The 55,050-nt window shown below is 63.6% G+C and carries 55 protein-coding genes (1 of these 55 cut by a window edge); 27 read left to right on the forward strand and 28 right to left on the reverse strand.

The features are described from left to right. On the reverse strand, positions 1-43 hold the 5' end (the start) of the coding sequence (locus ACZXDY_RS15115) for a F0F1 ATP synthase subunit delta (protein ID WP_028166250.1). It extends 518 nt beyond the left edge of the window; only the first 43 of its 561 coding nucleotides appear in the window; the start codon lies at positions 41-43; its stop codon lies off the left edge, out of view. Positions 44-661: 618 nt separating this feature from the next. Between ACZXDY_RS15115 and ACZXDY_RS15120 the strand changes: the two genes are divergently transcribed. Beyond that, positions 662-1,162, forward strand: a complete 501-nt coding sequence (locus ACZXDY_RS15120) for a septal ring lytic transglycosylase RlpA family protein (protein WP_028166249.1) — start codon at positions 662-664, stop codon at positions 1,160-1,162. Positions 1,163-1,408: 246 nt separating this feature from the next. Here ACZXDY_RS15120 and ACZXDY_RS15125 read toward each other — a convergent pair whose 3' ends face one another. Then, entirely contained in the window at positions 1,409-3,616 is a 2,208-nt protein-coding gene (locus tag ACZXDY_RS15125) for a primosomal protein N' (RefSeq protein ID WP_464346031.1), read from the reverse strand. Between the two features lie 156 nt (positions 3,617-3,772). On the opposite strand from ACZXDY_RS15125, the gene ACZXDY_RS15130 reads away from it, so the two are divergent. Next, the gene (locus ACZXDY_RS15130) at positions 3,773-4,744 is read left to right on the forward strand and encodes a tyrosine recombinase XerC (RefSeq protein ID WP_464346032.1); all 972 of its coding nucleotides are present in this window, start codon (positions 3,773-3,775) and stop codon (positions 4,742-4,744) included. A gap of 8 nt (positions 4,745-4,752) precedes the next feature. Here the strand turns inward: ACZXDY_RS15130 and ACZXDY_RS15135 are convergent, their stop codons facing one another. Continuing rightward, positions 4,753-5,325, reverse strand: a complete 573-nt coding sequence (locus ACZXDY_RS15135; protein ID WP_464346033.1) for a hypothetical protein — start codon at positions 5,323-5,325, stop codon at positions 4,753-4,755. A 118-nt stretch (positions 5,326-5,443) separates the two neighbouring features. On the opposite strand from ACZXDY_RS15135, the gene ACZXDY_RS15140 reads away from it, so the two are divergent. After that, the gene (locus ACZXDY_RS15140) at positions 5,444-6,034 is read left to right on the forward strand and encodes a DUF4337 domain-containing protein (protein WP_456645269.1); all 591 of its coding nucleotides are present in this window, start codon (positions 5,444-5,446) and stop codon (positions 6,032-6,034) included. Between the two features lie 182 nt (positions 6,035-6,216). Here the strand turns inward: ACZXDY_RS15140 and ACZXDY_RS15145 are convergent, their stop codons facing one another. From ACZXDY_RS15145 to ACZXDY_RS15200, 12 genes are all read right to left on the reverse strand, one after another. Then, positions 6,217-6,747 (reverse strand): hypothetical protein, encoded by a 531-nt coding sequence (locus ACZXDY_RS15145; RefSeq protein ID WP_464346034.1) that lies wholly within the window; start codon positions 6,745-6,747, stop codon positions 6,217-6,219. A 74-nt stretch (positions 6,748-6,821) separates the two neighbouring features. Further along, complete coding sequence (gene lpdA, locus ACZXDY_RS15150) at positions 6,822-8,222, reverse strand: dihydrolipoyl dehydrogenase (protein ID WP_028166244.1); 1,401 nt, start codon at positions 8,220-8,222, stop codon at positions 6,822-6,824. Between the two features lie 35 nt (positions 8,223-8,257). Next, a complete protein-coding gene (locus ACZXDY_RS15155; protein WP_464346035.1) occupies positions 8,258-9,004 on the reverse strand; it encodes an SDR family oxidoreductase in 747 nt (248 codons plus the stop codon). Positions 9,005-9,075: 71 nt separating this feature from the next. Then, complete coding sequence (odhB, locus tag ACZXDY_RS15160) at positions 9,076-10,335, reverse strand: 2-oxoglutarate dehydrogenase complex dihydrolipoyllysine-residue succinyltransferase (RefSeq protein ID WP_464346036.1); 1,260 nt, start codon at positions 10,333-10,335, stop codon at positions 9,076-9,078. Positions 10,336-10,490: 155 nt separating this feature from the next. Then, positions 10,491-13,448: a 2-oxoglutarate dehydrogenase E1 component gene (locus tag ACZXDY_RS15165; protein WP_464346037.1), complete on the reverse strand. Its 2,958-nt coding sequence runs from the start codon at positions 13,446-13,448 to the stop codon at positions 10,491-10,493. 136 nt (positions 13,449-13,584) lie between these two features. Continuing rightward, positions 13,585-14,469: a succinate--CoA ligase subunit alpha gene (gene sucD, locus ACZXDY_RS15170; RefSeq protein WP_464346038.1), complete on the reverse strand. Its 885-nt coding sequence runs from the start codon at positions 14,467-14,469 to the stop codon at positions 13,585-13,587. Between the two features lie 60 nt (positions 14,470-14,529). Beyond that, on the reverse strand, positions 14,530-15,009 hold the full coding sequence (locus tag ACZXDY_RS15175) for a DUF1579 family protein (protein ID WP_130228374.1): 480 nt from the start codon (positions 15,007-15,009) through the stop codon (positions 14,530-14,532). 2 nt (positions 15,010-15,011) lie between these two features. Then, the gene (gene sucC, locus ACZXDY_RS15180; protein WP_464346039.1) at positions 15,012-16,208 is read right to left on the reverse strand and encodes an ADP-forming succinate--CoA ligase subunit beta; all 1,197 of its coding nucleotides are present in this window, start codon (positions 16,206-16,208) and stop codon (positions 15,012-15,014) included. A 129-nt stretch (positions 16,209-16,337) separates the two neighbouring features. Further along, complete coding sequence (gene mdh / locus ACZXDY_RS15185; protein WP_028166237.1) at positions 16,338-17,306, reverse strand: malate dehydrogenase; 969 nt, start codon at positions 17,304-17,306, stop codon at positions 16,338-16,340. A 249-nt stretch (positions 17,307-17,555) separates the two neighbouring features. After that, positions 17,556-18,743, reverse strand: coding sequence for a cell division protein ZapE (zapE, locus tag ACZXDY_RS15190; RefSeq protein WP_464346040.1), 1,188 nt, complete (start codon positions 18,741-18,743; stop codon positions 17,556-17,558). A gap of 136 nt (positions 18,744-18,879) precedes the next feature. Continuing rightward, positions 18,880-19,416, reverse strand: a complete 537-nt coding sequence (gene thpR / locus ACZXDY_RS15195; protein WP_028166235.1) for an RNA 2',3'-cyclic phosphodiesterase — start codon at positions 19,414-19,416, stop codon at positions 18,880-18,882. 174 nt (positions 19,417-19,590) lie between these two features. Next, on the reverse strand, positions 19,591-20,238 hold the full coding sequence (locus tag ACZXDY_RS15200; protein ID WP_464346058.1) for an arylesterase: 648 nt from the start codon (positions 20,236-20,238) through the stop codon (positions 19,591-19,593). A 55-nt stretch (positions 20,239-20,293) separates the two neighbouring features. Here ACZXDY_RS15200 and ACZXDY_RS15205 point away from each other — a divergent pair, with 55 nt between their 5' ends. From ACZXDY_RS15205 to ACZXDY_RS15220, 4 genes are all read left to right on the forward strand, one after another. Beyond that, positions 20,294-21,013, forward strand: coding sequence for an ABC transporter ATP-binding protein (locus tag ACZXDY_RS15205; RefSeq protein ID WP_464346041.1), 720 nt, complete (start codon positions 20,294-20,296; stop codon positions 21,011-21,013). After that, positions 21,010-23,580, forward strand: a complete 2,571-nt coding sequence (locus tag ACZXDY_RS15210) for an ABC transporter permease (protein ID WP_464346042.1) — start codon at positions 21,010-21,012, stop codon at positions 23,578-23,580. Before ACZXDY_RS15205 ends, ACZXDY_RS15210 begins: the two co-directional genes overlap by 4 nt. Positions 23,581-23,818: 238 nt before the next feature. Continuing rightward, a complete protein-coding gene (locus tag ACZXDY_RS15215) occupies positions 23,819-24,610 on the forward strand; it encodes a Bax inhibitor-1/YccA family protein (RefSeq protein ID WP_028166231.1) in 792 nt (263 codons plus the stop codon). A gap of 194 nt (positions 24,611-24,804) precedes the next feature. Continuing rightward, positions 24,805-25,350 (forward strand): N-acetyltransferase family protein, encoded by a 546-nt coding sequence (locus ACZXDY_RS15220; RefSeq protein ID WP_464346043.1) that lies wholly within the window; start codon positions 24,805-24,807, stop codon positions 25,348-25,350. 121 nt (positions 25,351-25,471) lie between these two features. On the opposite strand, the gene ACZXDY_RS15225 is transcribed toward ACZXDY_RS15220, so the two are convergent. The 3 genes from ACZXDY_RS15225 to acnA all read right to left on the reverse strand — a co-directional run bounded on the left by ACZXDY_RS15225 (position 25,472) and on the right by acnA (position 29,927). Next, a complete protein-coding gene (locus tag ACZXDY_RS15225; RefSeq protein ID WP_028166229.1) occupies positions 25,472-25,843 on the reverse strand; it encodes a DUF2794 domain-containing protein in 372 nt (123 codons plus the stop codon). Positions 25,844-26,287: 444 nt separating this feature from the next. Continuing rightward, positions 26,288-27,046: a DUF1223 domain-containing protein gene (locus ACZXDY_RS15230; protein WP_464346044.1), complete on the reverse strand. Its 759-nt coding sequence runs from the start codon at positions 27,044-27,046 to the stop codon at positions 26,288-26,290. Positions 27,047-27,206: 160 nt separating this feature from the next. After that, positions 27,207-29,927 (reverse strand): aconitate hydratase AcnA, encoded by a 2,721-nt coding sequence (gene acnA / locus ACZXDY_RS15235; RefSeq protein WP_464346045.1) that lies wholly within the window; start codon positions 29,925-29,927, stop codon positions 27,207-27,209. Between the two features lie 312 nt (positions 29,928-30,239). Here acnA and ccmA point away from each other — a divergent pair, with 312 nt between their 5' ends. The 5 genes from ccmA (at position 30,240) to ACZXDY_RS15260 (ending at position 33,128) form a co-directional block, all read left to right on the forward strand. Further along, the gene (gene ccmA, locus ACZXDY_RS15240) at positions 30,240-30,842 is read left to right on the forward strand and encodes a heme ABC exporter ATP-binding protein CcmA (RefSeq protein WP_028166226.1); all 603 of its coding nucleotides are present in this window, start codon (positions 30,240-30,242) and stop codon (positions 30,840-30,842) included. Beyond that, on the forward strand, positions 30,839-31,507 hold the full coding sequence (ccmB, locus tag ACZXDY_RS15245; protein WP_028166225.1) for a heme exporter protein CcmB: 669 nt from the start codon (positions 30,839-30,841) through the stop codon (positions 31,505-31,507). The genes ccmA and ccmB overlap by 4 nt, the downstream gene beginning before the upstream one ends. A 72-nt stretch (positions 31,508-31,579) precedes the next feature. Further along, complete coding sequence (locus tag ACZXDY_RS15250) at positions 31,580-32,311, forward strand: heme ABC transporter permease (protein WP_130228363.1); 732 nt, start codon at positions 31,580-31,582, stop codon at positions 32,309-32,311. Then, complete coding sequence (gene ccmD, locus ACZXDY_RS15255) at positions 32,311-32,490, forward strand: heme exporter protein CcmD (protein WP_409334867.1); 180 nt, start codon at positions 32,311-32,313, stop codon at positions 32,488-32,490. The genes ACZXDY_RS15250 and ccmD overlap by 1 nt, the downstream gene beginning before the upstream one ends. Positions 32,491-32,534: 44 nt before the next feature. Beyond that, positions 32,535-33,128: a DsbE family thiol:disulfide interchange protein gene (locus ACZXDY_RS15260; RefSeq protein ID WP_464346046.1), complete on the forward strand. Its 594-nt coding sequence runs from the start codon at positions 32,535-32,537 to the stop codon at positions 33,126-33,128. Between the two features lie 158 nt (positions 33,129-33,286). Here ACZXDY_RS15260 and ACZXDY_RS15265 read toward each other — a convergent pair whose 3' ends face one another. Beyond that, positions 33,287-33,889, reverse strand: a complete 603-nt coding sequence (locus ACZXDY_RS15265) for a septation protein A (RefSeq protein ID WP_028166221.1) — start codon at positions 33,887-33,889, stop codon at positions 33,287-33,289. Then, positions 33,889-34,827, reverse strand: coding sequence for a signal recognition particle-docking protein FtsY (gene ftsY / locus ACZXDY_RS15270; protein WP_464346047.1), 939 nt, complete (start codon positions 34,825-34,827; stop codon positions 33,889-33,891). Before ftsY ends, ACZXDY_RS15265 begins: the two co-directional genes overlap by 1 nt. A 48-nt stretch (positions 34,828-34,875) precedes the next feature. Between ftsY and ACZXDY_RS15275 the strand changes: the two genes are divergently transcribed. Then, a complete protein-coding gene (locus ACZXDY_RS15275) occupies positions 34,876-35,577 on the forward strand; it encodes an RluA family pseudouridine synthase (RefSeq protein WP_464346048.1) in 702 nt (233 codons plus the stop codon). A 138-nt stretch (positions 35,578-35,715) separates the two neighbouring features. On the opposite strand, the gene mtaB is transcribed toward ACZXDY_RS15275, so the two are convergent. Both mtaB and dapF read right to left on the reverse strand, forming a co-directional pair. Continuing rightward, a complete protein-coding gene (mtaB, locus tag ACZXDY_RS15280; protein WP_464346049.1) occupies positions 35,716-37,026 on the reverse strand; it encodes a tRNA (N(6)-L-threonylcarbamoyladenosine(37)-C(2))-methylthiotransferase MtaB in 1,311 nt (436 codons plus the stop codon). A gap of 1 nt (position 37,027) precedes the next feature. Then, positions 37,028-37,906: a diaminopimelate epimerase gene (gene dapF / locus ACZXDY_RS15285; RefSeq protein ID WP_028166218.1), complete on the reverse strand. Its 879-nt coding sequence runs from the start codon at positions 37,904-37,906 to the stop codon at positions 37,028-37,030. A gap of 304 nt (positions 37,907-38,210) precedes the next feature. Between dapF and ACZXDY_RS15290 the strand changes: the two genes are divergently transcribed. Continuing rightward, complete coding sequence (locus ACZXDY_RS15290) at positions 38,211-38,924, forward strand: GyrI-like domain-containing protein (RefSeq protein WP_464346050.1); 714 nt, start codon at positions 38,211-38,213, stop codon at positions 38,922-38,924. A 20-nt stretch (positions 38,925-38,944) separates the two neighbouring features. Next, the gene (locus ACZXDY_RS15295; RefSeq protein WP_028166216.1) at positions 38,945-39,640 is read left to right on the forward strand and encodes an SIMPL domain-containing protein; all 696 of its coding nucleotides are present in this window, start codon (positions 38,945-38,947) and stop codon (positions 39,638-39,640) included. 48 nt (positions 39,641-39,688) lie between these two features. On the opposite strand, the gene ACZXDY_RS15300 is transcribed toward ACZXDY_RS15295, so the two are convergent. Then, positions 39,689-40,753, reverse strand: a complete 1,065-nt coding sequence (locus tag ACZXDY_RS15300) for an MBL fold metallo-hydrolase (RefSeq protein WP_028166215.1) — start codon at positions 40,751-40,753, stop codon at positions 39,689-39,691. 467 nt (positions 40,754-41,220) lie between these two features. On the opposite strand from ACZXDY_RS15300, the gene ffh reads away from it, so the two are divergent. The 7 genes from ffh to ACZXDY_RS15335 all read left to right on the forward strand — a co-directional run bounded on the left by ffh (position 41,221) and on the right by ACZXDY_RS15335 (position 47,314). Then, positions 41,221-42,768, forward strand: a complete 1,548-nt coding sequence (gene ffh, locus ACZXDY_RS15305; RefSeq protein WP_464346051.1) for a signal recognition particle protein — start codon at positions 41,221-41,223, stop codon at positions 42,766-42,768. A gap of 108 nt (positions 42,769-42,876) precedes the next feature. Continuing rightward, a complete protein-coding gene (gene rpsP / locus ACZXDY_RS15310) occupies positions 42,877-43,209 on the forward strand; it encodes a 30S ribosomal protein S16 (RefSeq protein WP_130229090.1) in 333 nt (110 codons plus the stop codon). Between the two features lie 18 nt (positions 43,210-43,227). Continuing rightward, complete coding sequence (gene rimM / locus ACZXDY_RS15315; protein WP_464346052.1) at positions 43,228-43,773, forward strand: ribosome maturation factor RimM; 546 nt, start codon at positions 43,228-43,230, stop codon at positions 43,771-43,773. A gap of 151 nt (positions 43,774-43,924) precedes the next feature. Then, complete coding sequence (trmD, locus tag ACZXDY_RS15320; RefSeq protein WP_464346053.1) at positions 43,925-44,647, forward strand: tRNA (guanosine(37)-N1)-methyltransferase TrmD; 723 nt, start codon at positions 43,925-43,927, stop codon at positions 44,645-44,647. 107 nt (positions 44,648-44,754) lie between these two features. Beyond that, the gene (gene rplS / locus ACZXDY_RS15325; RefSeq protein ID WP_028166210.1) at positions 44,755-45,144 is read left to right on the forward strand and encodes a 50S ribosomal protein L19; all 390 of its coding nucleotides are present in this window, start codon (positions 44,755-44,757) and stop codon (positions 45,142-45,144) included. A 455-nt stretch (positions 45,145-45,599) separates the two neighbouring features. Further along, complete coding sequence (leuC, locus tag ACZXDY_RS15330; protein WP_464346054.1) at positions 45,600-47,006, forward strand: 3-isopropylmalate dehydratase large subunit; 1,407 nt, start codon at positions 45,600-45,602, stop codon at positions 47,004-47,006. Between the two features lie 98 nt (positions 47,007-47,104). Next, the gene (locus ACZXDY_RS15335) at positions 47,105-47,314 is read left to right on the forward strand and encodes a hypothetical protein (protein WP_028166208.1); all 210 of its coding nucleotides are present in this window, start codon (positions 47,105-47,107) and stop codon (positions 47,312-47,314) included. A gap of 239 nt (positions 47,315-47,553) precedes the next feature. On the opposite strand, the gene ACZXDY_RS15340 is transcribed toward ACZXDY_RS15335, so the two are convergent. Together ACZXDY_RS15340 and ACZXDY_RS15345 are read right to left on the reverse strand one after the other, a co-directional pair. Further along, positions 47,554-47,868: a hypothetical protein gene (locus tag ACZXDY_RS15340; RefSeq protein WP_130229086.1), complete on the reverse strand. Its 315-nt coding sequence runs from the start codon at positions 47,866-47,868 to the stop codon at positions 47,554-47,556. 672 nt (positions 47,869-48,540) lie between these two features. Next, positions 48,541-48,867: a hypothetical protein gene (locus tag ACZXDY_RS15345; RefSeq protein WP_028165132.1), complete on the reverse strand. Its 327-nt coding sequence runs from the start codon at positions 48,865-48,867 to the stop codon at positions 48,541-48,543. A gap of 103 nt (positions 48,868-48,970) precedes the next feature. Between ACZXDY_RS15345 and ACZXDY_RS15350 the strand changes: the two genes are divergently transcribed. From ACZXDY_RS15350 to ACZXDY_RS15360, 3 genes are all read left to right on the forward strand, one after another. Beyond that, the gene (locus ACZXDY_RS15350) at positions 48,971-49,369 is read left to right on the forward strand and encodes a metallopeptidase family protein (protein ID WP_028165133.1); all 399 of its coding nucleotides are present in this window, start codon (positions 48,971-48,973) and stop codon (positions 49,367-49,369) included. A gap of 81 nt (positions 49,370-49,450) precedes the next feature. Further along, complete coding sequence (gene leuD / locus ACZXDY_RS15355; RefSeq protein WP_208829809.1) at positions 49,451-50,056, forward strand: 3-isopropylmalate dehydratase small subunit; 606 nt, start codon at positions 49,451-49,453, stop codon at positions 50,054-50,056. Between the two features lie 37 nt (positions 50,057-50,093). Further along, a complete protein-coding gene (locus ACZXDY_RS15360) occupies positions 50,094-50,879 on the forward strand; it encodes a glycosyltransferase family 32 protein (protein WP_464346055.1) in 786 nt (261 codons plus the stop codon). 9 nt (positions 50,880-50,888) lie between these two features. Here the strand turns inward: ACZXDY_RS15360 and ACZXDY_RS15365 are convergent, their stop codons facing one another. Next, the gene (locus ACZXDY_RS15365; RefSeq protein WP_456645296.1) at positions 50,889-51,767 is read right to left on the reverse strand and encodes an HpcH/HpaI aldolase/citrate lyase family protein; all 879 of its coding nucleotides are present in this window, start codon (positions 51,765-51,767) and stop codon (positions 50,889-50,891) included. A 95-nt stretch (positions 51,768-51,862) separates the two neighbouring features. Here ACZXDY_RS15365 and ACZXDY_RS15370 point away from each other — a divergent pair, with 95 nt between their 5' ends. Next, positions 51,863-52,513 carry a carbonic anhydrase gene (locus ACZXDY_RS15370; RefSeq protein WP_028165137.1) on the forward strand — a complete coding sequence of 217 codons (651 nt, stop codon included), beginning with the start codon at positions 51,863-51,865 and terminating at the stop codon, positions 52,511-52,513. Positions 52,514-52,557: 44 nt separating this feature from the next. Here ACZXDY_RS15370 and ACZXDY_RS15375 read toward each other — a convergent pair whose 3' ends face one another. Together ACZXDY_RS15375 and ACZXDY_RS15380 are read right to left on the reverse strand one after the other, a co-directional pair. After that, entirely contained in the window at positions 52,558-53,109 is a 552-nt protein-coding gene (locus tag ACZXDY_RS15375) for a TIGR00645 family protein (protein WP_028165138.1), read from the reverse strand. A gap of 40 nt (positions 53,110-53,149) precedes the next feature. Continuing rightward, positions 53,150-54,184: an aspartate-semialdehyde dehydrogenase gene (locus tag ACZXDY_RS15380; protein ID WP_028165139.1), complete on the reverse strand. Its 1,035-nt coding sequence runs from the start codon at positions 54,182-54,184 to the stop codon at positions 53,150-53,152. A 363-nt stretch (positions 54,185-54,547) separates the two neighbouring features. On the opposite strand from ACZXDY_RS15380, the gene ACZXDY_RS15385 reads away from it, so the two are divergent. Continuing rightward, positions 54,548-54,943 carry a hypothetical protein gene (locus ACZXDY_RS15385; RefSeq protein WP_208829815.1) on the forward strand — a complete coding sequence of 132 codons (396 nt, stop codon included), beginning with the start codon at positions 54,548-54,550 and terminating at the stop codon, positions 54,941-54,943. Positions 54,944-55,050 lie beyond the last annotated feature (107 nt).

Below are 55,050 nucleotides of genomic sequence, written 5' to 3' on the forward strand. Positions count from 1 at the left end.
AACGACCGGCAACTCCCGAAACGGACGGATCTTCAGCAGCCACAGACGCGCTCTTTTTTGCTGTCAAATTCGCAAGGGAAAAACCGTCGCCGCTGCAGCGGCGCCTAGCGATCCAAGCCCTTGGAATTCAAGCGGGACTTCGATTTTCGACCGACACGCGGAGTGCCGGGATCGTTAAAATCGCGGCTTTGCTAGCATGGCAGGCGCGCAGGTGCAACACGACGTCACATCTAGGTGATGCCTTGTCGCACGGCCGCAACGAAGCGCCGCGAGGACCCTGCCGGCGAAATTCTGCGTGCAGGAATTTCGATCGAGAGACAGGGAGGCGACCCATCGTTCCATCGGCAATCGCATGCCTGCCCGGAGCGCGGGCGCGGGAACAAAATGGCCAGCCGCTCTCTATTCCGTGATTACTTGCGGAAATGTTTCCTAAACGTAAATCAACAGTAATCGTAAGTATTCACTGGGTTAAAAATTAGTTAAAGCGAAAGATTAGTGAAAGCTGTCGAGCGGGTACCGGCAGTAACAAGATATTTCAGCCTGATACATTCCGAATTTACTGCCCAATTCATGCCTCATTGCGAAATCACACGGCCTTGGTCGACGAAGGGACGGGGGTTCCATTTGCCACGTATGTGGCAATACTGCTTGAGGGTCTTGAATGTTGAAATACAAGAAGCCGGCTCGGGGCAACGCAACCCGGCCGTCGCGCGCGGCGCTGGCTGTCGTCGCCGCAACTTTCCTGGTTGGTGGAAGCATCACCGAAGCGTCGGCTAAATCCCGGCACCACCATCATCGCCATCACCATCACCAGGCCCGTGCCGCAACCGACGCGGCGTCGCGCGATGCCAATGCGGCGTTTGCGCCCAGCACCGGCGGCCGCAGTTTCTCGGGCGTGGCGTCCTTCTACGGCAACGAATCGGGCAGCCGCACCGCCTCCGGTCAGCGCTTCAACCAGAACGCCATGACCGCGGCCCATCGCAGCCTGCCGTTCGGCACCAAGCTGCGCGTGACCCATGGTGGCCGCAGCGTGATCGTCACCATCAATGATCGTGGCCCGTTTATCCGCGGCCGTGTGCTTGATCTCTCCACGGGCGCCGCCCGTGCCATCGGCCTGACTGGTGCCGGCGTCGGCCGTGTCACCGCCGAGGTCGTCTCCTAAAGGCGCCCCTTCAGGCGCCGTTTCCGGCCAGCTTCGGTAAGCGTTGCGTAGAGTACGGCCGCGGAACTTTCCGCGTGCCGATGAGAGCCTGCCGTCAGAAATGACGGCAGGCTTTTTCATGAGTTCGCCGCCGTCATTCCAGGGCACGCGTAGCGTGAGCCCGGAATCCATCGCGCCACCTGCGCGCGCGGTCCGATGGATTCCGGGCTCGCGACTTCGTCGCGCCCCGGAATGACGGCGAGAGGGCTACAAAAAGCTCTGCGGATCGACGTCGACCTCGAGCTTGAGGTTGCCCGTGGTCTTCGGCCCGGCCGCCAGCCATTCGCGCAAGTACTGCGACAGATCGACCGAACGCAGCGACTTCACCAGCAGGCGGAAGCGGTAGCGGCCCTTGATGACCGCAAGCGGCGCCTCCGCCGGGCCGAGCACCTGGATGCGCTCGTCGAGCGGCGCGACCGAGGCCAGCTTGCGCCCAAAGCCCTCCGCCGTGGGCCGGTCCCCCGCCGAGATGATCAGGCTCGCCAATCGCCCGAACGGCGGATAGCCGGTGCGCTCGCGCGATTCGATCTCGCTGGCGTAGAACGCCTCGCGGTCGTTGGCGACCAGCGCCTTCATCACGGGATGCTCGGGCTGATGGGTCTGCAGATACCCGACGCCGCGGCCCTGCTCGCGGCCGGCGCGCCCGATCACCTGGTTGAGGAGCTGGAACGTGCGCTCGGCCGCACGCGGATCGCCATTGCCGAGGCCGAGATCGGCATCGACCACGCCGACCAGATTGAGGCGCGGGAAGTTGTGGCCTTTCGCCACAAGCTGCGTGCCGATGATGATGTCGACCCGGCCTTCGGCGATCTCATTCAGCTCGCTGCGCATGGTCTCGATCGAGGTGATGAGGTCGCTGGAGAGCACCATGGTGCGCGCGCCGGGAAACAGCGCCGCAGCCTCTTCCTGCAGCCGCTCCACGCCCGGGCCGACCGCCACCAGCGATTCCTCCGCCGCGCAATGCGGGCAGATGTTCGGGCGCGGCATCGAGAAACCGCAATGGTGGCAGACCAGGCGCTGGCGGAAGCGATGATCGACCAGCCAGGCATCGCAGATGGTGCAGGCAAAGCGGTGTCCGCAGGCGCGGCACAGCGTCAGCGGCGCATAGCCGCGGCGATTGAGGAATAAAAGCGCCTGCTCGCGCCGTTCCACCGCGTAGCGGATCTGCTCGGCGAGCCGCGGCGAGATGAAGCGGCCACGCAGGGGCGGCTCGCGCCGCAAATCGATGGCCTCGATCTGCGGCATGTGCTGGCCGCCGAAGCGCGAAGGCAGCGCGATGCGCTGATAACGCCCCTTGCGCGCATTGACCTCGCTCTCGATCGATGGCGTGGCGGAGGCGAGCACGATCGGGATCTTGGCGATATGCGCGCGCACCACGGCCATGTCGCGGGCATGGTAATGCGCGCCATCATCCTGCTTATAGGCCTGGTCGTGCTCTTCATCGACGATGATGAACCCGAGATCGGCATAGGGCAGGAACAGCGCCGAGCGCGCGCCGACCACCACCGGCGCCTCACCGCCCGAGATCGCCGCCCAATTGCGGGCGCGGGTGCGCGGCGAGAGCTCGGAATGCCATTCCAGCGGACGCACGCCAAAGCGCTGCGCGAAGCGATCGAGGAACTGGCCAGTCAGCGCAATCTCCGGCATCAGGATCAACGACTGCCTGTTACGGCGGATATTTTCGGCGATCGCCTCGAAATAGACCTCGGTCTTGCCCGATCCTGTGACGCCATCGAGCAGGGCCACATGAAAACTGCCGCTCGCCGCCAGCGTCCGCATCGCATCGGCGGCGGCGCGTTGCTGGCCCGAGAAGTCCGGCTGCGCGTAATCCGGATCGGGCATGGGCGGCGCTGGTGGCGGCGGCATCGGCTCGACCGTCAGCGTGCCCTCATCGACGAGGCCGTCGATCACGCCGCTGCTCACGCCGGCTTCCCTCGCCGCTTCCGACTTGCCGTGCAAGAGGCGGTCGGAGAGCAATTCGATCACCCGATGCCGCGCCGGCGTCATTCGTCGCGGCGGCTCGCCAACCAGCCGTACGCCCAGACGCATTCGCTCGGGGCCGAGATTTTCGCCCATCCGCAGCGTCATCCGCAGCACCATGCCGCGGGCGGACAGCGTGTAATTGGCCACCCAATCGACGAGCGCGCGCAGCTCCGGTTTCAGCGGCGGCACGTCGAGCTTCTCGCTGACATCCTTCAGCCGGTTGTGCAGCCGCGGATCGGGCTTGGCGTTTTCCGCCCAGACCACCGCCATCACCTCGCGCGCACCGAGCGGTACCGCGACGACATCGCCGGCCTTCAGATCCATGCCGCGCGGCACGCGATAGGAATAGGTCTGGTCGAGCGCGACCGGGACCAGTACATCGACCATGGAGGTCGGCGTGAGCGAGGAAGCGTGGCTGCGCGCGGTGTCCATTCAGGAGATCGTAAGTTCCGATTGCAGGTGAGGTTAGAGCCGCTGGCGCAAGTTAGCGAACGGTAAACGAAAGCGATGCGATATAATGGCTTAAACCATTGCCTCCAAGATCGCCTCCAAGACAGGTCCGTCAAGACAGGTCCATAAGACAGGTCCATGGCCAAAGCGCTTCCCGCCGTTCCCGTGATCGAACTCGACTGCGCCGACGAAACCGTCACGCAGGAGATGGCGCACTGGCTATCGCATCTGCGTGCCGAACGGCGATTGTCGCCGAAAACGCTGGAGGCCTATGCCCGCGACGTCCGCCAATGCCTCGCCTTTCTTGCCCAGCACTGGGGCACGCGGGTAACGCTGCAAGGTTTTGCGGCCCTCGAGGCCACCGATATCAGGGCGTTCATGGCGATGCGCCGCGCCGACGATGTCGCCGGACGCTCGCTGATGCGGGCCCTGGCTGGCCTGCGCTCGTTCGGCCGATTCCTCGAGCGCGAAGGCAAGGGCAAGGTCGGCGCCCTCTCCGCGATCCGCGCGCCCAAGGTTGCAAAGAGCCTGCCGAAGCCGATCCACGTGGCGGCGGCAAAACGCTTCGCCGATGCCGACGAGCGCGCCGGCGAGGAACGCGAGACCTGGATCCTGGTACGTGATGCGGCGGTGATGGCACTGCTCTATGGCTCGGGCCTGCGCATCTCCGAGGCGCTTGGCTTGAAACGTCGCGACGTGCCGAAACCCGGCGAAGGCGACGTACTGGTCGTGACCGGCAAAGGCAACAAGACCCGCATGGTGCCGGTGCTGCAAAACGTGTTGCAGCTCATTGCCGACTACGCGGCGACCTGCCCGCATCCGCTGCCGCCCACCGGCCCGATGTTCGTCGGCGCCCGCGGCGGCCCGTTGAGCCCGCGCATCATCCAGCTCGCCATGGAGCGGCTGCGCGGCGCGCTCGGCCTGCCCGACAGCGCCACCCCGCACGCGCTGCGGCATTCGTTCGCGACCCACCTGCTCAGCCGCGGCGGCGATTTGCGCGCGATCCAGGAATTGCTCGGCCACGCTTCGCTCTCGACCACGCAAATCTATACCGGCATCGATACGGAACGACTGCTCGAGGTCTATCGCTCCGCGCATCCGCGGGGCTGAACCGCATTTCAATCGGACAAATACTCGATCTGGAAAATGTAGTTGGAGCCCCTGCCGACCTCGACACGAACATACGGCTTGAACTTCAGGCGTTCATAGACGGGCGTCGTAGCCTTCACTGTCCGGCCCGCGATATCCGCAAGACCAGGCCGGGGCAGTCTTCCCTCGGTTCGCAATTTTGTAACCCGCCCTTCCAGCACCATGCGCGGCTGGAAGAAATCTGCAAACAGGGTTGTGGCTGATATCCAGACCATGGCCAAACCAACGAGGAAAAGACCGACCCAGGAAAGTTTCTCCTTGAAGTCCGCCGCCTGCACCGTCCGCCGGTCGTATCTCCATCTGCTGTACGCACACCCTACGGCTGCAATTCCAAGGACCGCCCCGAGCACGTACACATCGACGATGGCGATGATCGAGCTCTTGCCGTAGAAAAAATATGCGCCAAGATAAAAGACGCTAAGTCCGCCTGCCCACGCCAGCAGATAGCGAAACAGCGCAGGGTTTTTGACGATCGCCAGCAACAGCCCAAACAGGACAACGAGCGGCCAGAAGCAGGCAGCAATGAAGTCTACGAATGTCATACTGAAAACTAGAAACGACTGATAAAGGATTCCCTTAAGCAACGTTTCAGAATGCCTTAAGTCTTGCGTCGAACGTCACATTCGGTCAATCGTGGCGAGTCTTGCGGAGAAGAGAAGCATGAGCGCACATGAGAGTATGGAGCATGCGGAGCACGCCGAGCATGCATCCGGCGAGAACAAGAAGATCGCGCTGTTGATTGCCGTGATCGCGCTGTTCCTGGCGCTCTCGGAGACGCTGGGCAAGGGGGCGCAGACCGAATCGATCAGCAAGAACGTCGAGGCGTCGAACCTGTGGGCGTTTTTCCAGGCCAAGAGCATCCGGCGCACCGCGGTGCAGACGGCCGCCGAGCAGGGCAAGCTGACCCTTGCCACCACCACAGACGATGCCATCAGGGCGACGATTCAAAAGCAGCTCGATGACTGGCAGAAAACGGCGGCGCGCTATCGCTCCGAACCCGAGACCGGCGAAGGCACCGAGCAGCTCGCCGAACGTGCCAAACATGCCGAGCACCAGCGCGACGAGGCGACGGCAAAATACCACCACTTCGAGATCGCCTCCGCCGCCTTCCAGATCGCGATCGTGCTGGCATCGGCGACCATCATCACCGGCATCATCGCGCTGGCCTGGATTTCAGGCCTGCTGACGCTCGCCGGCATCGTCATCACCGCGCTGGGCCTGTACTCGCCGCATTTGCTGCATTTGCATTAGCAAAATGCGCGGCGAGCCCTCTTTACCTCTCCCATAGGGAGAGGTCGCGCCGAAGGCGCGGGTGAGGGGTTACAGTCCCACGATAAAGCGAACCCCCTCACCCGAATTGCTGCGCAATTCGACCTCTCCCTGTGGGAGAGGTGAACCGAGCCCGCGGTTAGACGGTTTGGCGCGATGAGCAATCACCGCGCTTGCTGCACGCTCCTGCGGAAGCGGGCGATCAGCCGGATCGTTCGCGCCGACCAGCCGTTGCCGCTGCCGCGCAGTATCTCGAGGATGCGCAGCTTGATCGGATCGATCAGCGCGACGGCTTTCGCGCGCATCCTCAGCACGAAATCATAGAGCGCCTCGAACCAGCGCATCTCCAGAAGCTTCGGGCGGGTCACGTCGAAGATGAAAGCGGTGACGCCGACGCCGAGAAACTTCGCGAACAGGAGGGTGCCGATCGCGCTCAGCCAATGTTCGTGGGCGAGCAGCCAAAGGCCCACCAGCTTGAGCGGAAACAACGGGATCACCGGCACGATGAACACGATCAGCGTCATTGCCGGCGACAACGAATCGACCCGATCGGCAAGCCACTGCTTGAACGCGCGCAGCGGGATCAGCGCCACCACGCGCGCCACGATCGGCTCGAGGTGATCCCAAAGCCACGCCTCGATCAGGAAGATGATCGCGAGCAGGACCCAGAAAGGCTGAAGCAGGCGGCGCAGCATCTGTTGTCTCGACCCCGGCCAGATTTTACCTTCGAGCATAATCCTTTACGGACCCTGCTCAGGCCGGGCGTCGATCACATATGGATGGCCCGCTTGCCGACCGCAAGCGCAGCTTCCTTGATCGCCTCGGAGCGGGTCGGATGGGCGTGGCAGGTGCGCGCCAGATCCTCGGCGGAGCCGCCGAATTCCATGAGAACCGCGGCTTCATGGATCATTTCGCCGGCTTCGCGGCCGATGATGTGCACGCCAAGCACCCGATCGGTCTTCGCATCTGCGAGAATCTTGACGAATCCTTCCGTGGTCTGGTTGACCTTGGAGCGTCCGTTGGCGGTGAACGGAAATTTCCCGACGGTATAGGCAATGCCGGCCTGCTTGAGCTCTTCCTCGGTCTTGCCGACGGAAGAAACTTCCGGCGTGGTATACACGACTCCTGGGATAACATCGTAGTTCACATGGCCGGCCTGGCCTGCGATGATCTCGGCAACCGCCACGCCTTCATCTTCGGCCTTGTGCGCCAGCATCGGCCCGGCAACGACGTCCCCGATCGCATAGATGCCTTTCACGGTGGTCGCGAAATGCGGGTCGATCTGCACCCGGCCGCGATTATCGAGCGCGACGCCGGCTTCCTTCAGGCCGAGGCCATCGGTAAAGGGCACGCGGCCGATCGCAACCAGCACCACGTCGGCTTCGATCGTTTCCGAAGCCCCGCCCGCGGCGGGCTCGACCTTGGCCAATAGAGTCTTGCCCGAGGTATCCACGGCGGTCACCTTGGTGCCGAGCTTGAATGCAAAGCCCTGCTTTTCAAGGATGCGCTGAAACTGCTTGGCGATCTCGCCATCCATGCCGGGCAGGATGCGGTCGAGGAATTCGACCACCATGACCTCCGCGCCGAGGCGCTTCCACACCGAGCCGAGTTCGAGTCCGATCACGCCCGCACCGATGATCAAGAGCCTTTCCGGCACCTTCTCCAGCGACAGCGCGCCGGTTGACGACACGATGCGCTTCTCGTCGATCTCGATACCCTTCAGCCGCGCAATATCGGAGCCTGTGGCAATGACGATGTTCTTGGTCTCGACCGTCTGCGTGCTGCCATTGGCGGAGACCTCGACCTTGCCCGCGCCAAGAATCTTGCCAGCGCCCTTCAGCACGTCGATCTTGTTCTTCTTCATCAGGAAGTCGACGCCCTTGACGTTACCGTCAATGCCCTGCTGCTTGAAGTTCATCATCGAGGGCAGATCGAGTTTCGGCGCCGATACGCTGACGCCCATCTTGGCGAAGGAATGCGCGGCTTCCTCGAACATCTCGGAGGCGTGCAACAGTGCCTTGGACGGCATGCAGCCAACGTTGAGACAGGTGCCGCCAAGCGTCGGGTTCTTCTCGACCACCGCGACCTTCATGCCAAGTTGCGCCGCGCGCACCGCGCAGACATATCCACCGGGCCCGGTGCCGATGACGACGAGATCATAAGAAGCCATTTCGAAGATCCTGCTGCTGAAGTCCGTGACAGGTATTAGCGGCCGCCTGAGACATCAAGGATGGCGCTTGTCACATATGAGGCCTCGTCCGACATCAGCCAGACGATGGCGTTGGCGATTTCCTCCGCGGTGCCGACGCGCTTCATCGGCACCGCGTGAGCGAGGCGATGGGCACGATCGGCCTCACCGCCGGAGGCGTGGATTTCGGTATCGATCAGGCCGGGGCGGATCCCGGCGACGCGGATGCCTTCGGCCGCGACTTCATGACCAAGGCCGATGGTGAAGGAGTCGATCGCGCCTTTCGAGGCGGCATAGTCGACATAGGTGTTGGGCGAGCCGAGCTTGGCCGCGACCGACGACAGGTTGACAATGACGCCGCCCTGTCCGCCATTGCGTGTCGACATTCGCTTCACCGCCTCGCGCGCGCACAGAATGCTGCCGGTGACGTTGACCGCCATCATGCGCTCGATGCGCTCGGCCGACATGTCCTCGACCCGGATCGACGGACCGACGATGCCGGCATTGTTGACGAGCGCGCCGAGCGCGCCGAATTCGTCGGCCGCCTTGAACAGCGCAAGAATGTCGGCCTCGCTGCCGACGTCGCATTTCACCGCGATCGCCTTGCCATTGCTGGCCTCGATCGCGGAGACGACTTCGTTGGCCGCCGCCTGGTTGCTGGCGTAGCCGACAACGACGCGAAAGCCTCGCGCCGCCGCGGCGATGGCGGTGGCGCGACCGATGCCGCGGCTGCCGCCGGTGATGACAACGACCTTGTCCGTCACATTCGCCCCTGAACGTTCATGCGACACCGGTCACGACGCCCGAGAAATTCGGGCGCCGCACGAAAGCAAGCTCAGAGATCCAGCACCAGCCGCGCCGGGTCTTCCAGGCTTTCCTTGACGCGCACCAGGAAGGTCACGGCTTCCTTGCCGTCGATCACGCGGTGATCGTAGGACAGCGCCAGATTCATCATCGGGCGGATCTCGATCTTGCCGCCGATCACCACCGGGCGCTCCTGGATCTTGTGCATGCCGAGGATGCCGGACTGCGGCGCGTTCAGGATCGGCGTCGACATCAGCGAACCATAGATGCCGCCATTGGTGATGGTGAAAGTGCCGCCCTGCATCTCCTCGATCTTGAGCTGGCCGTCGCGGGCCCTGCGGCCGTAATCGGCGATTCCCTTCTCGATCTCCGCGATCGACTTGGTGTCGCAATCCCGCACCACCGGCACGACCAGGCCCTTGTCGGTGCCGACGGCGATGCCGACGTGGTAGTAGTTCTTGTAGATCAGGTCGGTGCCGTCGATCTCGGCGTTCGCCGCCGGGATCTCCTTCAAGGCCTGCACGCAGGCCTTGGTGAAGAAGCCCATGAAACCAAGCTTGACGCCGTGTTTCTTCTCGAACGCGTCCTTGTACTGGGAGCGCAGCGCCATGACGTGGCTCATGTCGACCTCGTTGAAGGTCGTCAGCATCGCCGCCGTGTTCTGCACATCCTTCAGCCGCCGCGCGATGGTCTGGCGCAGCCGCGTCATCTTCACGCGCTCTTCGCGCGCGGCATCGTCCGCCGGCGACGGCGCCCGCACCTGCACCGAAGCCGCCGGCTGAAAGACCGGCGTCGGCGCGGAAGCCGCCCGCTCGATCGCCGCCAGCATATCGCCCTTGGTCACACGGCCATCCTTACCGGAGCCCGGCACGGTGGAGGCATCGATCCCGCTTTCAACCGAGAGCTTGCGCACCGACGGTGCCAGCGGCGTATCCGCAGGGAGTGCCTTCGGTGCTGACGGCGCAGGCGCGGCAGCAGCCGGGGGAGGCGGCGGCGGTGCAGCCGCGGGCTTGGCCGGTGCCGCTGCGGCGGCCGGCTTGGCGGCAGCGCCGGCGGCGCCATCAGTGATCTGACCGAGCAGCGCGCCGACCGCGACGGTCTCGCCGTCCTTGGCGATGATCTCGCCGAGCGTACCGGCGGAAGGCGCCGGCACCTCGATCGTGACCTTGTCGGTCTCGAGCTCAACCAAGGGTTCATCGACGGCAACGGCATCGCCGGCCTTCTTGAACCAGCGGCCGATGGTGGCCTCGGTCACGGATTCGCCTAGCGTCGGGACGCGAATTTCAGTCATGGTCTCGTTTCCTTAAAACAACCTGTGCGGTCATAAACTCTAGCTGTCATCCTCCGCGAAAGCGGAGGATCCAATAACCCGCGGCGGCTGCAATCAAGCAGCGGCAGCGCGGGTTACTGAATGCCTCGCTTTCACGGGGCATGACGGATCGAATGTCAGTTCAACGCCTCGTCCAGGAACGCCTTGAGCTGCGCGAGATGCTTCGACATCAAGCCCGTGGCGGTCGCCGCAGCGGCCGCGCGGCCGGCGTAGCGTGGACGCCTGTTCGGCGCATGGATCTGGTTCAGCACCCACTCGAGATAGGGCTCGATGAAGTGCCAGGCACCCATGTTGCGCGGCTCTTCCTGGCACCACACGATTTCGGCGCCCTTGAAGCGGCCAAGCTCCTGCACCAGCGCCTTCAACGGCACCGGATAGAGCTGCTCGATGCGCAGCAGATAGATGTCGTCGATGCCACGCTTCTCGCGCTCTTCGTAGAGGTCGTAATAGACCTTGCCCGAGCACAGGATGACGCGGCGGATCTTGGCGTCCGGCTGCAGCTTGATCTTTTCATCCGGCAGCATCTGGGCGTCATCGTAGAGGATGCGGTGGAAGGTCGTACCCTTGGCCAGTTCCTCGAGCCGCGAGACGGCGCGCTTGTGCCGCAGCAGCGACTTCGGCGTCATCATGATCAACGGCTTGCGGATCTCGCGATGCAACTGCCGCCGCAGCACGTGGAAATGGTTGGCCGGCGTGGTCGGATAGACCACCTGCATGTTGTCCTCGGCGCACATCTGCAGGAAGCGCTCGAGACGGGCCGAAGAATGTTCCGGACCCTGCCCTTCGTAGCCATGCGGCAGCATGCAGACGAGGCCGGACATGCGCAGCCATTTGCGCTCACCCGACGAGATGAACTGGTCGAACACCACCTGGGCGCCGTTGGCGAAGTCGCCGAACTGCGCCTCCCAGATCGCCAGCGCATTCGGCTCGGCGAGCGAATAGCCGTATTCGAAGCCGAGCACCGCTTCTTCCGACAACAGCGAGTTGATGACCTCGTAGTGTCCCTGGTCACCGCCGAGATGGTTGAACGGCGTGTAGCGGCTCTCGTCCTCCTGGTCGATCAAGACCGAGTGGCGCTGCGAGAAGGTGCCGCGCTCGGAATCCTGGCCGGACAGGCGGACGTGATGGCCTTCCTCCAGCAGCGAGCAGAATGCCAGCGCCTCAGCGGTCGCCCAGTCGATGCCGACACCGCCGTCGATTGCCTTCGCACGGTTATCGAGGAAGCGCTGGATGGTGCGGTGGACGCGGAAGCCATCCGGCACCTTGGTGATCTTGCGGCCGATGTCCTTGAGCACGGCGGCATCGACGCCGGTGACACCCCGGCGCGCGTCCTCCTCCTGGTCCGCGATCTTGAAGCCGGCCCACTTGCCGTCGAGCCAGTCGGCCTTGTTCGGCTTATAGCTGGCGCCGGCCTCGAATTCAGCATCGAGCCGGGCGCGCCAGTCGGACTTGGCCTTCTCGACCTCGCCCTCGGTGACAACACCCTCGGCGATCAGCCGCTTGGCATAGATATCCAGCGTGGACGGATGCGAGGCGATCTTCTTGTACATCACCGGCTGGGTGAAAGCCGGCTCGTCGCCCTCGTTGTGGCCATGCCTGCGGTAGCAGAACATGTCGATGACCACGGGCTTGTGGAACTTCTGGCGGAACTCGATCGCGACCTTGGCCGCGAACACCACCGCTTCCGGATCGTCGCCGTTCACATGGAAGATCGGCGCGTCGATCATCTTCGCCACGTCGGACGGATAGGGCGAGGAGCGCGAGTAGCGCGGATAGGTGGTGAAGCCGATCTGGTTGTTGACGATAAAGTGCAGCGAGCCGCCGGTGCGATACCCCTTGAGGTCGGACAGGCTGAAGCATTCCGCCACCACGCCCTGGCCGGCGAACGCCGCGTCGCCATGCATCAAGAGCGGCAGCACGGAAATACGCATGTCCGGCGGATCGTCATGCTGGTCCTGCTTGGCGCGCACTTTGCCGAGCACCACGGGGTCGACGATCTCGAGATGCGAGGGGTTCGCGGTCAATGACAGATGGATGCTGTTGCCATCGAACTCGCGATCCGAGGAAGCACCGAGGTGGTACTTCACGTCGCCGGAGCCTTCGACGGCGTCGGGATTGGCCGAACCGCCCTTGAATTCGTGGAACAGCGCGCGATGCGGCTTGCCCATCACCTGGGTCAGCACGTTGAGGCGGCCGCGATGCGGCATGCCGACCACGATCTCCTTCACACCGAGATTGCCGCCGCGCTTGATGATCTGCTCCAGCGCCGGAATCAGCGATTCGCCGCCATCGAGGCCGAAACGCTTGGTGCCGGTGAACTTGACGTCACAGAATTTCTCGAAGCCCTCGGTCTCGATCAGCTTGTTCAGGATCGCGCGGCGCCCCTCAGGGGTGAAGCTGATCTCCTTGTCCGGCCCCTCGATGCGCTCCTGAATCCACGCCTTCTGCGCGGCATTGGAGATATGCATGAACTCGACGCCGAGCGTCTGGCAGTAGGTGCGCTCGCAGATCGCGACGATTTCGCGCAAGGTGCCGTATTCGAGCCCGAGCACGTGGTCGAGGAAGATCTTGCGGTCGAAATCGGCTTCCGTGAACCCGTAGGTGCGCGGATCGAGCTCTTCGCGGTCGCGCGGCGCCTCGATGCCGAGCGGGTCGAGCTTGGCGTGGAAGTGGCCGCGCATGCGGTAGGCGCGGATCAACATCAATGCCCGCACCGAATCACGCGTCGCCTGGTTGACGTCGGCTGGCGAGAGTTCGGCGCCCTTGGCCTGCGCCTTGGCGGCGATCTTGTTGCCAACGGCCTTCTCGACCTGCGCCCAATTGCCGTCCAGCGCCGAGGTCAGGTCGTCACGCGGCGTCACCGGCCAGTTGGGACGGCTCCAGGACGGCCCTTCGGCGTTCTTCTGGACGTCCGCCGGGGTGTCCTTCAGGCTCTTGAAGAAATCCTGCCAGTCGGTGTCGACCGACGCCGGGTCCTGCTCGTAGCGGGCGTAGAGATCGTCAATGTAGGTGGCGTTGGTGCCCTGCAAAAAGGAGGAAAGGGCAAAAGCGGCGTTCGCATCCTGGCGAGACATGATAGCGTCCTGGTGATTTTCGGTTCGCGCGCAAGTGACGGCGCAAGCAGCCGGCCCGGAAGGCCGGCCGGCTGAGATTAGGATGGTTTACCCTATTTAATCCTAAACTTCGCGCCGAAAAGAACCAAGGACTGAATCAAGACTTCAATTTCTCGGCAAGGGTATGCCCGAGGCGTGCGGGTGACCGAGAAACGGTGATTCCGGCCGCTTCCATGGCCGCGGTCTTGGAACCGGCGTCGCCTTTGCCGCCGGAGATGATCGCACCGGCATGACCCATGCGGCGGCCGGGAGGGGCGGTAACGCCGGCGATGAAGCCGACCATCGGCTTCTTGCGGCCCCGCTTGGCCTCGTCCTTGATGAACTGGGCGGCATCCTCCTCGGCCGAGCCGCCAATCTCGCCGATCATGATGATCGACTTGGTAGCGTCGTCCTTCAGGAACATTTCCAGTACATCGATGAATTCGGTGCCCTTGACCGGGTCGCCGCCGATGCCGACAGCCGTGGTCTGGCCGAGCCCCTCCTGCGAGGTCTGGAACACGGCCTCGTACGTCAACGTGCCCGAGCGCGAAACGATCCCGACGCTGCCGGGCCGGAAGATGTTGGCCGGCATGATCCCGATCTTGCACTCGCCGGCGGTCATGACGCCCGGGCAGTTCGGTCCGATCAGCCGCGACTTCGAGCCCGACAGCGAGCGCTTGACGCGCACCATGTCGAGCACCGGGATGCCCTCGGTGATGCAGACGATCAGCGGGATCTCCGCATCGATCGCCTCGCAGATCGCGTCCGCCGCGCCCGGCGGCGGCACATAGATCACCGACGCATCGGCGCCGGTCTTCTCGCGCGCCTCGCGCACGGTGTCGAACACCGGCAGGCCGAGATGGGTCGAGCCGCCTTTGCCGGGCGACGTGCCGCCGACCATCTTGGTTCCGTAGGCGATCGCCGCTTCCGAATGGAAAGTGCCGTTCTTGCCGGTGAAACCCTGGCAGATGACCTTGGTGTTGTTGTCGATCAGGATGGACATGTCTTCAGATGCTTTCGCGAAACGCCGGTGACAGGTTTAGTTGTTTGAGCCGGATCAGGCTTAGTGGACACGCCGATACACGCCGGTGAGCACGTCTGCCCATCCTTCCGCGTCGGGCGAGAACTGGATCTTCATGGTGTAGCTGTTGTCGTCGACGACCTCGTAGAGGTGACGCGCGTTGCCGCGCAGCGAGCCGCGAACGAGCGTCAGCGTCTTGCCGACCCAGCTTCCGGACGCCGGCGACGGCGGGTAGTAGCCGAGCGAATCGTGCCAGAACAATTTGTAGAGCCGGTCGTCACGGTCATAGGTGAACAGGGCATGGGTAGCGAATATCTCCTGGCCATCGCGCGTCTGCCGCGAGTCCTGGATCAGGTAGAAGCCGTTGAGGTCGATCCGCGCCACCACATGCGAGGTGGCGGGACCGCCCGGGTTCCAGCGCGACGGGTAGACCACCTCCTCGCCGGCCCATTCACCCGCGAATACTCCGAGCTTCTTGTGCTCCGGAAGCGGTGACGGTGCGGCGAGATGGTCCTGAGCCATTGCTAGCCTCCCTTGACGGCATTCACGATTTTCTGCGCGGCGTCATCGAGATTATCAGCGGGCAGGACATTGAGACCGCTATTGTTGATGATCTTCTTGCCCTGCTCGACATTGGTGCCTTCGAGCCGCACCACCAGCGGCACCTTCAGGCCGACCTGCTTGACCGCAGCGACGACACCCTCGGCAATCACATCGCATTTCATGATGCCGCCGAAGATGTTGACCAGGATGCCCTTCACATTGGGGTCCGCGGTGATGATCTTGAACGCCGCGGCCACCTTGTCGACACTAGCACCGCCGCCGACGTCGAGGAAGTTCGCGGGCTCCATGCCATAGAGCTTGATGATGTCCATGGTCGCCATGGCAAGCCCGGCGCCGTTGACCATGCAGCCGATGGTGCCGTCGAGCGCAACATAGTTGAGGTCGTATTTCGACGCCTCGATCTCCTTGGCATCCTCCTCGGTCTCGTCGCGCAGCGCCGCGACGTCGGGATGGCGGAACATCGCGTTCTCGTCGAAGGACACCTTGGCGTCGAGCACGCGGAGCTGCCCCTGCTTGGTGACGACGAGCGGATTGATCTCCAGCATCGCCATGTCCTTGGCCGCGAACGCGGCATAAAGCTGGCTTACGAGCTTTTCCGCCTGCTTGGCGAGATCGCCGGAAAGGTTCAGCGCCTTCGCGACGGTGCGGCCGTGATGCGGCATGATGCCGGTGGCCGGATCGACCGAGAAGGTAATGATCTTCTCCGGGGTCGAGTGCGCGACGTCCTCGATGTTGACGCCGCCTTCGGTCGAAACCACGAACGAGACCTCAGAGGTCTCGCGGTTGACCAGGATCGAAAGATAGAACTCCTTGTCGATCTCGGAGCCTTCCTCGATGTAGAGGCGGTTGACCTGCTTGCCATGCGCCCCGGTCTGCACCGTCACGAGCGTCGCGCCGAGCATCTGCTTGGCGAACGCAGCAACCTCGGCCACCGACTTGGCGATGCGGACGCCGCCCTTGTCGCCGGCGGAGGCCTCCTTGAACTTGCCTTTGCCGCGGCCGCCGGCGTGGATCTGGCTCTTCACCACCCAGATCGGGCCGGGAAGCGTCTTGGCCGCCACCTCAGCATCCTCAGGCTTCAGCACGGGTACGCCGCGCGAGATCGGCACGCCGAAGTCGTGCAGCAATGCCTTGGCCTGATATTCGTGGATATTCATCGGGACGCTCCCCAAAACCCTCTACGGCGAAGTTCTACAGTTCACCTTGGTAGTTGGCATACCACATACCAAAAGAACTGCAACCCAGAAACGCTTTCGGCCCCGATCGGGGCCGAAAACTGAACGAAATCAATGACCGAGCAGATCGGGCGCGATCTTCTTGCAGGCGTCGACCAGACCCTGTACCGCGCCAACCGACTTGTCGAACGCCTCGCGGTCCTTGCCGGCCAGCTCGATCTCGACCACGCGCTCGACTCCCTTGGAGCCGATCACCACAGGCACGCCGACATACATATCCTTCACGCCGTATTCCCCGTTGAGGTAGGCGGCGCAAGGCAGCACGCGCTTCTTGTCCTTCAGATAGCTCTCGGCCATCGCGATCGCGGATGCCGCCGGCGCATAGAAGGCCGACCCGGTCTTCAGGAGGTTGACGATCTCGGCGCCGCCATTGCGGGTGCGGTCGACGATCTCGTCGATGCGCGCCTGCGAGGTCCAGCCCATCTTGACCAGATCGGGGAGCGGGATGCCTGCGACCGTGGAGTAGCGCGTCAGCGGCACCATGGTGTCGCCATGACCGCCAAGCACGAAGGCGGTGACATCCTCAACACTGACGTTGAACTCGTCGGCGAGGAAATAGCGGAAGCGCGCCGAATCGAGCACGCCAGCCATGCCGACGACCTTCTTGCTCGGCATGCCGGAGGCCTTCTGCAGCGCCCAGACCATGGCGTCGAGCGGATTGGTGATGCAGATGACGAAGGCGTCGGGGGCATACTTCTTGATGCCGGCGCCGACCTGCTCCATCACTTTCAGATTGATGCTCAGGAGATCGTCGCGGCTCATGCCGGGCTTGCGCGGCACGCCGGCGGTGACAATGCAGACCTTGGCGCCATCGAGCGCCTCGTAGGAATTGGCGCCGGCCAGCTTGGAATCGAAGCCGTCGACCGGGGAGGACTGTGCGATATCAAGCGCCTTGCCCTGCGGCACGCCCTCGGCGATGTCGAACAGCACGACGTCGCCAAGCTCTTTCAGGCCGATCATGTGAGCCAGCGTTCCGCCGATCTGGCCGGAGCCAATCAAAGCAATCTTGTCGCGCGCCATGGGAAATCTGTCCTTTGAGCACAAAGAGGAGGATGGATAGCAGACCGGATCGCTGGTTATCCCTTTCGAATGATCCATTCAAGTCGCGGCCATGCCCAATTGTCGGGCCGGCTCCGCATCCTGATCGCAGGCATACCAGCGTTGCCTGTCATTCCGGGGCGCGCGTCAGCGCGAGCCCGGATTTGGAGATTGTGATTCGAGCTTCCGGGTTCATCGCTGCGCGACACCCGGAACGACTGGGTGACGCACTTAAGTCTCCACCAGTCCCGTGCTCGAGCCGCTGGCCGTGGAATCCTTTCGCTTCCCGTGCGGAAGCGCCAGATAGGAGGCCGAGCTCATTTCGATCAGGCGCGAGGACGTGCGCTTGAATTCGTTGGCCTCGACACCTTCGGTCGCGAGGTAAAGCGACACCGGGTTGGCTTGGGCAGAGGCCATCAGTTTCACGGCATTGTCATAGAGCGTATCAATCAGCGAGATGAAGCGCTTGGCAGCGTTCCGATCGGCCAGATCCATCACCGGGATCCGATCGATCAGAATGGTGTGATAATCGTGCGCGAGTCTCAGATAGTCGGAGGCAGCCAATGGCCTCTCGCAAATCTCGGCAAAGCTGAAACGCGCCACGCCATGCGACGAGCAGGGCACCTGCAGGATGCGACCCTTGATCGGAATGTCGCGCGGCTTGCAGGGCGCATTGCCGGTCATCCTGGCCCAGGCCGTATTCAGCGCGGCCTCCGCCTCCTCATCGGCCGGCACCAGCCACATCTTCCCGCCGGCAAGTTTTTCCAGACGGAAATCGGTGCGCGCATCGAGCCGCAGCACGTCCATATGCTCGGAGATCTGCGCGATGAAGGGCAGGAATAATGCGCGGTTCAGGCCGCCTTTGTAGAGATCTTCCGGCGCGACGTTGGAGGTCGCGACCACGACGGTGCCGAGTTCGAACATTTTGGCGAACAGCCGCCCCAGGATCATCGCATCCGCAATGTCGGTGACGTGGAATTCGTCGAAGCAGAGCAGCCAGGCCTCATCGAAGATCGCCTGCGCGGTGAGCGCGATCACGTCGGCATCGGCGATCTCGCCGCGCGCGATCTGCTGCCGGTAGCCGTAGATCCGCTCGTGCGCCTCGGCCATGAATTCGTGAAAATGGGCGCGGCGCTTGTGCTCGATCGGACACTGCTGGAAGAACAGGTCCATCAGCATGGTCTTGCCGCGGCCGACCTCGCCATGGACGTACAGCCCGTGCGGCGGCTCGTTCTTGTCGCCGCCGAACAGCCGGCCGAACAGGCCCTGCTTGCGCGAGGGCTTATAGCTTGCAAGGCGGTCCTCGAGCGCGCCGAAAGCGTCGGCGACGCGAGCCTGCTCCGGATCGGCTTCGATCGCCCCGGAGTCAACGAGAGCCTGATAATGCGCGCGGAAGGAACTCGGCGAGGTGGAGAGCATGCCCCTTTCCGCCCTATAGGACGAAAAATTGCAAGCCGTGAATGACGCCGGGGCTATGACAAATTCTAACGGCGGTCATGCCCCGGTGGTTGGCCCGGAGGAATCCCCACGTCGCCATCTACGCCCTGACCGGCGCTCACGCGCTCAGCGCGTATGAATCCTCGACCACATAGGGTCCGCCGCCGGTGGAGGCGCGCGAGGAGAACAGCACGAAGCGCGAAGCCAGGAAGGTGCGGCTCGGGAAGTAGCCGCGCACCGAGAGATAGTCGGCGACGTCCTGGCTCGAAGCGTCATGCAACCGCGCCAGCGTGACATGCGGCGTGAATTTGCGCCCTTCCGGATCGAGCCCGATCCGCTGCATCAACCGCTCAAGCTCGGCCTGCAGGTCGATCAACGGCTTGCTCGGCTCGACGGAGGCAACCACGGCGCGCGGCTTGCGTCCGCCAAAGCTCGACAGCCCCTGCAGCTTGACCTCGAACGGCTTGCGGTTGATCCGCAGCAGCATCGACGCGATCTCGTTGGCAGAGGCGCCGTCGATATCGCCGATGAAGCGCAAGGTGACGTGATAATTTTCGGGATCGATCCAGCGTGCGCCTGGAAGGCCGCCACGCAAGCCGGAAAGGGTCTGGCCGATCTCGGCCGGGATTTCCAGTCCAGTGAACAGACGCGGCATCGCAAGATCCTCGATGCAGAGCGTGAGCTCGAAGAGCCCTCGCTGAGAATAGCCCGGCAGCGAATCACCGGTGATTATTTCTAGCCGACTTATATGACTCTGCGAAGCATGCGACATTAACAGCTCGTAAACCTACGGAAAAACCGCAAGCCAGGCTTGTCCACTGCCTGCTTTTCAACTCCGTTGCCCAGAGATCGTGCCAACAAATGCCTCCACCGTGGGCAGCATATTTTTTACGATGATGTCGATGCCGTCGGCGGTCGGATGCATGCCGTCGGCCTGGTTGAGCTTGGCGTCGGCCGCGACACCTTCAAGAAAGAACGGGTAAAGCGGCACGCCGAAGGATTTCGAAAGCTCCGGATAGATCGCATTGAAGCGCGCCGCATAGTCGCTTCCGTAGTTGGGCGGCGCAAGCATGCCGCAGATGAGCACCGCCACTCCGCGCGCCTTCAGCCGCGACAGAATGTCGGAGAGAGCGGCACGGGTCACCGCAGGATCGGTGCCGCGCAGCCCGTCGTTGGCTCCGAGCTCGAGGATGACGGCGTCGGTTCCCTCGGGCACTGACCAGTCGAGCCGCTCGCGGCCGCTGGAGGCGGTGTCGCCGGACACCCCGGCATTGATCATATCGACCCTTATCCCCTTGGTCTCCAAAGCCTTTTTCAGTTTCGCGGGGAACGCGGCATTGGCCGGAAGACCAAGCCCGGCGCTCAAGGAATCGCCCAATACCACCATCTTGATCGGTTTGGCCGCCCCGGCCGATTGTCCCTGTGCCGTTGCCGTAGCCACCGTCATCAAGGCCACAATCAACACAAGTATGTGCACGAGGGTCGCAATCCGGCCCTCGACCCGCGCCGCGGAAGTGCCATATGACCGAGCCATGGACAGTCTCATAGAATCCTCTTCGCTTTCCGGCGTTGCGCCGGAGACCATTTCCATTTCCAACGTCAACCTCTCGCTCGGCACCGGTGCAGCCCGGGTTCATATCCTGAAAGATATCAGCCTTCGTGTGGCATCGGGGGAAGCGATCGGACTGATCGGGCCGTCAGGCTCGGGCAAGTCGACGCTGTTGATGGTGATGGCGGGATTGGAACGTCCCGACAGCGGCGAGGTAGTGGTCAACGGCACGCCGTTCAATACGCTGGATGAGGACGCGCTGGCGCGTTTCCGCGGGCGCCAGGTCGGTATCGTCTTCCAGTCGTTCCACTTGATCCCCACCATGACGGCGCTGGAAAATGTCGCGGTGCCGCTCGAACTTGCCGGCAATCCCGACGCTGCCGAACGCGCCGCCACGGAACTGACATCGGTCGGCCTCGGCCACCGGCTGCACCACTATCCGACGCAACTCTCTGGCGGCGAGCAGCAGCGCGTGGCGCTCGCGCGTGCGCTGGCGCCCGATCCTGCGATCCTGGTCGCGGACGAGCCGACCGGCAATCTCGATGAGGCAACGGGCAAGCAGATCGTCGACCTGCTGTTCACCAAACATGCCGAGCGCGGGATGACGCTGGTGCTTGTCACCCATGATTCTTCGCTGGCGCAGCGCTGCGACCGCGTGGTGCGGCTGCGCTCGGGACGGATCGACGGACAGTCCGCAACATGAGCATTGCTGTCGAAGCTGCCACGACGAGCCGCGCACCGTCGCTTGCTCTACGCTATGCGCTGCGCGAGTTGCGCGGCGGCCTGCGCGGCTTCTATGTCTTCATCGCCTGCATCGCGCTCGGCGTGATGGCCATCGCCGGCGTCGGCTCGGTGGCGGCGAGCCTGAGCGAAGGGCTGACACGCGAGGGCCGCTCGCTGCTTGGCGGCGACGTCAGCTTTTCCCTGATGCAGCGCGAGGCCAAGCCGGCCGAGATCGCGTTCCTGCGCACACATGGCGACGTCTCAGTCGGCGCAACGCTGCGCGCGATGGCGCGCAATCCGGCGGGCACGCTGGCGCTGGTCGAACTCAAGGCCGTCGACGGGTCTTATCCCCTGCTCGGCGAACTGACGCTCAATCCAAAGATGCCGGTCTCCGACCTCTTCGCCGAACGCAACGGCGTGTTCGGTGCCGGTGTCGATTCGACCTTGCTGGCGAGGCTTGATCTGAAGCTCGGTGACGACGTCAGCATCGGCGGCGCGACGTTCCAGATCCGCAGCGTGGTCGAGGCCGAGCCGGACAAGCTCGTCGGCGGCGTTGGCCTGGGCCCCCGCTTCCTTGTCAGCGAGGCGGGCCTGCGCGCAACCGGGTTGCTGCAGCCCGGCAGCCTGGTGCGCTGGATCTACCGCGTGAAGCTGCCGGGCAACGCCAATGACGACCGCGCGACCACGACGTTCATCGGTGGCGCGCGCAATGCGCTGCCCGAAGCTGGCTGGGAGATCCGCAGCCGCGACAACGCCTCGCCGCAACTCGAACGCAATATCAATCGCTTCACTCAGTTCCTGACCCTGGTCGGGCTCGCCGCGCTGTTGGTCGGCGGCGTCGGCGTCGCCAACGCCGTCAAGAGCCACATTGATCGCCGGCGCGACGTCATCGCCTCGTTCAAGGCGCTTGGCGCCACCGGCCGCGACGTCTTCACGATCTATCTGACACAGGTGATCGTGCTCGCCACCATCGGCTCGGTGATCGGGCTGGCGCTCGGCGCGGCCCTGCCCTTCGTCATCGTCGGCATATTCGGAAAGCTGCTGCCGCTGCCGGTGATCCCGGCGCTGCATCCCGATGAACTTGCATTGTCGTTCGTCTACGGCCTCCTGACCGCGCTGGCGTTCGGCCTGTGGCCGCTCGGCCGGGTGCACGACGTGCCGGTGGCGGCGCTGTTCCGCGATACGGTCGCCAGCGAATGGCACCGGCCGCGCTGGAGCTATCTGACGCTGATGGGCGCGGTGATCGTGCTATTGATCGCGGTTGCGGTCGGACTTTCCTACGACAAGCGCATCGCCGCCGTGTTCGTCGCCTCCTCCATCGCAGTCTTCGTGCTGCTGCGTTTGATCGCCGCCGGGTTGATGGCGCTGGCGCGCCGGCTGCCGCGTAGCCGCGTCACCATGGTGCGGCTGGCGGTCGCCAACATCCACCGGCCCGGCGCGCTGACGCCATCGGTGGTGCTTTCGCTCGGCCTCGGGCTCGCCGTGCTCGTCACCATCACCCAGATCGACGGCAATTTGCGCCGCCAGTTCCTCGCCGCGCTGCCCGACCGCGCCCCCTCGTTCTTTTTCATTGATATTCCCTCCACCGAGGCCGACCGGTTCAGCGCTTTTCTGAAGCAGACCACGCCGGACGGAACGGTCGAGGACGTGCCGATGCTGCGCGGGCGCATCGTTGCCGCCCGCGGCGTCAAGGCGGACGAGTTGAAACCATCGGTCGACGCCGAATGGGTGCTGCAGAGCGACCGCGGCCTGACCTACACCGGAGAGGTTCCCAAAGGCTCGAAGATCGTCGAGGGCGAATGGTGGGGCGCCGACTATCACGGCCCGCCCCTGGTCTCGATGGAGAAGAAGATCGCCGACGGGCTGAGGCTCAAGATCGGCGACGAGATCGTCGTCAACGTGCTCGGCCGCGACATTTCGGCGAAGATCGCCAATCTCCGCAACATCGACTGGCAGGGGCTCGGCATCAATTTCGTGCTGGTGTTTTCGCCCAACGCCTTCAAGGGCGCCCCGCACAGCCATGTGGCGACCCTGACGGAGGCGCATCCGTCCCCTTCCGATGACGCCCGCATCATCAAGCAGGTCTCCGACGCTTTCCCGATGGTGACGAGCGTCCGGGTCCGTGAGGCGCTGGAGACCATCGGCAGCGTCGTCACCAATCTCGTGCTGGCGATCCGCGGCGCCAGCGCGGTGACGCTGATCTCGGCCATCCTGGTGCTGGGCGGCGCGCTCGCCGCCGGCCACCGCCACCGCGTCTATGACGCGGTGATCCTGAAGACGCTCGGCGCCACCCGCGCCCGCCTGCTGGGCGCCTATGCGCTCGAATATCTCATGATCGGCTTCGCCACCGCGCTGTTCGGCGTATTCGCCGGCTCGATCGCCGCCTGGCTGATCGTCACCCGGCTGATGACGCTGAGTTTCGTCTGGGAGGCCGGCAGCGCTGCGGCGGTGGTGGTCGCGGCCCTGATCGTCACGGTCGGGCTCGGGCTGGCCGGCACGCTGCTGGCCTTGAACCAGAAGCCCGCCGCCGTGTTGCGGAATTTGTGACAATTTGAAGCGGGGAACGAGGCCGGTTAACACCGGTTTTGCCTTGAAATAAGGGCCAGAGCGACATTCAGCCGCGCGTGGAAGCTTGCGGCGGTTGTGTTAGTTTCCCACATACGCCTTGGGTCGGATGGGCGGTTTGATGACACGGATTTTAATGTCCGCAGGCCGCGCTATCTGAGATAGATTATACTCGGTCCCGCAAATCCCTTGCGACCGGAACAACCACGGGAATTCGACCATGTCGGACCTAGACCGTAACTATGCCTCTCCCTTCGGCCGGGCCGCCGGTCGCATTGACACTGCGACGGTCGACGCCGGTCTGCGCGCCTACATGCTGCGCATCTACAACTACATGTCGATCGGCCTAGCGATCACGGGCCTGGCCGCGCTCGGCGTCTATATGGCGGCGGTGACGGCGGATCCGTCCGCAGCCGTCGCAAAGTTCGGCAACGCCTATCTGACGCAGTTCGGCTATGCGATGTTCGTCAGCCCGCTGAAGTGGCTGTTCATCCTCGCACCGCTGGTGATGGTGTTCGTGATCTCGGCCGGCATTAACCGGCTGCAGCCCGCGACTGCTCAGCTCCTGTTCTGGGTGTTCTCGGCGCTGATGGGCCTCTCGCTGTCGTCGATCTTCCTGGTGTATACGCACACCTCGATCGTGCGGGTGTTCTTCATCACCGCGGCGACCTTTGGTGCGCTCAGCCTCTACGGCTACACCACCAAGCGTGACATGAGCGGCATGGGCTCGTTCCTGTTCATGGGCCTGATCGGCATCATTATCGCCAGCCTGGTCAACCTGTTCCTGGCGAGCTCGGCGCTGCAGTTCATCGTTTCGGTGGTCGGCGTGCTGGTGTTCGCGGGCCTCACCGCTTGGGATACCCAGCGGCTGAAGAACGACTACATCTACGGCTACGCCTCGCAGGGTGGCGCGATTGCCGAGCGTGCGGCGATTACCGGCGCACTCTCGCTCTACCTGAACTTCATCAACCTGTTCACGCTGCTCCTGCAGCTCCTCGGACAGCGCGACTAAGCGCCTCCGGCAGTACCAACGATCGAAGCCCCGGCCTCACCGCCGGGGCTTTTCGTTTGCGCGCTCAGTCCCCTACCCGGGCTCGTTCCCGAGCATCCACCCTTGGCGAGAAAGGCGTGGATGGCCGGGTCAAGCCCGGCCATGACAGATAAGGAGTGCGTTGCTCCCGGGAAACCTGCTGCTATCTTGCCGCCATGTCCGCCGTCGAGATCAGGCCCGCCACTGAGGCCGACCTTCCCTCCGTCACTGCAATTTACGAGCACGCGGTGCGCTTCGGCACCGCGACGTTCGAGCTGGTCCCGCCGGACCTCGCGGAGATGACGCGCCGCTTCAGGGCGCTGACGGATGGCGGCTTTCCCTATTTCGTCGCCTTCCTTGACGGACGCGTGGTCGGCTATGCCTATGCCGGGGCCTACCGCCCGCGTCCGGCCTATCGCTTCACGGTGGAGAATTCGATCTATCTGGATCCCTCGATCCACCGCCGTGGCATCGGCCTGCAACTGCTGCAGCGGCTGATCAGCGAATGCGAGGCGCGCGGCTACCGGCAGATGATCGCGGTGATCGGAGACTCCGCCAACGCCGGGTCAATCGGCGTTCACCTCAAGACTGGCTTCACGCTGATCGGAACCCATCCGAGCGTCGGCCTCAAATTCGGCCGCTGGCTCGACACGGTGATGATGCAGCGCGCGCTCGGCGACGGCGCCACCACGGTGCCGACCGACGATCCGGGCCGGCGTTAATTCTCTGTCATTCCGGGGCGCGCGTAAGCGCGAACCCGGAATCCAGAGGTTGGTGAGAGCGCAATTTGCCGCACGAGACTCCGGGTTCGCTTCGCGCCCCGGAATGACGGACGCCGCGGCCTTAAACAACCGCCAGCTTGCGGTCGATCACGAGCAGCACGCGCTCCAGCTCATGGCCGCGGCGCAGGATCAGGCCGGTCGCCGAGATCACGCTGTACATGCCCTGCTTGCGGGCGAGCCGCGGGTCCTTTTCGATTCGATAGATCGGGACTTCGGAGGAGCGGCGGAACACCGAGAATACGGCGCGATCTTTCAGGAAGTCGATCGCGTAATCGCGCCACTCGCCGTCGGCGACCATACGGCCATAGAGATTGAGGATGCGATTGAGTTCGAGACGATTGAACGTGACGCGGTTCTGTAGCGGGCTGGCAGCGACGGGCCGCGCCGCCGCGCGAAGCCCGCTTGGATCGGTGTCCTCCGATATCGATATCATCAAGCGCCTCCTGTCATGCGGCTGACATGATTGCGCTAACCGGGCAGCGCCGCAAGGGTTCAGAGCCGCCGTGCGACGAATGGGAAGATTTTCCAGGAGTCACAGTATCGTTAGAAAGAATCTTATTGCTGCCCCACTTCCGCCCACCGCCCGCCCCGCTGCCCTGCGAAAAGGAAATCCTGCGTTGGCCCGGTTCTTTCGGTTCCGGATTCCTCAGCCCCCAGCCCCCCGGGGCCGTCGGGACCGGGCCTGTTCGCAGGGGAGTTAACTCCCTTTTGACTGGGCCAACGAGAGTTGGTCCTTTTCTTTTTTGGGGTCCCTCACGACACGTCATTCCGGGCACGCGACAGCGTGAACCCGGAATCTGGAGGTTGATGGCGAGAGACTCCGGGTTCGCGCGATGCGCGCCCAGAATGACAGGATGTGGCGGGTTTGATTTAGACCTTACCGCAGCGGCGTCATGGCCGCACCGAGCATCGGGCCCGGCTTGTCGCGATTGCCGTCCTGGACATAGACGACGGCGGCGTCGACGCCTTCACGCGAGATGTTCTCGATCGGCACGGTCCAGCTTCCCGCGCTGCCATTCCAGTCGCCGACCTTCAACAGGTTACGCACCACGTTGTGGTAGGTGATCTCTTGCCCGCGATTCTCGCCGCGCCCGATCGAGATCGGCACCGCCTTGGAGATCGAGCAAATCCAGACTTCGCCATGCTTGACGCGCGGCCCATTGCTGGCCGCCACCGAGACATTGATCTGCCTGCCGGACAGCGACATCGTCACCGGCACCGACATCACGCCCTCGGTCGCGGTATCCTTGATCGCAGTCTCGATGCCGACGCGATCGCTGCCGATCACCTTCGCCGAGCCGTTAACGATGACTTGCGGCGTATAGACGTCGCGGTCGCCGCGCACATGCGAATAGGCTTTCTGGCGCGCGCTGAAGCGCGAATCAGCCAGCGTGTCCTTCCAGCCGAGATAATCCCAGTAGTCGATCGGCATGCTGAGCGCGATGACATTCGGGTCCTTGGCGAGTTCGCCGATGATTTTGTCGGCCGGCGGGCAGGACGAACAACCCTGTGAGGTGAAGAGCTCGACGACCGCACGGGGATCGGCGTGGGCCGGTCGGATGATCGCGATAATGGCGCAAACACTGAGCGCGCCGGACCAAAGCGAAAGACGATTATAGGCCATCATCGCTGTCATTCTGAGAACCGATCGTGATGATTTCCATCCGTAATTGTACGGGACATGAGAGACGACCCTGAAGAGTATGCCCCTGACGTGCGAAAGCGGCCTTTTTCATAGGCCGCCCGCATTTTCCTAGCCATTCACGTAGCAGTGAGGCACCGATCACAAATCCGCGTTAGGCCGCGAGCTTGCGCAACACGTAGTGCAGGATGCCGCCGTTGCGATAATAATCGAGCTCATCGAGCGTATCGATGCGGCAAAGCAGCGGGACATGCTGCACTTTGCCATCGCTGGAGGTGACGTCCGCCGTCAGCATCTGGCGGGGCTTCAAATCGCCCTGCAAGCCACGAATCGTGACCTTCTCGTCGCCCTTGATGCCGAGCGACTGCCATGACGTGCCCGGCTCGAAGGTGAGTGGCAGCACACCCATGCCGACCAGATTGGAGCGATGGATGCGCTCGAAGCTCTGGCAGATCACCGCGCGAACACCGAGCAGGCGGGTGCCCTTGGCCGCCCAGTCGCGCGATGAGCCGTTGCCGTACTCGGCGCCGGCGAACACCACCAGCGGCACGCCTTCCGCTTGGTACTTCATCGCGGCATCGTAGATCGACATCTGCTCGCCGTCGGGCCAGTGCTTGGTGTTTCCGCCTTCCGGAATGTTGCCGTCGGCGCCCTTGAGCATGAAGTTCTTGATGCGGATGTTGGCAAAGGTGCCGCGCATCATGACCTCATGGTTGCCGCGCCGCGTACCATACTGGTTGAAGTCGGCGGGCCGCACCTGATGCTCGCTCAGGAATTTACCGGCTGGCGACGTCAGCTTTATCGAGCCGGCCGGCGAGATGTGGTCGGTCGTGATCTTGTCGCCGAACATGGCGAGGATCCGCGCCTCGACGATGTCGGTGATCGGCTCGGGCTCCTTCTTCATGCCCTCGAAATAGGGCGGGTTCTGCACATAGGTCGAGCTCATGTTCCAGCGATAGGTCTCGCTCTCGACCGTCTTGATCTTGCGCCAGTTGGTATCGCCCTTGAACACGTCGGCGTATTTCTTCTTGAAGATCGACGCGGTGACGAACTTCTTCATGAAGGCGTTGATTTCCTTCGCGGTCGGCCAGATGTCCTTCAGGTAAACCGGCTTGCCGTCCTTGCCGTCGCCGATCGGCTCGACCGCGAGATCCTTGGTCACGGTGCCCGCCAGCGCGTGCGCGACGACCAGCGGCGGCGAGGCGAGATAGTTCGCCTGCACGTCAGGACTGACGCGGCCCTCGAAGTTGCGGTTGCCCGACAGCACGGCGGCGGCGACGATGCCGTTGTCGTTGATCGATTTCGAAATCTCTTCCGGCAGCGGGCCGGAATTGCCGATGCAGGTGGTGCAGCCGAAGCCGACCAGGTTGAAGCCGACCTTGTCGAGATCGGCCTGCAGGCCGGAATTGGCGAGATATTCCGCCACCACCTGGCTGCCCGGGGCAAGCGAGGTCTTCACCCAAGGCTTCGCCTTCAGGCCCTTGGCGACCGCGTTGCGTGCCAAAAGGCCGGCGCCGATCAGGACGCTCGGATTGGAGGTGTTGGTGCAGGAGGTGATCGCCGCGATCACGACGTCGCCATGGCCGAGATCGAAGTTGCGGCCCTCGACCTGATAGCGCTTCTCCGCATCATCGGCCTTCTTGTATTCGCTGGCGAGCGCCGTTGCGAAGCCGGTCGCGACCGCAGGAAGGGCGACGCGGCCCTCTGGGCGCTTCGGCCCGGCCATCGACGGCACGACATCCTTGAGATCGAGAATCAGCTTTTCCGTGAACACCGGATCGGTCGATTTCGCCGTGCGGAACAGGCCCTGCGCCTTGGCGTAGGCTGAGACCAGCGCGACGCGGTCCGCCTTGCGGCCGGAGGTCTTGAGATAATCGATGGTCGCGGCGTCCACCGGGAAGAAGCCGCAGGTCGCGCCGTATTCCGGCGCCATGTTGCCGATCGTCGCCTTGTCCGCGACCGAAAGATAATCGAGGCCGGGGCCGAAGAACTCGACGAACTTGCCGACGACGCCCTGCTTGCGCAGCATCTGCGTCACCGTCAGCACCAGGTCGGTCGCGGTGACACCTTCCTTGAGCTGGCCCTTGAGCTTGAAGCCGACCACTTCGGGCAGCAGCATCGACAAGGGCTGGCCGAGCATGCAGGCTTCCGCCTCGATGCCGCCGACGCCCCAGCCGAGCACGGCAAGGCCGTTAACCATCGTGGTGTGCGAATCAGTGCCGACAAGCGAATCGGGATAGGCGACCTCGAAGGTGCCGGTCTTCTTGCCGACCGTCATCTTCTCCTTCTTGGTCCAGACCGTCTGGGCCAGATATTCGAGATTGACCTGGTGGCAGATGCCGGTACCAGGCGGCACCACCGAGAAGTTCGAGAATGCCTTCTGGCCCCATTTCAGGAACTCGTAGCGCTCCTGATTCTGCTTGTATTCCTCGACCACATTCTTGGCGAAGGCCTTGTTGTCGCCGAAGAAGTTGACGATCACGGAGTGGTCGATGACGAGGTCGACCGGCACCAGGGGGTTGATCTTCTCCGCGTCGCCGCCGAGATTCTGCATCGCGTTGCGCATCGCCGCGAGATCGACCACGGCCGGAACACCCGTGAAATCCTGCATCAGCACGCGCGCGGGGCGGAAGGCGATTTCATGCTCGAGCTTGCGCTTCCTCAGCCACTTGCTGACTGCGACGATATCTTCCTTCTTGACGGTGCGGCCGTCCTCGTTGCGCAGAAGGTTTTCAAGCAGCACCTTCATCGAGTATGGCAGCTTCGAAATGCCCTTCAGACCGTTCTTCTCTGCCGTAGGCAGGCTGTAATAGACGTAGGTCTTGCCACCGACCTTGAGGGTCTTGCGGCATTTGAAGCTGTCGAGCGATGTCATGCGAGGAAATCCCACTTATTCCGTTATACCCGGCAAGGGTATTTTTATACCGGCAGCGGCGAGGTCGGCTTCCCGCTTGCGGAGGCCGATGGTGTGCTGCATCAAGTTCCGGGGCTTATAGAATCTTTCTAGAAGCGCCGCCACACCGACGAGCGCGCCACAGCCTTGCGCCACCCAAAAATTCTCAACGGCTAGCGAAAGATTTCTTTGAGCATGATCCGAAAAAGTGGGGACCGGTTCTCCCCGCGACAAACGCGAAGCGTCTGCGCGGCGATCGTGCTTGGACAGATCTAGAGGGCCGTGAAGGGCATGATGCGGCTCTCGGGACAAAACTTGCGATGCGTGCGGGGCGGCCGCGAAGTGTTTTCCGGATTAGGCTTTGCAGCATCATCGGGCGAAGCGCTTGCCATCACCGGCCCCAACGGCTCGGGCAAGACCTCGCTGTTGCGCGTGATCGCCGGCCTCTTGGTGCCGTCGGACGGCTCGATCACGCTCGATGGCGGCGAGGCCGAACTGACGGTGGCCGAGCAGGCGCACTATCTCGGCCATCGCGACGCGCTGAAGCCGGGCTTAAGCGTGCTCGAAAATCTTTCCTTCTGGCGGGATTTTCTCGGCGGCGAATCGGATGACGCCGGCCGATGCCTCGCCTCCGTCGGTCTTGACCATGCGACCCATCTGCCCGCCGCCTACCTCTCCGCTGGCCAGCGCCGACGGCTGTCGATCGCGCGGCTGCTGGTCGCGCGACGGCCGGTCTGGCTGCTGGACGAACCGACCTCCGCGCTCGACACCAAAGGCCAGGACCTCTTCGTCACTTTGATGCGCGATCATCTCGCAGGCGGCGGCATCCTGATCGCCGCCACCCACACCCCGCTCGGCATCGATGTCAGGGAAATGCGCATGGGGGCTGGGTCATGACCGCGCTCTCGGCACTGATTCGGCGCGACATCCGGATTGCGCTGCGCGTCGGCGGCGGCGCGCTGATCGGCGTGTTGTTCTTCCTCACCGTCACCGTGCTGATGCCGTTCGCGGTCGGGCCGGACCTCGCGCTGTTGACGCGGCTGGGACCGGCGATCCTCTGGCTCGGCGCGCTGCTGGCGAGCCTTCTGACGCTGGACCGGCTGTTCATGGCCGACCACGAGGACGGCTCGCTGGATCTCATCGTGATGAGCCGGACGCCGCTGGAACTCGCCTGCGCGGCGAAGGCGCTGGCGCATTGGCTTGCCGCCGGCCTGCCGTTGATCGTGGCAACGCCCGTGCTCGGGCTGCTGCTCAATCTCGATGGCACCGCGACCTTGGCGGTGGCGCTGACGCTGCTGGCGGGCACCCCCGCGCTCACCTTCACCGGCATGATCGGGGCGGCGCTCGCCGTCACGTTGCACCGCGGCGGGCTGCTGCTGGCCGTGCTCGTGCTGCCGCTATCGATTCCCGTGCTGATTTTCGGCGTCGCGGCCTCGCAAGCCGCGATTATGGGCCCATTGTCGTTCGGAACCCCGTTCTCGATCCTGTGCGCGCTGTCGCTGGTGAGTTTCGTGGTCGGGCCTTTTGCCGCAGCCGCCAGCCTGCGGCATGGGCTGGATTGAGATCAATCAACTCTTCACGAGAGGTTTTGGGCCAATTGCTTGCGACGCCGGCCGCGACTATCAGAGAAAGCCATGAGCCTGATCGACCTTGCGAACCCCACGAAATTCCTCGCGCTGACCGCGCGCGTGCTGCCGTGGCTGGCGGGCGCGACCGCGATCCTGCTCCTGATCGGGCTCTACCAGTCCGCGATGGCGCCGGACGATTACCAGCAGGGCGCGACAGTCAAGATCATGTTCATCCACGTGCCGAACGCGTGGCTGTCGATGTTCGTCTGGGGCATCATGAGCATCGCCTCGCTCGGCACGCTGGTCTGGCGACATCCGCTCGCTGACGTCGCGGCAAAGGCCGCAGCCCCGATCGGCGCCGCCTTCACCTTCCTCGCCCTCGTCACCGGCTCGCTATGGGGCCGGCCGATGTGGGGGACCTATTGGGAATGGGATGCCCGGCTCACCTCGGTGCTGATCCTGTTTTTGATGTATCTCGGCCTGATCGCGCTGTGGCGCGCGGTGGAGGATCCCTCGCGCGCGGCGCGCGCCGCCGCGGTGCTGACGCTGGTCGGCGCGATCAACATCCCAATCATCAAGTTCTCGGTCGACTGGTGGAACACGCTGCACCAGCCGGCATCCGTGATCCGGATGGGCGGGCCGACGCTGGATAATGCCTTCCTGATTCCGCTCCTGGTGATGGCGGTCGCATTCTCGCTTCTGTTCATCACGCTGCACCTGGCGGCGATGCGGAACGAAATCCTGCGCCGCAGGGTGCGCAGCCTGCAGATGATGCAGGCCAACCAAAAGGCGGCATGATGGCAGCGCTCGGCCCCTACGCCTCCTTCATTGCGACATCCTACGGGCTGGTAGCAGCCGTGGTGGTGCTGCTGATCGTCTGGATCTTTCTCGACTACCGCCAGCAGACGGCGCGGCTGCGCGAACTCGAGGCCAGCGGCATTGTCAGGCGCTCCGGGCGCAGCGCGGCGGAGATCTAGAGCATGATCCGGAAAAGGGGAAATCGGTTTTCCGAAAAGATCTCATGAGCAAACCCATTGCCGAAACCGCGCCGCGGAGCCGGCGCTGGCTGGTGGCGCTGCCGCTGGTGGTCTTTGCCGCCCTCGCCGCGCTATTCCTGCTGCGGCTCTATGGCGGCGATCCCTCGAGGATTCCATCGGCACTGATCGGCCGGCCGGCGCCGCAAACCGCGCTGCCCGCGCTCGAAGGGTTGACCAGAGATGGCGCGCAGGTGCCCGGACTCGATCCCGCCGCCTTCAAGGGCAAGGTCAGCCTCGTCAATGTCTGGGCGTCCTGGTGCGTGCCGTGCCATGACGAAGCGCCGCTCTTGACCGAGCTCGCCAAGGACAACCGGCTGCAGCTCGTCGGCATCAACTACAAGGATGCGCCCGACAACGCCCGCCGCTTCCTCGGCCGCTACGGCAATCCGTTCAGCATCGTCGGCGTCGACGCCAACGGCCGCGCCTCGATCGAATGGGGCGTCTATGGCGTGCCCGAGACCTTCATCGTCGGCCGCGAGGGCACCATCGTCTACAAGATGGTCGGACCGGTGACGCCGCAGAATTTCGACAGCGTGCTCAAGGTCGAGATCGAGAAGGCGCTAAGAGCGGGAACGTAATTCCCTCCGTCATTCCGGGGCATCGCGCGACGATGAACCCGGAATCCATTCCACCACTTGCGCCTGCCGCCCGATGGATTCCGGGCTCGTGCGGAGCCTGTCATCGGGCCGCGCTTCGCGCGGACCCGTTGGCACGCCCCGGAATGACGAGGGCGGGATTATCCCTTACTCACGTCCCCGGCCTCCGCCTCGCTCCGCTCCAGTGAGACCGGCTCGAGCTGGTAGCGCTTGATCAGTGGCATCTGGGTGACGGCAAACAGCATCGTCAGCGGCACCATGCCGAACACCTTGAAGGTGACCCAGAAATCGGTGGTCTGGGTGCGCCAGACGATCTCGTTCACCACGGCCATCGCCAGGAACCACAATGCCCAGCGGAAGGTGAGGATGCGCCAGCCATGCGGGGTGAGGTTGAACATCTGGTCGAACATGATCGCGATGAAGGAACGGCCGAACAGCAGGCCGCCGCCCAAAATCGCGGCGAACAGCGTGTAGACGATGGTCGGCTTCATCTTGATGAAGGTCTCATCGTGCAGGATCAGCGTCAGCGTGCCGAACACGACGACAACCACCGCCGTGACGATCGCCATCAAGGGCACATGCCGCGTCACGAGGTAAGCCGCGATGATCGCAATCACCACGGCCACCATGAATACGCCGGTGGCGATGAACAGGTTCGACTTGGCATTGACGAAGAAGAAGATGAGCAGCGGACCAAGCTCGGTTGCGAGCTTGAACAGAGGATGCGGTGCTTTCTTGTCCATTACTCGATCCCTGCGATCGCCCTGGCGAAATCGCGCGCGGTGAAGGGGGCAAGATCATCGACGCCTTCGCCGACGCCGATGAAATGCACCGGCAATTTATGCTTCTCCGACAGCGCCACCAGAATGCCGCCCCGTGCGGTGCCGTCCAGTTTCGTCATCACGAGGCCGGTGACGCCAGCAGTACGGTGAAAGGCCTCGACCTGCGACAGCGCATTTTGTCCCACCGTGGCGTCGAGGACCAGGAGCACCGCATGCGGCGCCGTGGCATCGACCTTCCGGATCACGCGCACCACCTTTTCGAGCTCGTTCATCAATTCGGCTTTGTTCTGCAGCCGGCCGGCGGTATCGATCAGCAGCACGTCGAGCTTCTGCTCCTTGGCCGCGCTGAGCGCATTGAAGGCGAGGCTTGCGGAATCCGACCCCTGCGCGCCGGCGATGACGGGAGATTTGGTCCGTTCGCCCCAGATCTTGAGCTGCTCGATCGCGGCGGCCCGGAAGGTGTCACCGGCGGCCAGCATCACCTTGCGGCCTTCGGCGGAAAACTTCGCCGCGAGCTTGCCGATGGTCGTGGTCTTGCCGGAGCCGTTGACGCCGACCACGAGGACGACGAATGGTTTTTTCGCCGCATCGATCTCGAGCGGCTGGGCCACCGGCGCCAGCACCTTCTCGACCTCGGTTGCGACCACGGCCTTGACCTCGTCGGCCGAGATCTCCTTGTCGTAGCGACCGGCGCCGACAGCGTCCGCGATGCGCACGGCGACATCGGTGCCGAGATCGGCGCGCAGCAGCACATCCTCGATATCATCGAGCATGGCGCGGTCGAGCTTGCGCTTGGTGACGAGGCCTGCAACGGCAGTGCCGATCGAACTCGAGGTCCGCTTCAGCCCGTTGGAGAGCCGCTTCCACCAGCTCAGTTTGGGTGCAGTGGTATCGTTCATGGCACGGGTGTGTTAGCCGTTTCGCCCCGCAAACGAAAGTCTCGACGCGTGAACGATGTTCCACAATTGACGCCGGCGGAAATCGAGGCCCGCGTGCTCCATCGCGACGGCCTGATGCTGGTGATCGACAAACCGGCCGGAATTCCGGTGCATCGTGGCCCAAAAGGCGGCCCCAACCTGGAAGCCTCGTTCGACGCGCTGCGTTTCGGCCTGCCGCGGCCGCCGGTGCTCGCCCATCGGCTGGACCGGGACACCTCGGGCTGCCTCGTCCTTGGGCGACATCGCAAGGCGACCGCCTCGCTCGGCCTGTTGTTCAAGCACGGCAAGATATCAAAGACATATTGGGCCGTGGTCGAAGGCGGACCTGCCGAAGAGCAAGGCACGATCGATCTGCCGCTCGGCCGCAAGAACGCCGAACGCGGCTGGTGGCAGAAGCCGGACCCGGAAGGTCAAAAGGCCGTGACAAACTGGAAGGTGCTCGGCCGCGGCGACGGTCTTGCCTGGCTCGCGATGGAACCGGTCACCGGCCGCACCCATCAATTGCGCGTGCACGCTTCCGCCATGGGCTGGCCGATCTTTGGCGACAACATCTACGGCAACGGCCCGCGCTTCGGCGAGCCGCGCCTGCATCTGCACTCGCGCGAATTGGTGATCCCGATCTCGAAGAACAAGGACCCGGTGCGAGTAGTCGCGCCGGCGCCGGCGCACATGCACGAGCGGCTGCGGGCGTGCGGCTGGAATGGGGAGTAGAGTAAGAGAACAACACGATCGCGGCGCCAGTTGATGCGCCCTCGCCCCTTGTGGGAGAGGGCAGCTCCGCAGCGGGCAGCGAACTCACCAGGGTGAGGGGTTCTATCCACAAACACCGGCGCCCGCGGAGACAACCCCTCATCCGGCGTGGACTGCGTCCACGCCACCTTCTCCCACAAGGGGAGAAGGAAGAAGCCGCGCACCATCATTACCACTGATCGCAAGCGCCCGCACCGCGCCCGGCGTTTCGCCACTGATCGCGACCGGCAGGAAGTGCTCCGTGCGGCCCTGTTTGTCACTCTCGATCAGGACCTGACGCGTCGCGCCGATTTCGGCGGCGAGCCGCTTGCGCAACGCCGCGTCGCCCACGGCGCGCAGTCGTCGCGCACGTTCCTTGATCTCTCCGCCTGCCACCTGCGGCATTCGGGCGGCCGGTGTGCCCGGGCGCTTGGAATACGGAAACACGTGCAGGAAAGTCAGGTCGCATTCCGCGACCAGATCCTGCGAGCGCGCAAACATGTCTTCCGTCTCGGTCGGAAAGCCCGCGATGATGTCGGCGCCGAACGCCATATCCGGCCGCAGCCGCCGCACCTGCGCGCAGAACGCAATCGCGTCCTGACGCGAGTGCCGCCGCTTCATCCGCTTCAGGATCAGATCGTCACCGGACTGCAGCGACAGATGCAGATGCGGCATCAGCCTGTCATCGTTGCCGATCACGTCGAGCAGATCGCGATCGGCCTCGATGGAGTCGATCGAGGAAATGCGCAGGCGCTGCAACTCCGGCACGTGCTTCAGGATCTGCCGCGTCAATGTGCCCAACTTGGGCGTGCCCGGCAGATCGGCGCCATAGCTGGTGAGGTCAACGCCCGTCAGTACGATCTCGACATGGCCGCGTTCGACCAGCGCACGCACCTGATCGACCACCGCGCCCATCGGTACCGAACGCGAATTGCCGCGGCCGAACGGGATGATGCAGAAGGTGCAGCGATGGTCGCAGCCGTTCTGCACCTGCACGAACACCCGCGGCAGGCCCTTCTGAAAACGTTCCAGCAGATGCGGCGCCATTTCCCTGACCGCCATGATATCGGCGACTGCGATCTTCTCGCTCGCCGCCACACTAAGGCCCGCATCGAACACGGCGCGTGCATCGTGCCAGGCTGCGCTTCGCGTCTTCTCATCATTGCCGATGACGCGATCGACTTCCGCCATGTCAGCGAACATCTGCGCTTGGGTCTGCGCCGCGCAGCCGGTGACGACGATGCGCGCTTCGGGGCGCTCGCGCTTCAACCGGCGGATCGATTGGCGCGCCTGCGCCACCGCCTCATTGGTAACCGCGCAGCTATTGATGACGATGGTGTCGGCAAGGCCGGCATTGTCAGCCTCGTGCCGGATCAGCTCCGATTCGAACGCATTCAGGCGACAGCCGAAGGTGATGACGTCGACGGTCATCTCAGGTGACGCTGGCGCTGGCGAACAGCGCAGGATCGAAGCGGCCTTCATATTCGAAGGTCGCCGTCCCCGTCATCAGCACGTGGTCGTCGCGCTCGCGCCATTCGATATTGAGCTTGCCTCCGGGCAGCGTGATCTCGACGGTACGACTGGCGCGCTTCAGCCGCGCCGCCGCCACCGCGGTCGCGCAGGCGGCCGAGCCGCACGCCTTGGTCAGGCCCGCCCCGCGTTCCCAGGTCCGGATCGTGATGTGGTCGGCATCGACGATATGGGCGAGCGTGATGTTGGCGCGCTCCGGAAAGATCGGATGATTTTCCAGAAGCGGCCCGAAGCGGGAAAGGTCATAGGCGTTGACGTCTTCCACCCAGAAGATCGCGTGCGGATTGCCCATGCTGACGACCGAGGGCGAATGCAGGATCGGCGCATCGATCGGTCCGATCTGCAATTCGATATAACGGGTGTCGCGAAACTCCTCGGCCAGCGGAATGTCCTGCCAGCCGAATTTCGGCGTGCCCATGTCGACGGTGTAGAGATCGGGCGCCGGGCCCTGCCAGCAATTGAGCAGCCCCGCCCGGGTCTCGAAGGTGGCGGCGGTCTGCCCGGTCTTCTCGAACACACGGCGCACCACGCAGCGCATGCCATTGCCGCAGGCGCCGGCTTCCGAGCCATCATTGTTGTAGATCTTGATAAAGGCTTCCGTCCCCTGCAGCCGCGGCGGCTGCAGCACCATGAGCTGGTCGTAGGGCACGCCGGCCGCACCGGCCACCGCGCGGGCGTCCTCCGGCGCTACCTGAGCCTTCGAATCACGCATGTCGACCACGACGATCTCGTTGCCGATACCGTTCATCTTGGCGAATGCGTGGTTGGCGAGCGCGCTCATGGAATTTCCCAATTTATGCCTGCCTTATATGGCGAATGACGCCGAATTGGCCAGAGCATGGTCCGGACCCGGAAGGTGGCGCCCCGTGCAAAGCGGCGTCCATTTCCGAAAAAGATCCCGCTCAGACAGAAAGATGCAGCGGAATGATGTCGCGAAACGACGCTATTCATTCCGCACCCGCGGCCGCCCATGGCACAAGTGTCATGGGACGAAAGCGGAACTTGCGTGTTAGGACTATCGCGCCTTGCGGACGTCAGCCGGGACAAAAAGGCGGCCGCTCGGGATGGGGATGGAGAATATCAAGATGATTCGATTCAATGGTTTCCGCGGCGCATTGGTCGCATTGGTCCCGATAATCGCTATTGCCTGGGGCAGCGTGGCGCTGGCGCAAGCGCCGGCTCCAGCCGCCTCGCCTTCGCCGGCGCCTTCGGCCGCGCCGGTGTCGCCTGCGCCCGCCCCCACTCCCGCGCCGCCGCCGGCCGAGACCAAATCGCCGGCCGACGCCCCTTCAACTGCCCAGAGTCCGACGCCCCCGGCCTCCGCGCCGGTGCAGACGGCCGACCCCTTCGGCGAGGAGTTCACGCTGGAGCCGAAGAAGGTTGTCATGGTGAAGGGCAACGCCAACTGGGACTCGGCGTTCGACTCCCTGACCGATTCGCTGAAGGCGCTGACGGCGCTGCTTGAGAAGCAGAACATCAAGCCGACAGGCAATGCGATGATCGTCTACACCTCGACCGACGACACCGGCTTCACCTTCATCGCAGAAATCCCTGTCGACCAGGAGGTGAAGAACCTCGGCAAGAACATGAGCATGGGCAACTCGCCTGACGGCAAAGCCTTGAAGTTCGTCCACCGCGGCTCCTACGACAATATGGACAACACCTACGAGGCGATCACCAATCACCTCGACGACAAGAAACTCGAAGCAAAAGACACCTTTATCGAGGAATACACCACCGATCCGCTGAAGACGGCGGAAGACAAGCTGGTGATCAACGTCTACGTCCCCCTGAAGTGAACTGAAGTGAAGTGAAGCGAATGAAACAGCTCGTTGCCCTCGCGGCGCTGGCGCTGGCGGCATCGCCTGCCCTGGCGCAGACGGTCCCGCCTCCTGCGATTTCCGTCAACGGCGAAGCCACTATCTCGGCAGCGCCCGACCAGGCCGAGATCGACGCCGGCGTAACCTCGGAAGCCAAGACCGCGCGCGAGGCGTCCGACATCAACAACGCCGCAATGGGCAAGGTGCTGCTGGCACTGAAAGGCGCCGGCATCGATGAGAAGGACTACCAGACCTCGCGATTGTCGCTGCAGCCGCAATATCCCACGACCCAAAGCCGGCCGGGGCCGGCAACGATTTCCGGCTATCGCGCCACCAATCGCGTGATCATCAAGGTGCGCGACATCACCAAGATCGCGGGCCTGATCGATGTCCTGGTTGGCGCCGGCGCCAATGAGATCGGCGGTATCGGCTTCTTGGTCTCGCAGGCGTCAAAACTGCTCGATGACGCACGCGAAAAGGCCGTCGCCGACGCGCGTCGCAAGGCGGAAATCTACGCCAGGGCGGCCGGCGTCACGCTTGGCGATGCACTCAGCGTCACGGAAGGCGGACCGCCGACGCCCCTCTTCCGCGGCAAGATGGCCGCGCCAATGGCGGCATCAGCTCCCGTCGCGCCGGGCGAGGAGACGCTGTCGGTCTCAGTGAACGTGTCCTGGGCGATCAAGCCGAAGCAATGAGCAAGCCGAACAGATGAGGCTGTCGTCCCGGGCTCGGCCGGGACGACGTTAGATCTCGAACACCTGTCCCGGCTTCAGCACCGCGAATTTATCGCGCGGCACTTCCGCCTGGTCCAGCGCCTCGCCAAGCGCGATCACCGGCGCATCGATGGCCTCATCGGTGAGCTGGAAGGTGCCATGGTGATGCGCCAGGGCCTGCGCGGCGCCGCAATCGGCCAGCGCCTTCACCGCATCTTCCGGATTCATGTGCTGGTCGCGCATGAACCAGCGCGGCTCATAGGCGCCGATCGGCAGGATCGCGAGGCGCAGCGGGCCGTGCGCCTCGGCGACACGGCGAAAATGGCCGCCATCGCCATAGCCGGAATCGCAGACGATGTAGAGTTTGCCGACCGGCGTCTCCAGCACGAAGCTCGCCCACAGCGCCTTGTTGCGGTCGAGCAGCCCGCGCGCCGACCAGTGCCGGGTCGGCACCAGCGTCACGGCGAGGCCGTTGCCAAGCTCGACACGATCCTGCCAGTCGAACGCTTCGGCTTTGATCGCGCGATCCGCCTCGCGCATGGTGACGTCGTTGCCGAGCGGCGTGATCACGCGCGGCGAGAACTTCGCCGCCAGCTTCGACAGCGTCGCGATATCGAGATGATCGTAATGGCCGTGAGATACCAGCACGACATCGATCTCGGGCAGTGCCTCGAAAGCGATGCCGGGATCATTCCGCCGCTTCGGCCCCGCCCAGGAGAACGGCGAGGCCCGCATCGACCACACCGGGTCGACCAATATATTGAGACCGGCGGCCTGGATCAGCCAGCTCACATGGCCGACAAAGGACAGCCGCACCTTGTCGCCCTCGACCCGCGGCGGCGGCGTATCGGCGTGAGGACTTGGCACCCAGTCCGGCCAGGTCACGCGCTTCCGCTCGCCGTCGAACTGCCAGCGCAGCACCTCAGCCAGTTTCTTGGGCGGCGCGCCGTGAGGATCGAAGAAGCGCAAGCCATCGAAATGATCGGAGACGGGGCCGTCATAGGTCTTCATGCGGTCAATCCAAGCAGACGGCACGCCCACTACGGCGGCAGTACCGGCGAGCAGTCCAAAAATGCGGCGACGGGTGATGGGCACGGGCCTGTATCACGGGTAGTGACGTGGGAATTTATATGGCGGTGAGTACATAAATTGGAACCGATGACCGAAACATAAGTACTTTCATGTCTTTACGGGTTCAATTCGGATCACCTCACCCGACTTTTCCTTGACTTTCGGCCTCGGTGGGGGTTTAACGCCGCCACTTTCTCGGAAAGATCGTTCTTTTCGACCCGCCGACCGGCCCCTCGAGACCGGAGGCCAACGCCCGACAGCGCTGTGCGCCCTCGGGCGCGAAAGTGTTTGGAAGACCGTCTTTTGGCAGATCGTCTTGGCGTTCTGCGTCGGGACACCTAGGTGGTCATCACCCGCGAAGGCGGGTGATGCAGTAGCCGGCCGCGTTCGTTTTGATGCGAGGTCCCGGCGTACTGGATACCCCGCCTTCGCGGGGTATGACGGACTAAAGAGTCTAAGGCAGCGCCTGTAACAGGCAAAGGACAACGGCATTGTTCGACAATCTGTCGGAAAAGCTTGGTGGCATCCTTGATCGGCTGACAGGGCGCGGTGCGCTCACCGAAAAGGATGTCGACGCCGCGATGCGCGAAGTGCGCCGCGCGCTGCTCGAGGCCGACGTCGCGCTCGAGGTTGTCAGGAGTTTCACCGAGCGCGTGCGCGAGCAGGCGGTCGGCGCCACCGTCGTCAAGTCGGTCACGCCAGGCCAGATGGTGGTCAAGATCGTCCATGACGAGCTGGTCGCCACGCTCGGTTCCGACGGCCAGACCATCGACCTCAACACGGTGCCGCCGGTTCCGATCATGATGGTCGGCCTGCAGGGTTCCGGTAAGACGACCACCACTGCAAAGCTCGCCCGCCGCATGGTCCAGCGCGACAAGCGCAAGGTGCTGATGGCTTCGCTCGACGTCTATCGTCCGGCGGCGATGGAGCAATTGGCCGTGCTCGGCCGCGACCTCGACATCCCGACGCTGCCGATCGTCGCCGGCCAGAAGCCGCCGCAGATCGCGCGGCGTGCGATCGAGGCCGGCAAGCTCGGCGGCTATGACGTCGTGCTGCTCGACACCGCCGGCCGCACCACGCTCGACGAAGAGATGATGCAAGAGGCGGCCGAGATCAAAGCCGCCACCAATCCGCATGAAGTGCTCCTGGTCGCGGACTCCCTGACCGGCCAGGACGCGGTCAATCTCGCGCGCTCGTTCGACCAGCGCGTCGGGCTGACCGGCATCGTGCTGACGCGGGTCGACGGCGATGGCCGCGGCGGCGCCGCACTGTCGATGCGCGCGGTGACCGGCAAGCCGATCAAGCTGATCGGCACCGGCGAAAAGACCGATGCGCTGGAAGACTTCCATCCGAGCCGCATCGCCGGCCGCATCCTCGGCATGGGCGACGTGGTGTCGCTGGTCGAGCGTGCCGCCGCCAACATCGATGCCGAGAAGGCCGCGCGCACCGCCGAGCGGATGCGCAAGGGCCAGTTCGACCTCAACGACATGCGCGAGCAGCTCATGCAGATGGCGAACATGGGCGGCATCAGCGGCCTGATGGGCATGATGCCCGGCATTGCGAAGATGAAGAACCAGATCGCCGCCGCCGGGATCGACGACAAGATCCTGAAGCGCCAGGTCGCGATCATCGATTCGATGACGCGGCAGGAGCGCAAGAACCCGGACATCCTCAAGGCCAGCCGCAAGAAGCGCATCGCCGCGGGCGCAGGGCAGAACGTCGAGCAGGTCAACAAGCTGCTCAAGATGCACCGGAACATGTCCGACATGATGAAGGCCATGGGTTCGGGCAAACGCGGCCCGCTCGCCGGCATCGCGCAGGCGATGGGTTTTGGCGGCGGCATGAAGCCACCTTCGCCGGAAGAGATGAAGGCGTTGGCCGAGAAGATGCAGGGCGCGCCCGGTGGCGGCCTGCCAAACCTGCCGAAGGAACTCCCCGTCGGGCTGCGCCAGGGCCTGCCGAACGTGCCAGGGCTCACCGGCCTCAGCGGCAAGCCGACACTGCCGGGCCTCGGCGGCTTTCCGGGGAAGAAGAAATAATGAGCAATCTTTCTCCGTTCGTCATTCCAGGGCGCCGCGCGGCGGCGAACCCGGAATGACGGGCTAATTCATCAACATCCAAATCAAACCATTCATCAGGAGAACTAAATGTCTGTCGTTATCCGTCTTGCGCGCGCCGGCACCAAGAAGCGTCCGGTCTATCACGTCGTCGTCGCCGACTCGCGCTTTCCGCGCGACGGCCGCTTCATCGAGCGGCTCGGCCACTTCAATCCGCTGCTGCCGAAGGACAGCGAGGCGCGCCTGAAGCTCGACATGGACAAGGTGAAGGCCTGGCTCGCCAAGGGCGCGCAGCCGTCGGACCGCGTCACCCGCTTCCTCGATGCGGCCGGCGTCGTGAAGCGCGCGCCGCGCAACAACCCGGAAAAGGCCGTGCCGCGCAAGGAGCGGAAGGCCCAGGCCGAAGCCGCCGCGAAGGCGTAAGCTTTTCGGCGCACCACGGTGTCCACACCGGTTTGCGTCGCTCGGATCGGCGCTGCGCATGGCGTGCGCGGCGCCGTTAAGCTTTGGACCTTCACCGAAGACCCGCTGGCCGTGAAGCATTACGGCCCGCTGACGACCAAGGACGGCACTCGCCAGTTCGAGGTCGCGCATGTCCGCGAGGCGAAGGATCATCTGGTCGCGACGTTCAAGGACGTATCTACGCGCGAAGAGGCCGAGCGGCTGAACGGGCTCGAGCTCTACGTTCCGCGCGAACGATTGCCCGAAACGGACGACGACGAATACTACCACGCCGACCTGATCGGCCTTGCCGCTGTCACGACCGCCGACCAGCCGCTTGGCAAGGTCGTTGCGATCCATAATTTCGGCGCCGGCGACATCATCGAGATCGCCCCACCGCAGGGCGCGACAATGCTGCTGCCATTCACCAATGCGGTCGTGCCGACTGTCGACCTCGCTGGCGGACGGGTGATCGTCGAATTGCCTGAAGAGATTGAGGGCGAAGATTCATCCCAAGGTCGTCCCCGCGAAGGCGGGGACCCATAACCACGGCTGTCCGTCGTTGCGTTCGCTGGTGCTCCCGCTAAGCACACCATAGGTTTCTGTGGTTATGGGTCCCGGCCTTCGCCGGGACGACGAATGACCTCCACCAGGTCAAGATCTCGACCTCACGGCTGCGGCACCCGAACGGAACCCGATGACCGATCTGACCATATGGCGCTCCACCGTCCTGACCCTGTTCCCGGAGATGTTTCCCGGGCCGCTCGGCGTCAGCCTTGCCGGCAGGGCACTCGCCTCCGGGCTATGGGCTCTGGAAACGCGGGACATCAGGGATTCTGCGATCGACAGGCACCGCAGCGTGGACGACACCCCCGCCGGCGGCGGGCCGGGCATGGTGCTCCGTGCCGACATCCTGGCCGCCGCCATCGATGCCACCGAGATCGCGCCGAACCGGCCACGGCTCTTAATGAGCCCGCGCGGTCGGCCACTGACCCAGTCCCTGGTTGCGGAACTCGCGTCCGGCCCAGGTCCCCTCATCGTCTGCGGCCGTTTCGAGGGAGTCGATGAGCGGGTAATCGAGGCGCGCGGGCTCCAGGAGGTCTCGATCGGGGATTATGTGCTCTCGGGCGGAGAAATCGCCGCCATGGCCCTGATCGACGCCTGCGTGCGGCTGTTGCCGGGGGTGATGGGCAAACAGGCCTCCGGGGAAGACGAAAGCTTCTCCGAAGGACTACTGGAATACCCTCAATTTACCCGCCCGCAGGAGTTCGAGGGCCGGCCGATCCCGGAAATCCTCACGTCGGGCGATCATGCCAAGGTTGCAGCTTGGCGGCAGGCCCAATCCGAGGCTCTGACCCAGGCCAGGCGGCCGGACTTGTGGGCCGCGCGGCACGGCACAAAAAACACGACAGACGGGTGACAAAGCCTCCGCTTTGCCTTATACGAGCGCCCAAATCCGCAATCAGGATAGACCGAATTCTTGCGCAGCCCGCGTCGGTGCTGGGCGCGCCTCCGATGGAGATTTCAATGAACCTCATCCAGCAGCTCGAAAAAGAGCAGTACGACAAGCTCGCTGCGACCAAGCAGATCCCGGAATTCGCGCCCGGCGACACCGTGATCGTCAACGTCAAGGTGGTCGAAGGCGACCGCACCCGCGTGCAGGCCTATGAAGGCGTTTGCATCGGCCGTTCGGGCTCCGGCCTCAACGAGAGCTTCACGGTGCGCAAGATCTCCTATGGCGAGGGCGTGGAGCGCGTCTTCCCGGTAATGTCGCCGATGATCGACTCGATCAAGGTGGTGCGCCGCGGCAAGGTGCGTCGCGCCAAGCTTTATTATCTGCGCGGCCTGCGCGGCAAATCGGCCCGCATCGTCGAGAAGCAGGACAAGCAGGATCGCGCCGCCGCGGTCAACGAGTAATTCGATCCGACCAACTCGGATGCGACCAAGAGCGCGGGGCCGGTCCCCGCGCTTTTTTTGTTACCGCCGTCACAGCGGATGCTGGCGTCACCCCTCATCCTGAGGAGCGCGGAACGCGCGTCTCGAAGGATGAAGCCCCGCCGGTGGCGCGTTCCTCAGGGTGAAGGTCACGTACTCGCGCATATGGCGCATCCTGACGCGCGTTGAAAGCACTCGCGATTCCGGATTGGCCTGCTATATATTTGTAGAATGGTTCCAGATCAGACCAGCATCGAGCCCATCAAGCGCGTCGTGATCGACGATCGCTCGCGGCTGCCTGGCCGGTTCTTCGGGCGCTTTGCGACCTCGGCGACGTCGGAGCTTACGCGCGCAGCTTGATGCTGCGCCGTCCCTTCGTTTGCCCCGGCGCTTAACCGCGCCGATCCGCTATCACAACATCGCTGGAGCTGATGCTCATGTCCAAACCGACCACCCTGTATGACAAGATCTGGAACGACCATCTGGTGCACGAAGCCGAAGACGGCACCTGCCTGATCTATATCGACCGCCATCTGGTGCACGAAGTCACCTCGCCGCAGGCGTTCGAAGGCCTGCGCACCGCTGGCCGCAAGGTCCACGCGCCGCAAAAGACGCTGGCCGTCGTCGACCATAACGTGCCGACCACCGACCGCACCAAGCCAAACCCCGACCCTGAAAGCATCGAGCAGATCAAGGCGCTGGCCGAGAACGCCAAGGAATTCGGCATCGAATATTACAACGAGTTCGACAAGCGCCAGGGCATCGTCCACGTCATCGGCCCCGAGCAGGGCTTCACGCTGCCCGGCACCACCATCGTCTGCGGTGACAGCCACACCTCGACGCATGGCGCGTTCGGCGCACTCGCGCACGGCATCGGCACGTCCGAAGTCGAGCATGTGCTCGCGACGCAGACGCTGATCCAGAAGAAAGCCAAGAACATGCGCGTCACCGTCGACGGCAAATTGCCCGAAGGCGTGACCGGCAAGGACATCATCCTCGCCATCATCGGCGAGATCGGCACCGCCGGCGGCACCGGCTACGTGCTGGAATATGCCGGCGAGGCGATCCGCGCACTGTCGATGGAAGGCCGCATGACCGTCTGCAACATGTCGATCGAAGGCGGCGCGCGCGCCGGCCTGGTCGCGCCCGACGAGAAGGCGTTCGACTTCCTGCGCGGTCGTCCGAAGGCACCGAAGGCCGAGGCCTGGGATGCGGCGCTGCGCTATTGGGAGACGCTGCGTTCCGACGAGGGCGCGCATTTCGATCACGAACTCCGGCTGGACGCAGCGAAGCTGCCGCCGATCGTGACCTGGGGCACCTCGCCGGAGGATGTCATCTCGGTTACCGGTTTCGTGCCAGATCCCGACAAGATCGCGGACGAGGCCAAGCGTCTCTCCAAGCATCGCGCGCTGAAATATATGGGTCTGACAGCGGGCACGAAGATCACCGACATCAAGCTCGACCGCGTCTTCATCGGCTCCTGCACCAACGGCCGCATCGAGGATCTGCGCGCCGCGGCCAAGATCGCCGAAGGCAAGACGGTGAATGCCAACGTCAACGCGATGATCGTGCCGGGCTCCGGCATCGTGAAGGAGCAGGCGGAGGCGGAAGGTCTCGACAAGATCTTCATCAAGGCCGGCTTTGAGTGGCGCGAGCCGGGCTGCTCGATGTGCCTTGCCATGAACCCGGACAAGCTGAAGCCGGAAGAGCGCTGCGCCTCTACCTCGAACCGCAACTTCGAGGGACGACAGGGCTTCAAGGGCCGCACCCATCTGGTGTCGCCGGCAATGGCGGCCGCCGCGGCAATCGCCGGCCACTTCGTCGACGTGAGGGACTGGCGCTAGCCGCCTTCGTTCAACCTCGATCGATCCCGGAAACGCCTCGTTAAGCGACGAGGCGCAAACTTGCTCCTTGCGAATGCATCGTTTCGCAAGGAGCCGGCATGGCCGACAAGCGCGAATATGTCGATATGATCAGCGAGGCGACGCGCCAGAGCCGGCGCCGAACCATGCCGCGCGTGATCGATCCAATGCCGCAGGCGAAAGAGACCTCGCGCCTCAGCCACTGGCCGCCGGACCGCTGGGCGCAATGGCGGGTGGAGAATCTGACGCCGTGGAAGCTGAAGTCCTGGAAGTTCAGGGACTGGGACTGATGCACCGCACCAATTCGAGAGGTCGATTTCGCGACTGACTTGTCACGCCCGGGCTTGACCCCGGGCCTCCACATCTCCTGCGGTTCGCTGCTACGTGCCCAACGATGATTGCGCCGCGTCAGCGGCGTGTCGTCGCGCATGTTCGGCCGCCCCTGTCACGACGTCAGAGATAACGAAGTGAACACCCCATAATACGAAGCGTGCGACGCGGTCGCCTTCTGCTGGGAGGCTTTCCGTCTTCACCACCACCACGGGTCATGCCGGAAGCCGAATGCGTACGGGACCAGCCTGTCATATGGATATGGTCGGAAGTAGTAAGGCTCCGTGTAGGTGCGAACGTAAGGCTGATAGGGCCTGTAATAGAAGCCCGCATAGGACCGATCAACGTTTCGGTAGTATGGCCTGTAGCGGCGCGCGCTGAGATCCGTGGCTTTGCCTGTGTCGGCCGTTTCCGTGACGATCCGCTGCTGCGCTGCTGCCCTCGTCGTCAGCGACGGCGTTGATGCCAATGCCAATACACCTACGACGAGCGCGATACCGATCCAACTTTTCATGACAGAACTCCTTGAAGCAATCGGGCGGGCGATAAGGAAGCCATCATGCCGATTTCGCGGCCAAAATCAAAACAGGCCCGTTGCTAACGGGCCTGTGCGCTCTGCGTTGAATGCCGCGTGCCTGTTAGCGGCGCCAGTGGCGGCGAGGATGCGGGCGGTGCCAACGGTGATGGCGGCGGGGCTGCCAGCGCACTTCGGTCGTCCCCGACATCTGCTTCGGAGCATCCTGAACCGCCGCAGCAGCACCGGGGCTGTTCAGCGAGAGCGCGTGAGCATGCTCGCCCGGCACGGCAAGAGCAAGCAGTGAACCGGCGGCAACCGCCCCAGAAGTTTTGTCACTTTCATTTTTTGTTCTCCCGAACGTCCTCGGATATCACGTCTGCAACCATCGATTCGAATCGAGTGAGGCTGCCGCGACGCAGGTCGCAAGCAGAAGCGGACGACGTGAATGTGGAGGGAATGAATCTGCGCCGCGGACGTGAACGCAGGACTGCGCGTTTCAGTTCCCTGACAAAGTCAGGAATTCTGGCCGCCCGCGGTATTGGCGATTGGCGATGCGGCTAGAGCATGATCCGGAAAAGTGGAGACCGGTTTTCCGAAAAAGATCATGCTCAAACAAAGAGCTAGAGCGGGATGACGATTCGAAGAAAGTCATCACGCTCCAGCGGGAAGCTAACCGGGACGCCAGTAGCAGTGCATGCGCGGTGTGATCACGGTCCCGCTCGGCCGGTATTCCTGCACATAGTGGGCAGTGCAATCGCGCACGGCGTTCGGGCCCGGATTGTAGCGCGGAATGACATCCGGTTCCCAGTGATCCTGGCGGTAGATCGGAATCCGTCGCAGCGGCCGCCGACGTTGCGCGGAGGTCTCGGAGATGGTGGGCGTAGTCGCCTGCACAGCAGCCCTGGCCGATGGCGCCGTTTGCGCCTGCGCGCTCGCGACCGGCAGCGAGGCTCCCGCCAAAGCCGCCAGTAGCATTCCCATCACGATCCGCCGCATCACGCCCACCCAAAGTCCTGTTCGCGGGCCGTACGGTCTCCGATTGCCGCGACAAGGTCAACAGCGCTGGCGCCCTGTGCGAAACTCGCGCTAAACAGGCGCCATGTGGACCACAGCCAAAGCGCCGTCGCTCGCCGAAATGGAGGTCATGGCGCATGACGTTTTCGAGCGCCTGCCCCAGCGTTTTCGCAGCCTTTGCGAAGGCGTGATTATCCGCGTCGACGATTTCCCGACCGACGAAGTCATGGACGAGATGGGCTGCGAAAGCGAATTCGACCTGCTCGGCCTGTTCCAGGGCATAGGTCTGCCGCACCAGAGCCATGGCGACATCCCGCATTTGCCCAACATGATCTGGCTCTACCGCCGCCCGATCCTCGACTATTGGGCCGAGCACGAGGAGACGCTGGGCCACATCGTCCGCCACGTCCTCGTCCATGAGATCGGCCACCATTTCGGCCTTTCGGACGCCGATATGGAGGCGATCGAGGCTGCCGCAGGCTAGGATTGCGTAAATTGGCCTTTTTTCAGGGGGTTTTTCGAGATAGATAACCCCTATCCCACCTTGAACCGGGAAGTGCGATCGATGGAAAAATTTACCAAGCTGGAAGGCGTCGCGGCGCCATTGAAGATCATCAATGTCGACACCGACATGATCATCCCCAAGCAGTACCTGAAGACCATCAAGCGCACCGGCCTTGGCAAGGGGCTCTTCTCGGAGCAACGCTACAAGGACGATGGCAGCGAAAATCCCGACTTCGTGCTGAACAAGCCGGCCTATCGCAATGCCAAGGTCCTGGTCGCCGGCGACAATTTCGGCTGCGGCTCGAGCCGCGAGCACGCACCTTGGGCGCTGCTCGATTTCGGCATCCGCTGTGTGATCTCGACCTCGTTCGGCGACATCTTCTACAATAACTGCTTCAAGAACGGCATCCTGCCGATCCGCGTTGCCCAGGAAGACCTCGACAAGCTGTTCGACGACGCTGAGCGCGGCGCCAATGCGACGCTGACGATCGACTTGGCGAACCAGGAAATCCGCGGTCCCGACGGCGGCGCCGTGAAGTTCGAGATCGACCCGTTCCGCAAGCACTGCCTGATCAACGGTCTCGACGATATCGGGCTGACGATGGAGAAGAAGTCGTCGATCGACGACTACGAGGCGAAGGCCAGCCGCGAGCGCGCCTGGGCCTGATCTTTCCGCTCCGGATCATGCTCTAGAGGGACGGCGCATGCGTCCGGACGTCGTTAGCTTCTGGCACGGTCCGCTCGACCGGCTGCGGCTGACCTGCCTGCGTTCGCAGGTCGCCGCCGGCCACAAGGTCACCGTCTACAGTTTCGATCCGCTGCCCGGCCTGCCCGACGGCGTCGGCAATGCGGAGGCCGAGGCAATCCTGCCGCATGCGTTCTCCGAGAAACTGCGCCCGCCGGGGCCGGACGGGAACTGGCACGGCTGGACCATCCTGCAGTTCAGCGATTTCTTCCGCATGCGGCTGATGACTGAGCGCGCCGGCGTTTGGCTCGATGCCGATGTGCTGCTGCTGAAGCCGATCGAGATCGATCCGGCCAAGCCTTACTTTGCGTGGGAGCGGCCGCGCCAGCTCGGCAACTCCGTGCTTTATCTGCCACCGGACGATCCGATCGTGCGCGCCTTCGAAGGATTGATGAAGCAGGAGGAGCTGACGCCGGAGTGGCTCGCGCTTCGTCATCGCCTCGTCTTCGCGCTGCGACGCCTGCGCGGCGTTTCCGACCGTCTTTCCGACATCCGGATCTCGCTCTACGGCCCGCCGGCGCTCACCGCGCTCGCCCGCCGCGCAGGGGAGTTGCAATACGCCCTGCCGAAGCAGTCATTTTACGCCGTGCACGCCGAGCCGAAATTGTTCTTCGAACCGCGCGACTTCTCGAAACTGCTCGGCAACCCCGACGTCATCGGCCTGCACATCTCGCCGAAAGGCCGCGGCCGCGAGGCGCCGATCCCGGGCAGTCTCTACGCGTGGGCGGCGGAAAAATTTCGCTAACCCGTCGTCTCAACCCTTCATTGCCGCGATCGCATCTGCGATTGCGATCGTGCGGCGCGCCATCTCGGCGTGGAGTCGCTCCACCATGCGGCCGTCGATCTGGATCGCGCCGCGCGAGGCATTCTCCGGCTTGTCGAACGCGGCGAGGATCTTGCGGGCTTCCGCGACTTCTTCCGCCGGCGGGGTGAAGATCGCGTTGCAGGCTTCGATCTGGCCCGGATGGATCAGTGTCTTGCCGTCGAAACCGAGATCGCGCGCTTGTGCGCATTCGGCGGCAAAGCCATCGACATTGGCGAAATCGCTATAGGGACCGTCGAGGATCTCCAATCCGTGCGCGCGCGTCGCCAGGATGCAATGGGTGATCATCGGAATCATGATCGCACGGCCCGGCTGCATCTTGATCCGCGTCTCCCGCGAAATGTCGTTCGGGCCGAACACGAAACCCGCAAGCCGGGTCTCGGAATCCTTTGAGGCCGCGGCGAGTTCCTCGGCATGCAGCACCGCACGCGCGGTCTCGATCATGGCCCAGACCCGGATCGAGGCAGGCGCGTTGATGTCGCTCAGGCGGTCGGCAATCGCATTGAGGTCGTCGACGCTGGAGACCTTGGGAACCAGGATGCCGTCGGGCTGCGCCTTGCCGGCCATGCCGATGTCGTCGACCCACCACGGCGTGTCGAGGCCGTTGATCCGGACCAGCACCTCGCGCTTGCCGAAGCCCTTGGCCGCCACAGCCGCAGCAATCTGGTCCCGCGCCAGGCCCTTGGCGTCCGGCGCCACCGAATCCTCGAGGTCGAGGATGATACCGTCGGCCGGCAGGTTGCGCGCTTTCTCCAGCGCCCGCGCGTTGGATCCGGGCATAAACAACAGGCTGCGGCGCGGACGGGTCATGGTCGTTTCCTTTCGGTCGTTTCCATCCCGCCTATCATTTCGGCCATCGCTCCGAAAGCCTTGTTCCGGTCATCGGCTTGTGGTTAGGCAAGGGCATGGAGCTCTTCCCGAAAAATCTGCTCGACGGCTACCGGGCTTTCGCCACGCAACGGCTGCCCACGGAACAATCCCGCTACCGCGAATTGTCCGTGCGCGGCCAGTCACCCGAAGTGATGGTGATCGGCTGCTGCGATTCCCGCGTCTCGCCGGAAGTGATCTTCGACGCTGGGCCGGGTGAATTGTTCGTGGTGCGCAACGTCGCCAACCTGGTTCCGGTCTACCAGCCCGACAGCGGCGCCCACGGCGTCTCGGCGGCGCTGGAATATGCCGTCAGCGTGCTCAAGGTGAAGCACATCGTCGTGCTCGGCCATGCCCAATGCGGCGGCATCCGCGCCTTTATCGATAAAATCCAGCCGCTGTCGCCCGGCGACTTCATCGGCAAATGGATGCAGATGTTCATCAAGCCCGGCGAGATCGTCGAGCAGCGCGAGCATGAGACGATGCAGGATTTCACCATCCGGATCGAGAAAGCCGCGGTGTTCCGCTCGCTGGAGAACCTGATGACGTTCCCGTTCGTGCGCGAGCGGGTGCAGAAGGGCGAGACGAACCTGCACGGCGCCTATTTCGGCGTCGCCGAAGGCTCGCTGTTCGTGCTCGACCGGACGACGAAGGAATTCGTGAGTGCGCGAATGGCGGGTAGCGAGTAGTGTAATTCCACTCGCTATTCGCTACTCCCTATTCGCCAATCAACCTAATCCGCCCCGTGGCCGGCGCCCCAGCGGTCCGACAACGCCAGGATCAGGGTCGAGATCACGAACACCAGGTGGATGCCAACCAGCCATCCGAGCTTCTGCGCGTCGAAGATCGCATCAATGTTCAGGAAGGCCTTCAGCACCTGGATCGCCGAGATCGCCACGATCGAGGACAGCAGCTTCTGCTTCAGGCCGCCGAAATCGACCTTGGTCATCCATTCCGGCCAGTCCGGATGGCCGGCGGGATCGATCCGGGAAACGAAGTTCTCATAGCCCGAGAACACCACGATCAGGATCAGATTGCCGGTCAGCGACACGTCGATCAGACTGAGCACGCCAAGGATGATGTCGGATTCCTTGGCGTAGGGCACGTGCAGGATGAACTCCCACAGCAGTGCGACGAATTTGTAGAGCAGCACGGCGAGGCTGACGACGAGACCGAAATAGAACGGCGCCATCAGCCAGCGGCTGTTGAAGATCAGGCTTTCGAAGACGGTCTCAACGCGTTTCAGCCTGGGATCAGGTCGATAGGGAACCGGCTCGTCGGTCATCGATTCCGGCTCCCCGGTCATTCACGATTCACCGCTATTCTCAGGCCGCCTTCTTCTTGGCGATGAGCAACTTGCGGTTGATCAGGCATTCGGCGATCTGCACCGCATTCAGCGCGGCGCCCTTGCGCAGATTGTCCGACACGCACCACAGCACGAGCCCGTTCTCCACCGTCGCGTCCTCGCGGATGCGGCTGATATAGGTGGCGTCCTCGCCCGCCGCCTCATAGGGCGTGACGTAGCCGCCGGGCTCCTGCTTGTCGATGACGAGACAGCCCGGCGCATTGCGCAGGATGTTGCGCGCCTCATCCGCCGAGATCGGGTTCTCGAACTCGATGTTGACGGCTTCCGAATGGCCGACGAAGACCGGCACGCGCACGCAGGTCGCGGAGAGCTTGATCTTGGGATCAAGAATCTTCTTGGTCTCCGCCATCATCTTCCACTCTTCCTTGGTGTAGCCGTCCTCCATGAACACGTCGATGTGCGGGATGACGTTGAAGGCGATGCGCTTGGGGAATTTCTTGTTGATCAGCTCGTCATTGGTGTAGACGGCCTTGGTCTGTGAGAACAATTCGTCCATCGCGTCCTTGCCGGCGCCCGAGACCGATTGATAGGTCGAGACCACGACGCGCTTGATCGTCGCCTTGTCGTGCAGGGGCTTCAGCGCCACCACGAGCTGCGCGGTCGAGCAGTTCGGATTGGCGATGATGTTCTTCTTGGTGAAGCCCGCCGCCGCGTCCGCATTCACTTCCGGCACGATCAGCGGCACATCCGGATCCATGCGCCAGGCCGAGGAATTGTCGATCACGACCGCGCCGGCGGCTCCGATCTTCGGCGACCATTCCTTCGACACCGCCCCGCCCGCCGACATCAGGCAGATGTCGACATCGGAGAAGTCGTAGTGCTCGAGCGCTTTGACCTTCAGGGTCCGATCGCCATAGGAGACGTCGACGCCGACGCTGCGGCGCGAGGCCAGCGCGACCACCTCGTCAGCCGGGAATTTGCGCTCGTCCAGAATGCCGAGCATTTCCCGCCCGACATTACCGGTCGCACCCACCACCGCGACTTTGTAACCCATCGTTCATTCTCCGAGGAAAAATGCTCGCCCGCGCAGTCTGGCGGATCAGGAAGCGCAGCGCTTCTATGCGAGAAACGCCGTTAAGACAACGTTAGTCGTAGCGCTTTGCTGGTCCGGCCGCCTCGCGCCGTGACGCTATGTAATCACTCAGAGGCCGGCCGGCCATCGGTTGCGGCGCCTTCGATGATGGCGTTATCGCGGCAAGGCACTGGTTTTCATGAAACTTTTGCGCTTCCCGCGGCATTATTGCGCGCGGGTGTGGCGCATTTGACCTAGTTGCGACCGTTGCGCCAAGGCTACAATATGGCCAAATCAGATGGGCGATCTGCCAGCCCCGCGTGCGGGCACAGTGACGAGGATGAAATGACTGCCAAATTTCCTGCTGCGACCAAGCTCGCGGTATTTTTTGCCACCGCCGCGGCCGTGGCCGGTCTCCTCGCCAGCCCTGCCGATGCCCAGAGCCGGCGTCAGGACCAGCTCCGGTATGACCGCGACGGCCGGGTCACTTACGGAGGCCAGGGGCCCAACCGTTCCTACCAGCAGGGACCGCGCACCCGCGTCTTCGTGACCACCCGCTCCTGGCTCGATGCCGGCACCGAGGTGCTGCCGGGCGACCGCAAGTTCCAGGACTACGCCTTCCCGTCGCCGTTCGGGTACCCGGACTTCGCGCGGGAAAACCTCAATCGGCCGATCGATCGCCAGCCGCTTAACCCGCCGTCGGATCTGGGCGGCGAGCCGACCAGGTTCCCGCTGTATTGAGCTGACCCCACCTTGGTCGTCCCCGCGAAGGCGCTAGGGCATGCACAGATGTGGTGCGGTGCGGCGGATTGACTCGGGGCGGGTGTGAGGGATTCCAGAATCGGGAA

It is taken from the genome of Bradyrhizobium sp. LeoB3 (assembly GCF_055456055.1).

What these genes read in the sequence shown, in the direction of transcription:
- ACZXDY_RS15120 (WP_028166249.1), top strand. Translation starts at nt 662, where the DNA reads ATGTTGAAATACAAGAAGCCGGCTCGGGGCAACGCAACCCGGCCGTCG.
- ACZXDY_RS15125 (WP_464346031.1), bottom strand. Translation starts at nt 3,616, where the DNA reads ATGGACACCGCGCGCAGCCACGCTTCCTCGCTCACGCCGACCTCCATG.
- ACZXDY_RS15130 (WP_464346032.1), top strand. Translation starts at nt 3,773, where the DNA reads ATGGCCAAAGCGCTTCCCGCCGTTCCCGTGATCGAACTCGACTGCGCC.
- ACZXDY_RS15135 (WP_464346033.1), bottom strand. Translation starts at nt 5,325, where the DNA reads ATGACATTCGTAGACTTCATTGCTGCCTGCTTCTGGCCGCTCGTTGTC.
- ACZXDY_RS15140 (WP_456645269.1), top strand. Translation starts at nt 5,444, where the DNA reads ATGAGCGCACATGAGAGTATGGAGCATGCGGAGCACGCCGAGCATGCA.
- ACZXDY_RS15145 (WP_464346034.1), bottom strand. Translation starts at nt 6,747, where the DNA reads ATGCTGCGCCGCCTGCTTCAGCCTTTCTGGGTCCTGCTCGCGATCATC.
- lpdA (WP_028166244.1), bottom strand. Translation starts at nt 8,222, where the DNA reads ATGGCTTCTTATGATCTCGTCGTCATCGGCACCGGGCCCGGTGGATAT.
- odhB (WP_464346036.1), bottom strand. Translation starts at nt 10,335, where the DNA reads ATGACTGAAATTCGCGTCCCGACGCTAGGCGAATCCGTGACCGAGGCC.
- ACZXDY_RS15165 (WP_464346037.1), bottom strand. Translation starts at nt 13,448, where the DNA reads ATGTCTCGCCAGGATGCGAACGCCGCTTTTGCCCTTTCCTCCTTTTTG.
- sucD (WP_464346038.1), bottom strand. Translation starts at nt 14,469, where the DNA reads ATGTCCATCCTGATCGACAACAACACCAAGGTCATCTGCCAGGGTTTC.
- ACZXDY_RS15175 (WP_130228374.1), bottom strand. Translation starts at nt 15,009, where the DNA reads ATGGCTCAGGACCATCTCGCCGCACCGTCACCGCTTCCGGAGCACAAG.
- sucC (WP_464346039.1), bottom strand. Translation starts at nt 16,208, where the DNA reads ATGAATATCCACGAATATCAGGCCAAGGCATTGCTGCACGACTTCGGC.
- mdh (WP_028166237.1), bottom strand. Translation starts at nt 17,306, where the DNA reads ATGGCGCGCGACAAGATTGCTTTGATTGGCTCCGGCCAGATCGGCGGA.
- zapE (WP_464346040.1), bottom strand. Translation starts at nt 18,743, where the DNA reads ATGCTCTCCACCTCGCCGAGTTCCTTCCGCGCGCATTATCAGGCTCTC.
- thpR (WP_028166235.1), bottom strand. Translation starts at nt 19,416, where the DNA reads ATGCCGCGTCTGTTCACTGGACTGGAAATCCCGGCCGAGATCGGCCAG.
- ACZXDY_RS15205 (WP_464346041.1), top strand. Translation starts at nt 20,294, where the DNA reads ATGGACAGTCTCATAGAATCCTCTTCGCTTTCCGGCGTTGCGCCGGAG.
- ACZXDY_RS15210 (WP_464346042.1), top strand. Translation starts at nt 21,010, where the DNA reads ATGAGCATTGCTGTCGAAGCTGCCACGACGAGCCGCGCACCGTCGCTT.
- ACZXDY_RS15215 (WP_028166231.1), top strand. Translation starts at nt 23,819, where the DNA reads ATGTCGGACCTAGACCGTAACTATGCCTCTCCCTTCGGCCGGGCCGCC.
- ACZXDY_RS15220 (WP_464346043.1), top strand. Translation starts at nt 24,805, where the DNA reads ATGTCCGCCGTCGAGATCAGGCCCGCCACTGAGGCCGACCTTCCCTCC.
- ACZXDY_RS15225 (WP_028166229.1), bottom strand. Translation starts at nt 25,843, where the DNA reads ATGATATCGATATCGGAGGACACCGATCCAAGCGGGCTTCGCGCGGCG.
- ACZXDY_RS15230 (WP_464346044.1), bottom strand. Translation starts at nt 27,046, where the DNA reads ATGACAGCGATGATGGCCTATAATCGTCTTTCGCTTTGGTCCGGCGCG.
- acnA (WP_464346045.1), bottom strand. Translation starts at nt 29,927, where the DNA reads ATGACATCGCTCGACAGCTTCAAATGCCGCAAGACCCTCAAGGTCGGT.
- ccmA (WP_028166226.1), top strand. Translation starts at nt 30,240, where the DNA reads ATGCGGCTCTCGGGACAAAACTTGCGATGCGTGCGGGGCGGCCGCGAA.
- ccmB (WP_028166225.1), top strand. Translation starts at nt 30,839, where the DNA reads ATGACCGCGCTCTCGGCACTGATTCGGCGCGACATCCGGATTGCGCTG.
- ACZXDY_RS15250 (WP_130228363.1), top strand. Translation starts at nt 31,580, where the DNA reads ATGAGCCTGATCGACCTTGCGAACCCCACGAAATTCCTCGCGCTGACC.
- ccmD (WP_409334867.1), top strand. Translation starts at nt 32,311, where the DNA reads ATGGCAGCGCTCGGCCCCTACGCCTCCTTCATTGCGACATCCTACGGG.
- ACZXDY_RS15260 (WP_464346046.1), top strand. Translation starts at nt 32,535, where the DNA reads ATGAGCAAACCCATTGCCGAAACCGCGCCGCGGAGCCGGCGCTGGCTG.
- ACZXDY_RS15265 (WP_028166221.1), bottom strand. Translation starts at nt 33,889, where the DNA reads ATGGACAAGAAAGCACCGCATCCTCTGTTCAAGCTCGCAACCGAGCTT.
- ftsY (WP_464346047.1), bottom strand. Translation starts at nt 34,827, where the DNA reads ATGAACGATACCACTGCACCCAAACTGAGCTGGTGGAAGCGGCTCTCC.
- mtaB (WP_464346049.1), bottom strand. Translation starts at nt 37,026, where the DNA reads ATGACCGTCGACGTCATCACCTTCGGCTGTCGCCTGAATGCGTTCGAA.
- dapF (WP_028166218.1), bottom strand. Translation starts at nt 37,906, where the DNA reads ATGAGCGCGCTCGCCAACCACGCATTCGCCAAGATGAACGGTATCGGC.
- ACZXDY_RS15290 (WP_464346050.1), top strand. Translation starts at nt 38,211, where the DNA reads ATGATTCGATTCAATGGTTTCCGCGGCGCATTGGTCGCATTGGTCCCG.
- ACZXDY_RS15295 (WP_028166216.1), top strand. Translation starts at nt 38,945, where the DNA reads ATGAAACAGCTCGTTGCCCTCGCGGCGCTGGCGCTGGCGGCATCGCCT.
- rpsP (WP_130229090.1), top strand. Translation starts at nt 42,877, where the DNA reads ATGTCTGTCGTTATCCGTCTTGCGCGCGCCGGCACCAAGAAGCGTCCG.
- trmD (WP_464346053.1), top strand. Translation starts at nt 43,925, where the DNA reads ATGACCGATCTGACCATATGGCGCTCCACCGTCCTGACCCTGTTCCCG.
- rplS (WP_028166210.1), top strand. Translation starts at nt 44,755, where the DNA reads ATGAACCTCATCCAGCAGCTCGAAAAAGAGCAGTACGACAAGCTCGCT.
- leuC (WP_464346054.1), top strand. Translation starts at nt 45,600, where the DNA reads ATGTCCAAACCGACCACCCTGTATGACAAGATCTGGAACGACCATCTG.
- ACZXDY_RS15335 (WP_028166208.1), top strand. Translation starts at nt 47,105, where the DNA reads ATGGCCGACAAGCGCGAATATGTCGATATGATCAGCGAGGCGACGCGC.
- ACZXDY_RS15340 (WP_130229086.1), bottom strand. Translation starts at nt 47,868, where the DNA reads ATGAAAAGTTGGATCGGTATCGCGCTCGTCGTAGGTGTATTGGCATTG.
- ACZXDY_RS15345 (WP_028165132.1), bottom strand. Translation starts at nt 48,867, where the DNA reads ATGCGGCGGATCGTGATGGGAATGCTACTGGCGGCTTTGGCGGGAGCC.
- ACZXDY_RS15350 (WP_028165133.1), top strand. Translation starts at nt 48,971, where the DNA reads ATGTGGACCACAGCCAAAGCGCCGTCGCTCGCCGAAATGGAGGTCATG.
- leuD (WP_208829809.1), top strand. Translation starts at nt 49,451, where the DNA reads ATGGAAAAATTTACCAAGCTGGAAGGCGTCGCGGCGCCATTGAAGATC.
- ACZXDY_RS15360 (WP_464346055.1), top strand. Translation starts at nt 50,094, where the DNA reads ATGCGTCCGGACGTCGTTAGCTTCTGGCACGGTCCGCTCGACCGGCTG.
- ACZXDY_RS15365 (WP_456645296.1), bottom strand. Translation starts at nt 51,767, where the DNA reads ATGACCCGTCCGCGCCGCAGCCTGTTGTTTATGCCCGGATCCAACGCG.
- ACZXDY_RS15370 (WP_028165137.1), top strand. Translation starts at nt 51,863, where the DNA reads ATGGAGCTCTTCCCGAAAAATCTGCTCGACGGCTACCGGGCTTTCGCC.
- ACZXDY_RS15375 (WP_028165138.1), bottom strand. Translation starts at nt 53,109, where the DNA reads ATGACCGACGAGCCGGTTCCCTATCGACCTGATCCCAGGCTGAAACGC.
- ACZXDY_RS15380 (WP_028165139.1), bottom strand. Translation starts at nt 54,184, where the DNA reads ATGGGTTACAAAGTCGCGGTGGTGGGTGCGACCGGTAATGTCGGGCGG.
- ACZXDY_RS15385 (WP_208829815.1), top strand. Translation starts at nt 54,548, where the DNA reads ATGACTGCCAAATTTCCTGCTGCGACCAAGCTCGCGGTATTTTTTGCC.